Annotated in this window: 53 protein-coding genes (2 of these 53 running past the window's edge); 24 read left to right on the top strand and 29 right to left on the bottom strand. The window is 66.7% G+C overall.

Annotated features, from left to right (window positions below; translation table 11 throughout):
* The 9 genes from QX132_RS14505 to uvrC form a co-directional block, all read right to left on the bottom strand.
* Positions 1-1,421, bottom strand: the 5' portion of a protein-coding gene (locus QX132_RS14505; RefSeq protein ID WP_315777987.1) for an EAL domain-containing protein. 133 nt of this gene lie to the left of the window's left edge; only the first 1,421 of its 1,554 coding nucleotides appear in the window; the start codon lies at positions 1,419-1,421; its stop codon lies beyond the left edge, outside the window.
* Between the two features lie 346 nt (positions 1,422-1,767).
* Positions 1,768-2,328 carry a phage holin family protein gene (locus QX132_RS14500; RefSeq protein WP_316161633.1) on the bottom strand — a complete coding sequence of 187 codons (561 nt, stop codon included), beginning with the start codon at positions 2,326-2,328 and terminating at the stop codon, positions 1,768-1,770.
* A 260-nt stretch (positions 2,329-2,588) separates the two neighbouring features.
* Positions 2,589-3,932, bottom strand: coding sequence for an aspartate aminotransferase family protein (locus QX132_RS14495; protein ID WP_316161632.1), 1,344 nt, complete (start codon positions 3,930-3,932; stop codon positions 2,589-2,591).
* A 306-nt stretch (positions 3,933-4,238) separates the two neighbouring features.
* Complete coding sequence (prmB, locus tag QX132_RS14490) at positions 4,239-5,204, bottom strand: 50S ribosomal protein L3 N(5)-glutamine methyltransferase (RefSeq protein ID WP_315736600.1); 966 nt, start codon at positions 5,202-5,204, stop codon at positions 4,239-4,241.
* Entirely contained in the window at positions 5,204-5,668 is a 465-nt protein-coding gene (locus QX132_RS14485) for a molybdenum cofactor biosynthesis protein MoaE (RefSeq protein ID WP_315736601.1), read from the bottom strand. The genes prmB and QX132_RS14485 overlap by 1 nt, the downstream gene beginning before the upstream one ends.
* A gap of 37 nt (positions 5,669-5,705) precedes the next feature.
* Positions 5,706-5,957, bottom strand: coding sequence for a molybdopterin converting factor subunit 1 (gene moaD / locus QX132_RS14480; protein WP_315736602.1), 252 nt, complete (start codon positions 5,955-5,957; stop codon positions 5,706-5,708).
* A 2-nt stretch (positions 5,958-5,959) separates the two neighbouring features.
* Positions 5,960-6,595 carry a CDP-diacylglycerol--glycerol-3-phosphate 3-phosphatidyltransferase gene (gene pgsA / locus QX132_RS14475; RefSeq protein WP_315777991.1) on the bottom strand — a complete coding sequence of 212 codons (636 nt, stop codon included), beginning with the start codon at positions 6,593-6,595 and terminating at the stop codon, positions 5,960-5,962.
* Positions 6,596-6,850: 255 nt separating this feature from the next.
* A complete protein-coding gene (locus QX132_RS14470; protein WP_315736604.1) occupies positions 6,851-7,186 on the bottom strand; it encodes a GIY-YIG nuclease family protein in 336 nt (111 codons plus the stop codon).
* A 298-nt stretch (positions 7,187-7,484) separates the two neighbouring features.
* Complete coding sequence (uvrC, locus tag QX132_RS14465) at positions 7,485-9,551, bottom strand: excinuclease ABC subunit UvrC (RefSeq protein WP_316161629.1); 2,067 nt, start codon at positions 9,549-9,551, stop codon at positions 7,485-7,487.
* A 244-nt stretch (positions 9,552-9,795) separates the two neighbouring features.
* Here uvrC and QX132_RS14460 point away from each other — a divergent pair, with 244 nt between their 5' ends.
* Complete coding sequence (locus tag QX132_RS14460; RefSeq protein WP_315796106.1) at positions 9,796-10,416, top strand: porin family protein; 621 nt, start codon at positions 9,796-9,798, stop codon at positions 10,414-10,416.
* 276 nt (positions 10,417-10,692) lie between these two features.
* Here QX132_RS14460 and QX132_RS14455 read toward each other — a convergent pair whose 3' ends face one another.
* From QX132_RS14455 to QX132_RS14440, 4 genes are all read right to left on the bottom strand, one after another.
* Entirely contained in the window at positions 10,693-10,908 is a 216-nt protein-coding gene (locus tag QX132_RS14455; RefSeq protein WP_006612991.1) for a cold-shock protein, read from the bottom strand.
* Between the two features lie 253 nt (positions 10,909-11,161).
* Positions 11,162-12,022, bottom strand: coding sequence for a 23S rRNA (adenine(2030)-N(6))-methyltransferase RlmJ (locus tag QX132_RS14450; protein WP_315736607.1), 861 nt, complete (start codon positions 12,020-12,022; stop codon positions 11,162-11,164).
* Positions 12,023-12,146: 124 nt separating this feature from the next.
* Complete coding sequence (locus tag QX132_RS14445; protein WP_315771275.1) at positions 12,147-12,851, bottom strand: ribonuclease T2; 705 nt, start codon at positions 12,849-12,851, stop codon at positions 12,147-12,149.
* A gap of 131 nt (positions 12,852-12,982) precedes the next feature.
* A complete protein-coding gene (locus QX132_RS14440) occupies positions 12,983-13,447 on the bottom strand; it encodes a hypothetical protein (RefSeq protein WP_315713599.1) in 465 nt (154 codons plus the stop codon).
* 168 nt (positions 13,448-13,615) lie between these two features.
* On the opposite strand from QX132_RS14440, the gene QX132_RS14435 reads away from it, so the two are divergent.
* Complete coding sequence (locus QX132_RS14435; RefSeq protein ID WP_316161655.1) at positions 13,616-13,921, top strand: hypothetical protein; 306 nt, start codon at positions 13,616-13,618, stop codon at positions 13,919-13,921.
* 68 nt (positions 13,922-13,989) lie between these two features.
* Entirely contained in the window at positions 13,990-14,535 is a 546-nt protein-coding gene (locus tag QX132_RS14430) for a DUF3617 domain-containing protein (RefSeq protein WP_316161628.1), read from the top strand.
* A gap of 58 nt (positions 14,536-14,593) precedes the next feature.
* Here QX132_RS14430 and QX132_RS14425 read toward each other — a convergent pair whose 3' ends face one another.
* The 5 genes from QX132_RS14425 to QX132_RS14405 all read right to left on the bottom strand — a co-directional run bounded on the left by QX132_RS14425 (position 14,594) and on the right by QX132_RS14405 (position 20,159).
* The gene (locus QX132_RS14425; RefSeq protein ID WP_316161626.1) at positions 14,594-15,586 is read right to left on the bottom strand and encodes an NAD(P)H-quinone oxidoreductase; all 993 of its coding nucleotides are present in this window, start codon (positions 15,584-15,586) and stop codon (positions 14,594-14,596) included.
* 18 nt (positions 15,587-15,604) lie between these two features.
* Positions 15,605-16,810: an ABC transporter substrate-binding protein gene (locus tag QX132_RS14420; RefSeq protein WP_316161625.1), complete on the bottom strand. Its 1,206-nt coding sequence runs from the start codon at positions 16,808-16,810 to the stop codon at positions 15,605-15,607.
* 82 nt (positions 16,811-16,892) lie between these two features.
* A complete protein-coding gene (locus QX132_RS14415) occupies positions 16,893-17,744 on the bottom strand; it encodes a fumarylacetoacetate hydrolase family protein (protein ID WP_316161624.1) in 852 nt (283 codons plus the stop codon).
* 30 nt (positions 17,745-17,774) lie between these two features.
* Positions 17,775-19,298 carry a bifunctional 3-(3-hydroxy-phenyl)propionate/3-hydroxycinnamic acid hydroxylase gene (locus QX132_RS14410; protein ID WP_316161622.1) on the bottom strand — a complete coding sequence of 508 codons (1,524 nt, stop codon included), beginning with the start codon at positions 19,296-19,298 and terminating at the stop codon, positions 17,775-17,777.
* Between the two features lie 69 nt (positions 19,299-19,367).
* On the bottom strand, positions 19,368-20,159 hold the full coding sequence (locus QX132_RS14405; RefSeq protein WP_316161620.1) for a DNA-binding transcriptional regulator: 792 nt from the start codon (positions 20,157-20,159) through the stop codon (positions 19,368-19,370).
* Between the two features lie 140 nt (positions 20,160-20,299).
* Between QX132_RS14405 and QX132_RS14400 the strand changes: the two genes are divergently transcribed.
* Positions 20,300-21,283, top strand: a complete 984-nt coding sequence (locus tag QX132_RS14400) for a VOC family protein (protein ID WP_316161618.1) — start codon at positions 20,300-20,302, stop codon at positions 21,281-21,283.
* Between the two features lie 13 nt (positions 21,284-21,296).
* Here QX132_RS14400 and QX132_RS14395 read toward each other — a convergent pair whose 3' ends face one another.
* The 3 genes from QX132_RS14395 to QX132_RS14385 form a co-directional block, all read right to left on the bottom strand.
* The gene (locus QX132_RS14395) at positions 21,297-22,685 is read right to left on the bottom strand and encodes an ATP-binding protein (protein ID WP_315736617.1); all 1,389 of its coding nucleotides are present in this window, start codon (positions 22,683-22,685) and stop codon (positions 21,297-21,299) included.
* A 240-nt stretch (positions 22,686-22,925) separates the two neighbouring features.
* Positions 22,926-23,657 carry a response regulator transcription factor gene (locus QX132_RS14390; protein ID WP_315796118.1) on the bottom strand — a complete coding sequence of 244 codons (732 nt, stop codon included), beginning with the start codon at positions 23,655-23,657 and terminating at the stop codon, positions 22,926-22,928.
* The gene (locus tag QX132_RS14385) at positions 23,654-24,205 is read right to left on the bottom strand and encodes a MarR family winged helix-turn-helix transcriptional regulator (RefSeq protein ID WP_316161616.1); all 552 of its coding nucleotides are present in this window, start codon (positions 24,203-24,205) and stop codon (positions 23,654-23,656) included. Before QX132_RS14385 ends, QX132_RS14390 begins: the two co-directional genes overlap by 4 nt.
* 347 nt (positions 24,206-24,552) lie before the next feature.
* On the opposite strand from QX132_RS14385, the gene QX132_RS14380 reads away from it, so the two are divergent.
* The 4 genes from QX132_RS14380 to QX132_RS14365 all read left to right on the top strand — a co-directional run bounded on the left by QX132_RS14380 (position 24,553) and on the right by QX132_RS14365 (position 28,545).
* Positions 24,553-25,632 (top strand): branched-chain amino acid aminotransferase, encoded by a 1,080-nt coding sequence (locus QX132_RS14380; protein WP_315736620.1) that lies wholly within the window; start codon positions 24,553-24,555, stop codon positions 25,630-25,632.
* Positions 25,633-26,031: 399 nt separating this feature from the next.
* On the top strand, positions 26,032-27,630 hold the full coding sequence (gene hisS, locus QX132_RS14375; RefSeq protein WP_316161614.1) for a histidine--tRNA ligase: 1,599 nt from the start codon (positions 26,032-26,034) through the stop codon (positions 27,628-27,630).
* A 110-nt stretch (positions 27,631-27,740) separates the two neighbouring features.
* On the top strand, positions 27,741-27,944 hold the full coding sequence (locus QX132_RS14370) for a tautomerase family protein (RefSeq protein ID WP_015669268.1): 204 nt from the start codon (positions 27,741-27,743) through the stop codon (positions 27,942-27,944).
* A gap of 205 nt (positions 27,945-28,149) precedes the next feature.
* Positions 28,150-28,545 carry a thioesterase family protein gene (locus QX132_RS14365; RefSeq protein WP_315754788.1) on the top strand — a complete coding sequence of 132 codons (396 nt, stop codon included), beginning with the start codon at positions 28,150-28,152 and terminating at the stop codon, positions 28,543-28,545.
* 10 nt (positions 28,546-28,555) lie between these two features.
* Here the strand turns inward: QX132_RS14365 and QX132_RS14360 are convergent, their stop codons facing one another.
* On the bottom strand, positions 28,556-28,960 hold the full coding sequence (locus tag QX132_RS14360; RefSeq protein WP_316161613.1) for a DUF4864 domain-containing protein: 405 nt from the start codon (positions 28,958-28,960) through the stop codon (positions 28,556-28,558).
* A 241-nt stretch (positions 28,961-29,201) separates the two neighbouring features.
* On the opposite strand from QX132_RS14360, the gene kynU reads away from it, so the two are divergent.
* From kynU to QX132_RS14345, 3 genes are read left to right on the top strand one after another with little or no spacing between them, the layout of a single operon-like run.
* On the top strand, positions 29,202-30,395 hold the full coding sequence (gene kynU, locus QX132_RS14355) for a kynureninase (RefSeq protein ID WP_316161611.1): 1,194 nt from the start codon (positions 29,202-29,204) through the stop codon (positions 30,393-30,395).
* Positions 30,392-31,231 carry a tryptophan 2,3-dioxygenase gene (kynA, locus tag QX132_RS14350; RefSeq protein ID WP_316161609.1) on the top strand — a complete coding sequence of 280 codons (840 nt, stop codon included), beginning with the start codon at positions 30,392-30,394 and terminating at the stop codon, positions 31,229-31,231. The genes kynU and kynA overlap by 4 nt, the downstream gene beginning before the upstream one ends.
* Before the next feature lie 33 nt (positions 31,232-31,264).
* A complete protein-coding gene (locus tag QX132_RS14345; RefSeq protein WP_316161607.1) occupies positions 31,265-32,089 on the top strand; it encodes an alpha/beta hydrolase in 825 nt (274 codons plus the stop codon).
* Between the two features lie 136 nt (positions 32,090-32,225).
* On the opposite strand, the gene QX132_RS14340 is transcribed toward QX132_RS14345, so the two are convergent.
* The 6 genes from QX132_RS14340 to QX132_RS14315 all read right to left on the bottom strand — a co-directional run bounded on the left by QX132_RS14340 (position 32,226) and on the right by QX132_RS14315 (position 41,275).
* Positions 32,226-33,821, bottom strand: a complete 1,596-nt coding sequence (locus QX132_RS14340; protein ID WP_316161605.1) for a gamma-glutamyltransferase family protein — start codon at positions 33,819-33,821, stop codon at positions 32,226-32,228.
* A gap of 138 nt (positions 33,822-33,959) precedes the next feature.
* Positions 33,960-34,343 carry a RidA family protein gene (locus tag QX132_RS14335; RefSeq protein WP_316161604.1) on the bottom strand — a complete coding sequence of 128 codons (384 nt, stop codon included), beginning with the start codon at positions 34,341-34,343 and terminating at the stop codon, positions 33,960-33,962.
* A gap of 171 nt (positions 34,344-34,514) precedes the next feature.
* Positions 34,515-36,848 carry an acetamidase/formamidase family protein gene (locus QX132_RS14330; RefSeq protein ID WP_316161602.1) on the bottom strand — a complete coding sequence of 778 codons (2,334 nt, stop codon included), beginning with the start codon at positions 36,846-36,848 and terminating at the stop codon, positions 34,515-34,517.
* A 284-nt stretch (positions 36,849-37,132) separates the two neighbouring features.
* On the bottom strand, positions 37,133-38,374 hold the full coding sequence (locus QX132_RS14325; RefSeq protein ID WP_315796139.1) for an acetamidase/formamidase family protein: 1,242 nt from the start codon (positions 38,372-38,374) through the stop codon (positions 37,133-37,135).
* 58 nt (positions 38,375-38,432) lie between these two features.
* Entirely contained in the window at positions 38,433-40,055 is a 1,623-nt protein-coding gene (locus QX132_RS14320; RefSeq protein ID WP_316161600.1) for an amino acid ABC transporter permease/ATP-binding protein, read from the bottom strand.
* A gap of 329 nt (positions 40,056-40,384) precedes the next feature.
* Positions 40,385-41,275, bottom strand: a complete 891-nt coding sequence (locus QX132_RS14315; protein ID WP_315778972.1) for an ABC transporter substrate-binding protein — start codon at positions 41,273-41,275, stop codon at positions 40,385-40,387.
* 460 nt (positions 41,276-41,735) lie between these two features.
* On the opposite strand from QX132_RS14315, the gene QX132_RS14310 reads away from it, so the two are divergent.
* From QX132_RS14310 to QX132_RS14285, 6 genes are all read left to right on the top strand, one after another.
* Positions 41,736-42,560 (top strand): ABC transporter permease, encoded by an 825-nt coding sequence (locus QX132_RS14310; RefSeq protein ID WP_315754810.1) that lies wholly within the window; start codon positions 41,736-41,738, stop codon positions 42,558-42,560.
* The gene (locus tag QX132_RS14305) at positions 42,560-43,624 is read left to right on the top strand and encodes an ABC transporter ATP-binding protein (protein ID WP_315736635.1); all 1,065 of its coding nucleotides are present in this window, start codon (positions 42,560-42,562) and stop codon (positions 43,622-43,624) included. Before QX132_RS14310 ends, QX132_RS14305 begins: the two co-directional genes overlap by 1 nt.
* Positions 43,625-43,655: 31 nt before the next feature.
* Complete coding sequence (locus QX132_RS14300) at positions 43,656-44,687, top strand: PotD/PotF family extracellular solute-binding protein (RefSeq protein ID WP_315736636.1); 1,032 nt, start codon at positions 43,656-43,658, stop codon at positions 44,685-44,687.
* An 81-nt stretch (positions 44,688-44,768) separates the two neighbouring features.
* The gene (locus tag QX132_RS14295) at positions 44,769-45,599 is read left to right on the top strand and encodes an ABC transporter permease (protein ID WP_316161598.1); all 831 of its coding nucleotides are present in this window, start codon (positions 44,769-44,771) and stop codon (positions 45,597-45,599) included.
* A gap of 217 nt (positions 45,600-45,816) precedes the next feature.
* Positions 45,817-47,439 carry an amidohydrolase family protein gene (locus QX132_RS14290; RefSeq protein WP_316161597.1) on the top strand — a complete coding sequence of 541 codons (1,623 nt, stop codon included), beginning with the start codon at positions 45,817-45,819 and terminating at the stop codon, positions 47,437-47,439.
* Entirely contained in the window at positions 47,436-48,449 is a 1,014-nt protein-coding gene (locus QX132_RS14285; protein ID WP_316161596.1) for a CobW family GTP-binding protein, read from the top strand. The genes QX132_RS14290 and QX132_RS14285 overlap by 4 nt, the downstream gene beginning before the upstream one ends.
* Here QX132_RS14285 and QX132_RS14280 read toward each other — a convergent pair.
* Entirely contained in the window at positions 48,442-49,272 is an 831-nt protein-coding gene (locus QX132_RS14280; protein WP_316161595.1) for an IclR family transcriptional regulator, read from the bottom strand. The genes QX132_RS14285 and QX132_RS14280 overlap by 8 nt on opposite strands.
* Before the next feature lie 179 nt (positions 49,273-49,451).
* Here QX132_RS14280 and QX132_RS14275 point away from each other — a divergent pair, with 179 nt between their 5' ends.
* The 7 genes in view from QX132_RS14275 to QX132_RS14245 are tightly spaced (at most 5 nt apart) and all read left to right on the top strand, a layout consistent with a single transcriptional unit that may run on beyond the window.
* Positions 49,452-50,507, top strand: a complete 1,056-nt coding sequence (locus QX132_RS14275; protein ID WP_316161594.1) for an ABC transporter ATP-binding protein — start codon at positions 49,452-49,454, stop codon at positions 50,505-50,507.
* Complete coding sequence (locus tag QX132_RS14270) at positions 50,504-51,361, top strand: ABC transporter permease (RefSeq protein WP_316161592.1); 858 nt, start codon at positions 50,504-50,506, stop codon at positions 51,359-51,361. Before QX132_RS14275 ends, QX132_RS14270 begins: the two co-directional genes overlap by 4 nt.
* 5 nt (positions 51,362-51,366) lie before the next feature.
* Positions 51,367-52,161: an ABC transporter permease gene (locus tag QX132_RS14265; protein ID WP_316161591.1), complete on the top strand. Its 795-nt coding sequence runs from the start codon at positions 51,367-51,369 to the stop codon at positions 52,159-52,161.
* A gap of 4 nt (positions 52,162-52,165) precedes the next feature.
* Positions 52,166-52,459, top strand: a complete 294-nt coding sequence (locus QX132_RS14260) for a (2Fe-2S)-binding protein (RefSeq protein WP_315778957.1) — start codon at positions 52,166-52,168, stop codon at positions 52,457-52,459.
* Positions 52,452-53,846: an FAD/NAD(P)-binding oxidoreductase gene (locus tag QX132_RS14255; RefSeq protein WP_316161590.1), complete on the top strand. Its 1,395-nt coding sequence runs from the start codon at positions 52,452-52,454 to the stop codon at positions 53,844-53,846. Before QX132_RS14260 ends, QX132_RS14255 begins: the two co-directional genes overlap by 8 nt.
* The gene (locus QX132_RS14250) at positions 53,830-55,002 is read left to right on the top strand and encodes an FAD-dependent oxidoreductase (protein WP_316161588.1); all 1,173 of its coding nucleotides are present in this window, start codon (positions 53,830-53,832) and stop codon (positions 55,000-55,002) included. Before QX132_RS14255 ends, QX132_RS14250 begins: the two co-directional genes overlap by 17 nt.
* Positions 54,999-55,839, top strand: the 5' portion of a protein-coding gene (locus tag QX132_RS14245) for an ABC transporter substrate-binding protein (RefSeq protein ID WP_316161586.1). The gene runs 206 nt beyond the window's last position; the window shows 841 of its 1,047 coding nt (coding positions 1-841); the start codon lies at positions 54,999-55,001; its stop codon lies beyond the right edge, outside the window. Before QX132_RS14250 ends, QX132_RS14245 begins: the two co-directional genes overlap by 4 nt.

Raw genomic sequence — 55,839 nt, 5'->3', positions numbered from 1 at the left:
GGGCCGGCGGCGGCATCGCCGGTAGCAGATGCGCCCTCCGGTCGCAATGGGCGGGGCGGCGCGAACAGGAAGCCCTGGCCGAAGCGGACGTCGTAGTCGAGCAGGTCGACGACGCTGTTCTCGCCTTCGATCCGCTCGGCGATCAGGTCGATGCCGAAGCGGCCCAGCAGATCGGAGAGATCGGTTGGATGAATGTCCGAGGCCGAGCTCTGCTTGGGGTCGAGCAGCAGCACGGCCGGAACCTTGATGAAGCGGACACCGCGATCAGCGAGCTCGCGCGGCTCGAACCGGAGGTCGGTGACGTGGTCGATCGAGAAGCGGTAGCCGCGCTGCGCCAGGGCCGCGAGGTGCTCGGTCTCGGTCGGGCCCAGGCTGCGAAAGGTCGACTGCTTGAATTCGAGCACGAAGGACGGCGCCAGAGCGCGATTGGCTTCGAGGAAATCGAGGCATTGTGAAAAGTTTGCAGGGCTGCTCAGGGTGGCCGAGGAGATGTTGCAGAAGATGCCGACGTCCTTGTTGCGAACCATCAGGCGGCGAAGCACCTGGACGCAGCGAAGCAGGACCATGTGGTCGATGCGCCCGACCAGGCCGGCGGCCTCCGCGATGCCGATGAAGTCCTCGGCCGCGACCACCTGATCGCGCTCGTCGCGTAGCCTGGTTACGGCCTCGTAGAAGCGCACCTTGCGCTGCGGCAGCGTTACCAGCGGCTGCAGATAGATGTCGAGACGGTTGTCCTCGATCGCGCCTTTGACGGCGGCGAGGATCTGCGGCTGGCTGCGCGGCACGGCGGGGGCAACCGGCGCCGACGGAGCTGGCGTCGTGATCTTGGAGGCTGCTGGCACGGCAGCGACCGCCGGGGCCTGCGGTTTGGAGGTCTCGGCCACCTTCTGCTCGAAGCCGCTCGACGGCAGCGCGTTCATCTCGAGCGCGCCGCTGGAGGAAGCGGTCGCCGGGAGCGGACGATCGGCGTCGCGAACCGCGCTGGCCCCAGCTCCCGGTGGTGTTGCCGGCGGGATGGCCGCGATCAGGTCCTCGTGCTGGGCCACGGTGACGGCGAGCTGCTTCATCAGTCCGCCGAGCTCATTGATCTCGCCGATCACACCCTGCAGGCGATCAGCGCTGACCGAACTCGACGACACGATGCGTCCCTCGACCGCCGACAGCCGCCGGCCGAACTCGGCGACCTGGCGCGCGAGGTCGGCGGTGCCGCGTGACAGATCGGCGATCTGGCTGCCGACATCGGTGCGGTCGCGCAGTCGCATCGACACGGCGTTGTAGAGAATCAGGAAGGTCAGTGCGGTGAGCGCGACGATCGCCGATTCCGAGCCACTGATACCGGCCACCGAATACAGGATCAGGCCGAGCGAGGCCGCGACCAGAACCATACAAACGGCAATGAAAATCGTGGAGATACGGATCATGCTGCGCGGCGCTCCCAACCGAACGCAACCTTAGCACTTCTGTTGATTCGCGAGGATAGTGGGCAGGATTCAAATACCGGGAGACGCCGATGATTTCTCGTCTGCGTGTCATTTGCGCAAGTTCAGCTCGGCAAGCGGAGTGTCATCGTAGTGTCGCGGGTCCGTAGAACGCCGGAGTACGCGCCGTGCGGATTCCAGACATCTTCAGACATGCTCGCGACGCCCTTCGCCTAATCGGCGCATGTAGGCGCTCCAGGAGCGGCAGCGATCCCGACGCGGATCAGCTCAACTGAGCCGGTTATGCTTCGATGTCCGTCGAACCGCGCCTGTCGCTGTCCGGGCAGGCTCACTTGCTGCGGTGACGCCTGCGCAGGGCGGCCACGCCGAGCAGCAGTGCCGCAACGGCGACACCGACGGGCACGTTGACCCGTCCGAGTGCGCCCGCAACTCCGCTCGCGTGATTCGGCGACGTCGATGACGGAGCCAAGGGGATGGTGTCGGGATTGATCTCGTCCGCATCGGGTTCCTGGGCCACCGGCGCGGCGATCGCCACGCGCAGCCGGCTGGAGAGTGAAGGATAATGCGGCGACGGGCTGCGGAGCTTCACCGCGGCGATAATCGCGCAGATCACCGCCAGCGCGACCAGGATGCCGCCGACCACCGCGAACGCGGTGAACAGGCCGTAGGTCATTTCCACCCAGCGGAACAGCGCCGTTAGCCCGACAATGCAGGCGGCGATCAGGAAGAGGCCCGCAGTGGCGAACATCCCGGCCGCGACGGCGTAGGACGTCACGGTGCCGGTGGCCTGTCGCGCGCGATCACGTATGTAGGACTGGGTCGCGCGCTTGACGCGGTTGAGCCTCTGCTCGAGTCCCAAGCGCAACAGCTCTCCTGGCGGTGCAAGCATGCGCGTCCTCCGACAATCCGTTCGCCGCGCAAACCGCCGGCTCGCGACATGAACGTGGAGGATTTGCGAAGGTTCCCGGCAATCAGGCGTGCCGTTCTGCGGCAATCCTTGCAGGGCAAGCGAGAGTCCGGGGTCAATCGCCAACGCGTGGCCGCGTTGACGATTGCCCCGGAATGACCGCTGCTGGGAAGCAGTCCAGATAAGGAAATGGCGGCCACCGGGGCCGCCATTCTTGTTGGCTGACGATGTCCGCGCGCGGCTTATGCGACGGCCTTGATGACCTTGCCGACCTTCTCGATGATCTCGCCGACCTGATCCTCGCTGACGATCAGCGGCGGGGTCAGCGCCAGCGTGTCGCCGGCGATGCGCAGCATCAGGTCGTTGTCGTGGAAAGCGGTCTCCATCGCCGAGTAGCCGCGTTTGCCGGCCGCGTCCGGCAGCGAGGCGAGATCGATGCCCGCAGTGAGACCGACGGTGCGGATGTCGAGCACGTTGGGCAGGCCCTTCAGCGACATCACCGCGTCGGCGAACTTCGGCTCGATCGCGCGGGCGTGCTCGAACAGCTTGTCGTCGCGATAGATGTCGAGCGTGGCGAGGCCGGCCGCGCAGGCGATCGGATGCGCCGAGTAGGTGTAGCCGTGGGTGAACTCCACCATGTGCTCGGGGCCGCTCATGAAGGCGTCGTGGATGGTGTCGCGCACCAGCACGCCGCCCATCGGTGCCGCGCCGTTGGTGACGCCCTTGGCGAAGGTGAGAAGGTCAGGCGTCACGCCGTAGCGCTCGGCGGCGAAGGCGTAGCCGAGGCGGCCGAAGCCGGTGATGACCTCGTCGAAGATCAAGAGGATGCCGTGCTTCTGGGTGATCTCGCGCAGCCGCTTGAGATAGCCCTTCGGCGCCGGGATCACGCCGGTCGAGCCGGCCATCGGCTCGACGATCACGGCGGCGATGGTGTTGGCGCCGTGCAGGTTGACGAGATTCTCGAGCTCATCGGCGAAGTGCGCGCCGTATTCCGGCTCGCCCTTGGTGAAGGCCTGCTTCTCGCGGTCATAGGTGGCGGGGATGTGGTCGACGCCGGTCAGCAAGGTGCCGAACAGCTTGCGGTTGTTGACGATGCCGCCGACCGAGGTGCCGCCGAAGCCGACGCCGTGATAGCCGCGGACGCGGCCGATCAGGCGGGTGCGGCTGCCCTGGCCGTTGATCTGGTGGTAGGCCAGCGCCATCTTCAGCGCAGTGTCGGCCGCCTCCGAGCCGGAGTTGCAGAAGAACACGTGATCGAGGCCGGCGGGCGCGAGATCGGCGATGCGGTTCGCCAGCTCGAAGGCCTGGGGAATGCCGAACTGGAACGGCGGCGCGTAGTCGAGCGCCGCGGCCTGCTTGCCGATCGCCTCGGCGATCTGGCTGCGGCCGTGACCGGCATTGCAGCACCACATGCCGGCGGCGGCGTCGATGATCTTGCGACCATCGACGGTGATGTAGTGCATATCCTTGGCACCGGCGAGCAGGCGCGGGTTCTTCTTGAACGCGCGGTTCGCGGTGAACGGCATCCAATGCGCGGCAAGATCATTCGGAACGGTGACGGCGGGGCGGGGGCTCTTGTCCAGCATGGGGACCTCTCGGACGGTTGTGCGACGGCGGCAGCATGATCCGGAAAGGTGGCGAACCGGTGCCAGAAAAGCTTGCCGAAACGGATCGTGCTTGATGGGCCTGAATGCGTACGCCGACGTTGTCAGCCGCTGATCCGGGCCGGCTGCAAGTTATCAGCTTCGCGCGCAGACGGAAATGTCAAAGGTCCGGCGTTCCTGCTGCCCTGGTGAGCGGATTCTGCACAGCAGCAGCAGATTGTGCCGCATATTGGAAGTCGCCGCGTCATTTCGCGCCAACCGCGCGGGTGCGCCTCAGGCAGCCGCGTCTCAGACGAGATCGCGCGCGGTGATCCAGAACACCTCGCCCTCGGAGTCCTCAGTGTCGAGCCAGAGCAGCGGCAGGTCGGGATACGCCGCCTCGATCTGCGGACGGTCGCGGCCGACCTCGCACAACAGCCCGCCTTCGGCGGTCAGGTGGTCGCGCGCCTGGCCGAGGATGCGATGGATGATGTCGAGGCCATCAGCGCCGCCATCGAAGGCCAGCGCCGGCTCGGCGCGGCATTCCCGCGGCAAGCCGGCCATGCCCTCGGCATCAACATAGGGCGGGTTGGTGATGATCAGATCGTAGCGGCGCTGGCTGAGGGGGGCGAACAGGTCGCCGCGGTGCAGCGAGACGCGCCCGGAGAGATCGTAGGCGGCGACGTTCTTCGCCGCGACGGCGAGCGCATCCTTGGAGATGTCGACCGCGTCGATGACTGCATTCGGGAAGTGGCGGCTCGCGAGGATGGCGAGGCAGCCGGAGCCGGTGCAGAGGTCGAGCACGCTGTCGACCGCCAGGGGATCGTCGATCAGCGAGGTGCCGTCGCCCTCGGCGCCACCGAAATGCGTCTCCAGCAGCTCGCCGATGAACGAGCGCGGCACGATGACGCGCTCGTCGACATAGAACGGCAGGCCGCGCATATAGACCTTGTTGACCAGATACGCCGCCGGCTTGCGCGTGGTGATTCGGGCCGAGATCAGGTCGAGGATCGTCTTGCCTTCGGCGGCGGTGACCCGGGCCGTGACGAAGGTCTCGAACTGATCGGGGCGCAGATGCAGCGCCTCGCCGATCAGGAAGGCGGCCTCGGACACCGGATCGGTGGTGCCGTGCGCGAACACCAGATCGGCGTTCTGGAAGCAGCTCACGGCGTAGCGCAGGTAGTCGAGCAGGCTCACCAGCTCGCCCGCATTGACCTTCGGCAGCCTCAGTGCCGCCGCCTTGCGCGGCGCTGCCGTCTTGACCGTCTTCGCCATCACCTTGTCCAGCGCGCTGCGGCGGCGTCATCGTGGCTCCTGGCCTCGACCCAGCTGCCGCCGTCCTCGGTTTCCTCGCGTTTCCAGAATGGCGCGTTGGTCTTGAGATAATCCATCAGGAACTCCGCGGCCTCGAACGCCGCCTGGCGGTGGCTCGACGCGGTCACCACCAGCACGATGTTCTCGCCCGGCCGGATCCGGCCGAAGCGGTGAATCACGGTCAGCCCCTGCAGCGGCCAGCGCGTCATCGCCTGTTCGGCATGGCGCATGATCTCCGCTTCCGCCATCCCGGGATAGTGCTCGAGCGTGAGCGCGCTGATCGGCGTGTCATGGTCGTTGCCGCGGCACAGGCCGGAGAAGGTGACGACGGCGCCGATGTCGGTGCGGCCATGGCTGAGCGCCGCGATCTCGGCGGCGGTGTCGAAATCCTCGTGCTGCACGCGGACGGTGACGATCGCGGTCATGATGCCGTGTCCTGGTCTGCCGGTCCGGCGCTCGGCCTCAGCCGCCGGTCATCGGCGGGAAGAACGCGATCTCGCGGGCGCCGGCGATGGCCGCATCCGGCTGCACATGGGTCTGGTCGATGGCGGTGCGGATCACCTTGGGCTTTTCGAACGCATAGGCGTAGTCCTCGCCCTGCGCGCTGAGCCAGGCGATCAGCTCGCTGACCGTGCGGACATCCGCCGGCGGCTCGATGGTCTCCTCGGCCTTGCCGATGCGCTCGCGCACCCAGGCGAAATACTTCACCTTCATCGCTAGTCTGCCTCGATGAGGTGGTGGATGCCGGCGCGGAAATAGTCGTAGCCGGTGTAGATGGTGAAGACCGCCGACAAGCCGAGCAGCCAAATTCCGATCCCGCTCACGATCGGGCCAACGGCCGTCGAGATCTGGGCGACCGCGGCATCGCCCGCCTCGCCCGCGAGCAGGAAGCCGATTGCCACCAATTGCATCGTGGTCTTCCATTTGGCGACCTTGGTCACCGGCACCGAGACGCGCAGCGCGGCGAGATATTCGCGCAGGCCCGACACCAGGATCTCGCGGCACAGGATCACAATGGCCGCCCACAGCGACCAGTTCTGGATGGTGCTGTCGGCGGCCAGCATCAGCAGGCAGGAGGCAACCAGAAGCTTGTCGGCGATCGGGTCGAGCATACGGCCGAATGCCGATTGCTGGTTCCAGATCCGCGCGAAATGACCGTCGAGGTAGTCGGTGATCCCAGCCGCAATAAACACCGCAACGGCGACCCAGCGGAGCCACAAAGGATACATCCAGACCGACTGCGCGTAGATGCAGCCGACCACGACCGGTATCGCGGCGATGCGCGTATAGGTCAGGATGTTCGGCAGGGACGTCGACGTCTTGCTGGGCACGCGTGTGGTCGCAATATTCATCCCGTGTACCAATACTGATGCCGTGCGAACGTCAACCTTCGAGCCGAGCCGCCCGGACAGGATGACGCAGATATGACGCAAATCGCAACAAAGCCTTGCGGAGATAGGAACTCTCGCGCGCGAGGCAACGCGAGCCGCAACGCTTCATTAAGCAACCGGACGCGGTCGCGCCAGTGCCCAGATCGGCGGCCGCGACGCGTGGCCGCGACCTTATTGCAGTGCGGTGACAGCCGGGCGAATGTTTGAGAGGAAGCCTCAGATGGCCTCCGCGCCATGCACCGCGCACCAATGCGCCTGGCGTTCCGCGAACACGCGGTCGCGGACATAGGCCAGCGTCTCCTCATCGAACGTCTCGATCACCTCAAGACTGAACGCGTCGGGGCCGTGGGCGGTCCACGCCGCCTGCAGCCCGCCGCGGCGGTGGCCGCCCTGGCGCAGGGTGAACCACAGCCGGTTCTGGATCTTGTCGAGATCCGGCGCGCAGCCGATCCAGCGCTCGCCGGTGGCGGCGCAGGTGACGGCAAAGATGCCGGCAGGGCTCTTGCGCTCCTTGTAGGCGGCGACGGCCACCTTGCGCTGGTCGGGGGTCATGACGGGCTCCTGATTATCACCCGGGCGTATATCGGATATTTATATCCGGGTAAAATACTTTCTGCGTGCTGGCAGCGCCGTCGGGAGGCGGCGGGCCCGGCCGCTCCGTCATTCCGGGGCGCGCGTAGCGCGAGCCCGGAATCCATAACCACGATTGTCTGGATGATGCGGGGATGAGCGCCACAACGGGTCCCGTCCCCACGCCGCCTGTGAGTATGGATTCCGGGCTCGCTGCGGGCTCCCCCGAAATGAACGGGCGGAGAGAGCCGGGCTTGCGCCGGATCGGGAGGCCGCAGCCTCAACCCGCGTTGCTGTGAAAGTATTCGAAAATCTTCCGCGCGCTCTCGGCGCTCACGCCGGGCACCTTGCCGAGATCGGCGATCGAGGCGCGCTCGATCTCCTTCAGCGTGCCGAAATGGTGCAGCAGCGCGCGCTTGCGCGACGGACCGATGCCGGGGATCTCCTGCAGGCCGGCCTCGCGAATGTCCTTCTTGCGCAGCTTGCGATGTGAGCCGATGACGAAGCGATGTGCCTCGTCGCGCAGCCGCTGGATGAAATACAGCACGGGGTCGCGCGGCTCGAGCTTGATCGCCTCCCGCTCCGGGATGAACAGCGTCTCGCGGCCGGCGTCGCGATCGGGGCCCTTGGCGACCGACATCAGCGCGACGTTGGTGACGCCAAGCTCGGTGAAGATCTCGCGGACGGCATTGAGCTGGCCGCGGCCGCCGTCGATGATGACGAGGTCGGGCCATTGCGGCACGTCGTCCTCCTTGGCCACGCGTGCGACATCCTTCTCCGACGGTGACACCAGCCGCTTGAAGCGGCGCTGCAGCACCTCCTTCATCATGGCGTAGTCGTCGCCGGGCGTGAGACCTTCCGACTTGATGTTGAACTTGCGGTACTGGTTCTTCATGAAGCCGTCGGGGCCGGCGACGATCATCGCGCCGACCGCGTTGGTGCCCTGGATGTGGCTGTTGTCGTAGACCTCGATGCGCTTCGGGACCTGCGGCAGGCCGAGCGTCGTGGTCATCGCCTCCAGCAGCCGGCTTTGCGTTGCGGTGTCGGCGAGCTTGCGGCCCAGCGCCTCGCGCGCATTGGTCAGCGCGTGGGTGACGAGGTCCTTCTTCTCGCCGCGCTTCGGGCAGGACACCTCGACCTTGTGGCCAGCCTTGACGCACAGTGCCTCGGCGAGCAGCTCGGCCTCCTCGATCTCATGCGACAGCAGGATCAGCTTCGGCGGCGGCTTGTCGTCGTAGAACTGCGTGATGAACGCCGACAGCACCTCCTCCGGCAGATAGCTCTTCTCCGCGCGCGGGAAGTAGGCGCGGTTGCCCCAGTTCTGGCCGGTGCGGAAGAAGAACACCTCGACGCAGGAATAGCCGCCTTCCTGGTGGATGGCGAACACGTCGGCTTCCTCGACGGTGCGCGGGTTGATGCCCTGCTGCGAGGAGATCGCCGACAGCGCCGCGAGACGGTCGCGATAGACAGCGGCAGTCTCGAATTCGAGTTCGCCAGACGCCTTCTCCATTTCGGTCGCCAGCAGCGCCTTCACGGCCTGACTGCGTCCGGACAGGAAGTCGGTCGCCTCGCGCACGAGCTCGGTGTAGCCGGGGAAGTCGATCTCCTGGGTGCAGGGACCCGCGCAGCGGCGGATCTGATGCAACAGGCAGGGGCGGGTGCGGCTCTCGAAGAACGAATCGGTGCAGGAGCGGATCAGGAAGGCGCGCTGCAGCGCCGTGATGGTGCGGTTGACGGCACCGGCCGAGGCGAACGGACCGAAATAGCGCCCCGGCCTGGACTGCGCGCCGCGGTGCTTGAGGATCTGCGGCGCCCAATGGTCGCCGGTGATCAGAATGTAGGGGAACGACTTGTCGTCGCGCAGCTGCACGTTGAAGCGCGGCTTGAGCTGCTTGATCAGGTTGGCTTCGAGCAGCAGCGCCTCGGTCTCCGTGGTGGTGGAGACGATCTCGACAGTCACGGTGGCAGCGATCATGCGCAGGATGCGCGCCGGCAGCGGCGCGTTGGCGCGGGCGTAGGACGACAGCCGCTTTTTGACGTTCTTGGCCTTGCCGACATAGAGCACGTCATGGGCTGCGTTGAGCATGCGGTAGACGCCGGGCGAGGTCGGCGCCAGCCGCACCGCGTTCTCGATCGCGGCATGGCCGATCGCCAGCGGGCCCTCGCCGACCGCCTCCAGGCTCTCCTCAGCCAGCTCCGGCAGCCGGCCGTCATCGTCCTCGTCCGCAGCCGAGGCGGCGGGATCGAGATCGGGCGTGTCGATGGCCTCGGGGGGCAGGTCGGCAGAGGCGCCACGCCGGCTCGGGGGCGTCGGCGCCTTGGATGGGTCGGAGCTGTGGGTGGTCATGTCCAACAAATTAAGCGCTGCCGCGCCGCCTCGCCAGCTTGCGATGGCGCCATGCACAGGGCAGGGCGGTAACGCTTCGTTAAGCACGTTAATGGCCGGGTAACCCGGCTTAACAACGGCTTAACCTAAAACTCTCGATAAAAGCTCACGAAAGAAGCGAGAGTTCCGTAACCACGTCGGCCCGCGCAGCACAGTCGCGCGGCGCACGCTCCGGGTGGTGACGGCGAGTTGCGTGGAGTGAGCGATGAACAGGTTCTTGGTCGGTGCTGCCGCCGCGGCGGCTCTCGGATCGGTCTCGGCGCAGGCGGCCGATCTCGGCTATGGGCGCGGCGCGCCCTATACCGTGAACCAGCCCCTCAACGCCTATAGCTGGGCCGGCCCCTATCTCGGCGGCACGCTGGGCTACGAATGGGGCACCGTCGGCAACAACCCGACCAAGCCGTCCGGTCTCACCGGCGGCCTGACCGCGGGATACAATTGGCAGAACGGCCCGTGGGTGTTCGGCGCCGAGGGCGACATCAACCTGACCGGCGCCAACGACACCTTCGCGCCGTGGAAGTTCTCGAACCCGTGGTTCGGCACATTGCGCGGCCGCGCCGGCTACGCCTTCAACAACATCCTGTTCTACGGCACCGGCGGCCTCGCCTTTGGCGGCCTGCGCGCCGAGACCTTCGGTCTTTCGGAATCGCACACCACGGTGGGCTGGACGCTCGGTGCCGGCACCGAGTTCGGCCTGGCGCAGAACTGGACCGCCAAGATCGAGTATCTCTACGTCGATCTCGACAGCAGCAATTTCGTGATCACGGGGGCGAAGAACGACTATCGGTTTGGAATTGTGCGCGCAGGCATCAACTTCCACTTCTGATGGCAACGAGGGAATAGGAAGAAGAAACGTCCAACGACAACCTCCCGGCCGCTCGCGCGGCCGGGATTTTTTTGTCGGAGTCCCTTTTGTCGTAGTGCTCCGTGCAATCTGGAGGTATGCAGCATCGCGCGCGGCCTGCACGTACGAGCCGGCAATGCTGTGCACGCGAGCCGGCGGCGCTGCCGGCAGCTTCCAAACGAACGAATGAGGTGCCGTCGAGGCGCCCGCGGCTGCAGTCTCACGCTGGTGCGTGAACCGTCGCCTGGTGGGCTCGCCCTAAGACGACAGGACCAGGTTCACCGCCTTCGGGCCCTTGCCCTTCTTGTCCGGCTCGACCTCGAAGCTGATCCGTTGTCCCTCGGTCAGATCCTTCAGGCCCGCGCGCTCCACCGCCGTGATGTGCACGAACACGTCGCGTCCACCGTCGTCCGGCTTGATGAAGCCGTAGCCGCGCTCACCATTGAAGAACTTGACCGTCCCAGTCATGGCCATCGGGAAACTCCTCCCCCGCAATGCTTCCTCCACTGCGCGCTCTGCGCAGCGTCCGACCGGACATCACTTTGATCGGAAAGCGTTGGCCACCTTAACGCCCAGCGCTCGCCACGCCGGATCGTCTGGATCTTGTTAGGCCTTGATCACCCCGCCGCAACCATTCGCGGAAGCGGAACGTAAAGCCAGTCTTACAATCAGACACAATAATACGGTTCCGCGCCGATTGACTACGGCTTTTCGACCAGTCGCCGTTTCAAGCTTTGGGGAATTCGATCCGGAAGCGCGCCGCGCCGCCCTGGCCGAGCGGCTTCTGCAGTTCCTGCAGGATGAGCTTCAACTCGTCATGCAATGTCCAGGGCGGGTTGACGATCAGCAGCCCGGTCGAGGTCAGCGCCTCGCCTTCGATCTGCGGCGCAACACTGAACTCGATCCGCAGCACCTTGCCCGGCGGCTTGGCCGCGGCCGCGAGCGCCGCGACGCGATCGGTCAGCTCTTCCGTCGCACGCCGGTTCTTGGCGGGATACCAGAGCACGTAGATACCGGTGGTCCACTTTGCGAAGGCCGCAGCAAAGCGGTCCGCGAGCCGCTCGAACTCATCCTTCGCCTCGAACGCCGGATCAATCAGCACCACGCCCCGGCGCTCGTTCGGCGGCACGAAGGCGGGCAGGGCGACCCAGCCGTCGAGATCGACGACGCGGGCCTGGGTGTCGCGGCGCAACTGATCGATCAGCTGCTTGCGGGGGATCGGCGCGAGCTCGCACAGGGTCATGCGGTCCTGCGGCCGCAGCAGCGCGCGCGCGATCAGCGGCGAGCCGGGATAGGCGACGAGCTCGGCCTTCGGATTGAACGATCTGATGATGTCGAGATAGGGCGACAAGAGTGCATAGGCCTGCTCGGAGAAGCGCGCCTGCAGCACGCGAGCGATGCCGGTGAGGAACTCGCCACTGCGGATGGCCTCGTCGCCGGTGAGATCGTACAGGCCTGCGCCGGCATGGGTGTCGATCACCCGGAACGCAGCGGGCTTCTCCTGGAGGTAGACCAGGATGCGCGTCAGCACGATGTGCTTGATGACGTCGGCAAAGCCGCCGGCGTGAAAGGCGTGTCGGTAGTTCATGCGGTACGAGTTACGCCGTTCCGCGTCAAAAGGGTACCCCGTCGATGCGCCGGATGGATCCAGAGAGCATCGGATCAGCGCCGCGGCGAGAGGCGCCGCAGGCCGACCCACTGCGGTCGCCCCGCTAGCCGCCGCGCACCGGCGGCATGTTGACCTCGTCGCGCCGGCAGGCCTGGCGGTCGATCTCGTCGCAGTTGCGAAACTCCAGATCCTTCGACAGGCAGATCCGGACCTCGCTCAGCCTGGTGCGGTTGCAGGTGACGGCAATGCCCGATGTCGTGAGCTTGGGGTTGGCCTTGATGAAGGCCTCCTCGACCGCCCCCGGCGCCACCGTCTTGGCCTCCGCGAGATCGAGGAATTCCGGCGGGATCTTGATGGCGGCGCGGGCCTTGCGGATGATTTCGAAGTAGGCCTTCGCGGACAGGCCGGCGCAGGTGCCGTGCTTGTCCCACTCGTTGTAGATCAGGCCCGGCGCCGGCATCAGGTCGAGCATCGAGGTCATGATGTTGCGCGGCAGGCGCGGCGCCGGCTGCTCGCAATATTCGGGGTAGCCGTTCTCGTATTGCGGCCACAGCCCGTGCACGACGAACGAGTAGGGCCGGCCGCCGCACTGCTGGGACCGGTTGCCGCGGCCGCCTCGTTCCTCGGCTTCGGCACAGTACGAGGGCGACCAGGATAGCGAGAGAACGTAGAAGTCGAACGCGCCCGGCGCGTTCTGGCGACGGTCCTGCGCCTCGGCGGAGCCAGCCGCGAGCACACCCACCAAGAGGGCAAAGCAGGCGATCGTTATGGACAACAGGACGGCAGGTCGGCGCAGGCAATCGAACATGGCGAACTCCCCGGACAATGCCAGGAGCCTAGCAGCGCGTTGGAACATTTCAAGAACAAAATGGCTGCCCCGAGGCAGCCATTCGTCAGCCGGCCGCCCGCGCGAGCGGCCGATGGTCCGACAAAATCGAATCAGGGCTTGGCGGCGCGGCAGGCCGGATTGAAGGCCCAGTTGCGATCGAGGCCGACGACGCAGAACTCGACGCCCTGGTCATAGCCGGCGAAGCCGCCATCCTCGATGATCGAGAAGTTGACGGTGCGCGCCTTGCCGTCGCTGATCATCACGCTGCCGGTGCAGAAGCGGCGCGGAATATTGTCGGACTGCCAGGGGCGGAAGGCGATCTCATGGACGTTGGCGACGCCGGTGATCGTCAGCGAGGAATTCCAGAAGGTGCTCTCCTTGTCCTGGAATCGCGACACGATGGTCGGAATGGCCGCCTCGCAGGGGGCAACCCGGCCTTCGTACTTCGGACCGGAGAGCCAGAAATTCATTTCGAGCGGATTGGCGGCCTGAGCCGGGGCGGTGGCGACGATAGCGGCAAGCAGCGCGCCACAGGCGGCGCCGAACATCTTGAAAGGTGAGCTGAAGTCGCGCATGGGCCGTCCGCAAGGCTGATCCGGGAGCGTGGACCGTGCCGCGGCGGCCACAGGAGGTCAAGTGCAACGCGGCAACACTCCACGATTAGTCCTGTTAACGCGAGGCTGGTGTTCTTTTCTTGACCGCACAGGACCTTTAGGATGGCAGGCCAGCTCAAGGAGAATGCAATGCGGACGCTGAAGGCCGGACTCGTGAAGACTGCAGGCCTCGTGGCCGTCGGGATGCTGCTGGCTACCGCATCGGCCCACGCCGACGTGGTGCCGCCCTTCAAGGGCAACGACACCGGCGGCATCATCGCCTACCAGCTGGCCCAGCGCACGGATGCGCGCCAGCTCGCGGTCGATCATTGCGCCTCCTACGGCAAGGTCGCGAAGTTCCGCGCCGTCGATGCGCGCTATGGCGGCTACGTCTCGTTCGCCTGCCGCTGGGTGCCCTATGGCTCGGCGCAACGGCCGCTGCGGACGCTGTACTAACGTTCTCCTAATTGCCATCTTTTGGCGGCATTCGCTCCGACATCGCGCAACGAGCCGGAACGGAACACATGACCTGCACACGCACTGCCATCGGCCTTCTGGCCTGCTGTCTCCTCAGCGTGACCGCGAGTCACGAGGCCCGTGCCGTGGACCTGCCGGTGCGCAAGGCGGGCCTGTGGGAATTGAAGATGGTCAGGTCCGGCGGCCAGCTGCCGGAGATGACCATGCAGCACTGCACCGACGAGACCACCGACAGGGACATGAACAACATGGCCTCGCCGATGGCGCAGCAGGTCTGCTCCAAGCAGGACATCCAGAAGACCGCAACCGGCTATGTCAGTGATGCCGTCTGCAGCTTCGGCGGCATGAACACGACCTCGCATGCCGACATCACCGGTGACTTCAACTCGGCCTACACGGTGAAGACCACCTCGCGCATCCAGGGCGGTGCCGCCGGCGCCGCCAAGGAAACCGCGATGACCATCGAGGCGAAGTGGCTCGGCGCCTGCAAGCCCGACCAGAAGGCCGGCGACATCGTCATGCCCGGCGGCATGAAGATGAATGTCAAGGACGTGAACAAGCTCAAGAACCTCATTCCGGGCGCCAAGCAGTAGGCGGGCGGCCGTTGCGTTTGGCGGCACGGGCGCAGAGACATGGATCGTCGCTCGTCGCTCATTCGCGGACGCAAAGCACGATCTTCCCGATGTGTCGGCTGGTCTCCATGCGGGTGTGCGCATCGGCCGCCTCGGACAAGCGATAGGTGCTGTCGATGTGCGGCCGAATGGCCGTCCCGAGAAGGGGCCAGACGCGTTGCCGCAGGTCGGCCGCGATGCGTCGTTTGAGGTCCAGTGCCGTCGAACGCAGGAACGCGCCGGTGATGCTGGCCCGGCGCGCCATCAAGCCGCGCAGCGGCACCGCCAACTCGTTCCCATGTCCGGCTGAGAGCAGGGCGATCCGTCCGCCCGTTGCGAGCGCGGCAAGGTCCTGCGCGATGTGAGCGCCTGCGGAGGTGTCGAGGATGCAGTCGACACCGCGCGTCCCCGTTGCCGCGCGGATCTGCTCGGCGAGATCAGGATCGGCGTAGTCGAACACGGCGCTGCAGCCGAGCCTGAGCGCCGCGGCGCGCTTCTCTGCGGTGCCGGCGGTGGCGATGACGGGATGACCCAGCGCGCGCAGGAGCTGGATCGCGATCGTGCCGACGCCGCTGCTGCCGCCATGAATCAGGGCGGTCTCGCCGGGCGCCATGCGCATCAGCTCGAAGAAATTGAACCAGGTCGTGAACAGCGCTTCGGGCAGGCCGGCGCCTTGGATCCAGTCGAGGCCGCTCGGCAAGTCCAGGGCAAGATGCTGATCGGTGGCGACGTATTGCGCGTATGAGCCGCCGTCGGTCAGCGCGATGACCGCTTCACCCAATCGTCCCGGAGGAGCGTTGGCACCGCAGGCTACGATGCGCCCCGAGACTTCCAACCCCGGCACAGGATTGGGCTCCCGCGACGGCCCGGCCGCGCGCTGGTTGCAGTCATGACGGTTGATGCCGGCGGCCGCGACTTCGATCAGCACGTCGTCCGGCCCGAGGCGCGGGACCGGCCAGTCCTGTCGCTCCGACAGGACCTCCGGGCCGCCCGCGGCGGTGATGATGACGGCGCGCTGATCGTCCGGAATCATGCTTGGTCGCTCATGCGCTCACTTGCCGACCAGGCTGCACTTGCTGCGGTCGAGCGGGCGAAACGCCTGATCGGGGGCGATCTTCGTCACCAGCTTGACGAAGTCCCAGGGGCCCTTCGATTCGGCGGGAGTCTTGACCTGGACCAGATACAGGTCGTGCACCATGCGCTGGTCGTCGCGGATCTGGCCGTGGTCCGCATAGGCGTCCGAGACCGGCGTCGCCTTCATCCTCGCCATCACGCTTGCGCCGTCGTCGCTGTCGGCATCCTTCACCGCCTGCAGATAGTGCCGCACGGCCGAATAGACCCCGGCCTGTATCTGTGACGGCATCGCCTTCCGGCGCGCGTAGAACGCGTCGGAGAAGCGGCGCGCGGCGGGGGAGGCATCCTCGAAGAAGCTGGTGACGATGAGATCGCCCTGCGTCGCCTTGAGGCCGATGGCTTCAATGTCCACGTTCTGGAACGACATCGGCACGATCTTCATGCCCTGGGCCGCAAGCCCGAACTCCTCGGCCTGCTTGATGGCTGTGGCATTGTCGCCGGCGACGTTGAGCGCCAGGATCTTGGCGCCGGAGGCCTGGGCCTGCAGCAGGAAGGATCCGTAGTCCGGCGTACCGAGCTGCGCCTTGACGCTGCCGGCGACCTTGCCGCCGAGCTCGGCGATGCGGGCGCGCGCGGTCGCTTCCACCGAATGACCGAACGCGTAGTCACCGGTGATGAAGAACCATGGCTCCTTGCTGGTCTGCATGATGCCCGAGACGACTGCGGTCGCGGTCGAATAGGCGTCGTGCGTCCATTGCGCCGAGGTCGGGGCGCAAGCTTCGTCGGTCAGCTGGTTGGCGCCGGCCCCCGAGATGAGGAAGATCTTGCCGTTGCTACGCACCAGCTCCTGGACCCCAAGGGCCGCGCCGGAGCTGCCGCCGTCGGCGATCGCCTGCACACCGTCCTGCTCGAACCAGCGCCGGGCGATCGCGACCGCGATATCCGGCTTGTTCTGATGGTCGGCCTGAATGATTTCGATCGGCCTGCCGTTGATCTTGCCGCCAAATTCCTCAGCGGCCATCCGGGCCGCTTCCACGGAGCCGGGCCCCATCGCGGTCGCGAAGATGCCGGTCATGTCGGTGAGCACACCGATACGGATGGCACTCCCCTTGATTTCGGCCTGCGCGGATGAGCCTGCAAGCAGCAGCAGGCCAGCGATGCTGGATCTGAGACAGCGCGACATGATGATCCTCCCCGGATTTGAAGACTTGGTTTTTTGTCGTGTTTGATTGGTGCGCCTCGCGGTTCTCCGCGAGGCGGAGACGTCAGGCTGCCGGTTCGGCAGTCACGGGATTGCGCAGCACGCCGATGCCCGAAATGTCGACCTCGACCGTATCGCCGGGCTTCATGAACAGAGGCGGGGTGCGCTTGAAGCCGACGCCTCCCGGCGTGCCGGTGACGATCACGTCCCCCGGCAGCAAGGTCATGATCGTCGAGCAATAGACGATCAGATCGGGGACATCGGTGATGAGGAGATCCGTGGTGGTCCGCTGCACGGTCTCGCCATTGAGGCGGGTCTGCAGCGTCAGTTTCGACGGGTCGGGAATTTCATCAGCCGTGACCAGCCAGGGGCCGAATGCGCCGGACTGGTCGAAGGTCTTGCCCGACAGGAATTGCGACGTGTGGCGCTGCCAGTCGCGGATGCTGCCTTCATTGTAGCAGGAATAGCCGGCGATGTGCGCGAGCGCGTCCTGGCGCCGGACGTGCCGGCCGGTTTTCCCGATCACGAGCGCAAGCTCGCCCTCGTAGTCGAAATGTTCGGAGACACCAGGGCGAATGACCGGCTGCAGATGGCCGACTTGGCTGGTGGGAAAGCGCGCAAACAGCGCAGGTTTCTCGGTGACGGTCCGCCCGGTCTCGGCGACGTGGTCGCGATAGTTCAGGCCAACGCAGATGATCTTGCCGGGATCAGGGATGACGGGCGCGAAGGCGATCGCACTGAGCGGATAGTCGGTCTGTTCGCGGGCGAGCAGTTCGGCGGCGTGATCGAGCGCATCCGCCTCGAGCAGCGCGCGCAGGCTCTTCGCCGGCAGACGCCGGCCGAGGTCGACGACACCGTCTCCCTTCACCGCGCCGTATCCGGGACGCCCGTCGATCATAAAGGAAACCAGCTTCATACGTGAACCCCCTCAGCAAAACGGAAACGATCAGGCGGCGCTCGGCCGCGGCGCGAGGACGGCGAGGCCGGACAACAGCGCGGCGAGATCTTCACTCTTCTGCACGGCACCCAGGATGTAGCGGTCCGGGCGCATCAGCACGGCGGCGAAGCCGTGCTCATCGAGCCAACCGTCGAGGCCGCTAGCCTCCTCGCCGGAAATGATGGCGACGTCAGCCGCCGCCAAGCCGGCATGATGCTGCTCGATCACCGCGGCACCGAGTCCAGACCGGCACAGCAGCGCGAAGCGATAGCCGACGCGGTCGTCGCTGCGGCCGAGATCGCGGGTGCGGAATTGCGGCGCCAGCTTTCCCGTCATGCTTCGATCGCCGCCGGCGAGGCCCGGGCCGAGCACTGGCTTCTGCACGTCGAGTTTCAGCTGGCCGTCGCCCTGTGCCGTGCCGGTCGCGAGCGCCGCCTCGACCGCCCTGGTGTTGATGAGTCCGCCCAGCCGGATCGCGAGCTCGATGAATTCGCGCACGTGGGGCGCGCGCTCGCTCTGATAGGTGTCGAGGAGATCAGGCGTTGCCTTGCCGGCAATCACACGAGCCAGCTTCCATGCGAGGTTGGCCGCGTCGCGAATGCCGGCACACATGCCCTGACCGAGAAAAGGCGGGGTCTGATGCGCGGAATCACCTGCGAGCAAGAGCCGTCCGGCACGCCATTGCTGGGCGACCGCGGAGTGGAATGTGTAGACGGCGGCGCGTTCGATCTCGGCCTCTGCGGGCTGGAGCCAGGGCGAGAGCAGCTCCCACACGCGCGCCGGTTGGGTGATCTCGACCGCGTCCTCGTCAGGACGTACCGTGATCTCCCAACGGCGCCGGTTGCCGGTGCCGCGAATATAGGTTGCGGGACGCTGCGGGTTGCAGTGCTGGACGCTGAAATCGCCGAGATCGGGCCGCTCCTGCCTCAGCAGCACGTCGCAGACCAGCCAGCGCTCGTGAAAGCCGAGATCGTCCAGCGCCGAGCCGATGAAGCGGCGCACCAGCGAACGTGCACCGTCGCAGCCGATGACATAGGCGCAGGAGATGTCGACGAGCCGGCCGGTACCGAGGTCTTCATAGCGAACGCGCGCACCGTTGTGGTCCTGCTCGAGCGCGAAGACATCACAGCGCGTGCGCAGCTCGACATGAGGCCAGCGCGCGAGTCCCTTGTTGAGCACGTTTTCGAGATCGGGCTGGTGGAATCGGTAGCTCAGATTCCAGCCCATCGAGGTCGGCTCGCGGGTGCGCGGCCAGTCGAGCAGCAGCCGTCCCTCGGCATCGACGAAGCGCATGCCGGGACTCAATGTAAGGTGGGGCAGGATGGCGTCGGCAAGGCCGATGGTCTGGAACACGCGCATGCATTCGTCGTCGAAATGCACCGCGCGCGGCAAATGATAAGCCTTGGCTTCGCGCTCCAGGATCAGGGTGCGGATGCCGCACAGGCCGAGCAGATTGGCGAGCGTCGAGCCGACGGGCCCGCGACCGACGATGACGACGTCGAAGCTTCCGGAGTGTGCGGCCATGTTGCTCATGGCTGCATCTGTTCCGCAACCGCCTCGCACCTTCAAGGCGCGGTCGCAAACTGTCCGCGCAGCGGACGCTCAGGCCTGGACGGGAATCGCGGCTGCGGCGTCGCGCAATGGGGCCGCGTATTGAGCGACGGCCTCCTCGAGGGTCATGGCGGAGCGGATCCAGATGATCGAAATGCAGCCGAAGACGACGTCGCCCCGCACGATCGGCACCGCGATCGACGACGTCTTCGGATTGAATTCGCCCTCGTCGCGGATTGCGTAGCCGCGCTGAGCCGTTTCCGTCACCATGCGCTGCAGCCGCTCGGGCGCCAGGAAGGAAACATCCTCCGCATTCTCGATGCGTCGCAGGTGGTTGATGATGATGTCCCGCTCTGCGGGCGGGCAAGCGGCCAGATAGGCCCGGCCGGCCGAGGTCTGCAGCATCGGCAGGCGCTTGCCGATCATGCTGCGGTCGATCGAGAGCGGGCTGCGCGCATGCGTGGTCTCCTGGATGACCATCGCGCCGTTCTCATAAGTCGACAGATCGACCGGCCAGATCAGGCTGCGGCTGAGCTCGGCGAGATAGGGCGCGGCGACCTGGCAGATGAAGATGCCGGGATCATAGCCGTCGCCGAGGCTCAACGCGTGGCGCGTCACCCGGAAGCGGTCGTCGCTGGCGCTGCGCGCGACATAGCCGAGTTCCTCGAGTGTTTCGAGCAACCGATAGACCGTGGGCCGCGGCAGATCGAGCTGGCGCGCCACGTCGCCGGCGCGAATGCCCCCGGACCGATTGACCGCGCGCAGCACGTCGAGCCCCCGCTTGAAGGCGCGGACACCCTCCGCAGGACGGGCTTGCGGAGATCGCGTCCGTTGCTTGGACACTTGGAAAATCCTCCCTGTTCTTCGTTTCCGTCCGCCGATACCGTCTTGAGAACGCGAGCCGGATGCAGGGGCGGCAGTCTACTGCAGGACCGCGCGGAGCTGATACGAAATTCCGCCCGCACCTTTCGGGAGAAAACAAGATGGAAATAACGGCGCTCGGTTACATCGGCATCAAGTCGTCCCAAGCGGAGCAGTGGGGACGCATGGCGACCGAGCTCCTCGGGATGCAGCGCGTGGATCGCGCGGCCAGCGTGCAGGCCTATCGGATGGATGATCGCAAGCAGCGGCTGATCGTCGATGGCAGCGGCGATGGCGGGCTCGCCGTCATGGGCTGGGAGGTCGGCGACGCTGCGGCGCTCGCGCGCCTCGCCAGCCGTCTCGACGACAACGGCGTGAAGGTGGCCCGCGGTTCGCAGGCACTGGCCGACGAGCGTCATGTCACCGAGCTGATCTGCTTTCAGGATCCCGCCGGCAACACGATCGAGGTGTTCTGGGGGGCAGCTGTCGCCTCGGATCCCTTCAGGCCGGGACGTCCGATCTCCGGCTTTCGCACCGGGCCGCTCGGCATGGGACACGTCGTGCTCAACGTCGAGGACGTCGAGCCGCTGCTGCGGTTCTATCGCGACCTGCTCGGCTTCAAGGTGTCCGACTTCGGCCTGACGCCGTACAAGCTCTATTTCTTCCACGTCAACGGCCGCCACCACAGCTTCGCGATGGTCGGCTCCGGTCGCCGCACACTGCATCACTTCATGGTGGAACTAGGCAGTCTCGATGACGTCGGCCAGGGCTACGACCTGGCACAGCTCGACGACGGGCGCGTGGCCTACACGCTGGGCCGTCACACCAACGACCACATGACCTCGTTCTACGTCAACACGCCCTCCGGCTTCTTCATCGAATATGGCTGGGGCGGTCGGGTGATCGATCCCGCGACCTGGCAGCCGCATGAGACCTTCGACGGTCCGTCACTGTGGGGGCACGAGCGATTGTACCTGCCGGATGAGCAGCGCAAGCGCCTGCGCGATATGCGGCTGTCCACGGCTGCACGCGGCGTTCGCGTGCCGGATCCTCGCGTTCCGGCACTGAACTGCGCGTGGCTCGACGCCGTGGTCGCGCGGGAATGAACTAAGCAGCGCGCTACACCGGAATCCGCACGCTCGCCCGCAACCCGCCCATCGGGCTGTCGCCGAGGGTGATGTCGCCGCCATGGGACCGCGCGATGTCGCGGGCGATGGCGAGGCCCAAGCCCGTGCCGCCCTCGTCCTGGTTGCGCGCATCGTCGAGGCGCAGGAACGGCTTGAACACCTCCTCGCGCATGTCGGCCGGGATGCCCGGGCCGTCATCGTCGACGGTGATGGTGAGGTAGCGGTGGTCGCGATGGCCGGTGATGGCGATCGCATCGGCATGGCGGGCGGCGTTGGAGACGAGATTGCCGAGGCAGCGCTTCAGCGCCTGCGGCTTCACGGTGACCACCGGCAGGCCGTGGAACGAGACCGTGGCGGAATGGCCGTTGCGCTCGGCGTCGCTGCGCAGCTCCTCGAGCGCGTTGGAGATGTCGGTCGGCTGCGCGATCTCGCCATTGTCGCCGCGTGCGAACGCCAGATAATCCTCCAGCATGTGCGACATCTCGTCGACGTCCTTGCGCATGGCGTCGATCTCGGGACTGTCGCCGAGCAGCGCCAGCTCCAGCTTGAAGCGCGTCAGGATGGTGCGCAGATCGTGGCTGACACCGGCCAGCATCGCCGTGCGCTGCTCAAGCGTGCGCTCGATGCGCGCCTTCATCTCCAGGAAGGCGTGTGCCGCACGCCGCACCTCGCGCGCGCCGCGCGGCCGGAAGTTCGGCACCTCGCGGCCCTTGCCGAAACTCTCGGCCGCATCTGCGAGGCGCAGGATCGGCTTGATCTGGTTGCGCAGGAACAGCACCGAGACGATCAGCAGGATCGAGGAGGTGCCGACCATCCAGAACAGGAAGATATCGGTGTTCGACGCGTAGGCCGCGCCACGCTGCGCGAACACGCGCATCACGGCGTCATCGAGCGCGATGCGGATCTCGACCAGATTGGAGCGGCCGACGGTGTCGATCCAGAACGGGCGGCTGATCTGGCGGCCGATCTGGCTCGACAGCGACTGGTCGAGCAGGTTGAAGAACGGTTTTGGCCCCGGCGGCGGCATGTCGCCGGCGGGCAGGAAGTCGACCACCAGGTTGAGCCGCTGTTGCGCGATCCGGCGCAGCATGGTGCGGTCCTTGTCCTGCGGATAGCCCTTGTAGATGTCGATCAGCGCGGCGACGTCCTGCACCACGGCGGCGGAGAGGCGTCGCGTCACCGTGTTCCAGTGCCGCTCCATGAACACGCCCGCGACCACCGTCTGCAGGATCACCATCGGCACGATCATGATCAGCAGCGCGCGGGCATAGAGGCCGGTCGGCATCCAGCCCTTGAACGCGTTGCCCACCACGCTGTTGGCGCGCGACACCCGCCGCGACGCGGTGCGGATCAGGGTGAGGCCGGTGTCGAGCGTGCTCATGATAATCCTAACGCGCGCCGTTTCCGTCATTGCGAGGAGCCCCCGGGTCTCGCCCGCGGCGAGCCCGAGGGCAGGCTCCGCGACGAAGCAATCCGGAATCGTCGCGGGACTCTGGATTGCTTCGCTTCGCTCGCAATGACGCGGAGATGCCAGGTCGTTTCAGGTCTTGCGGTGAGGAAGCTAGCTCAGATGCTTTCAAGGCAACGTGGTCGGAATGGCCGGGCATATCAACCGCTCATCTCAACCCGACGTCATCAGCCGGTAGCCGATGCCGCGCACAGCCTGCAGGAACAGCGGGTTGGCCGGATCGCTCTCGAGCTTGCGGCGCAGGCGGTTGATCTGGACGTCGACGGCGCGCTCGTTGACGGTGCCGTTGCCGGTCAGCGCGCCGCGCGGCACGGTCTCGCCGCGGGCATTGGCGAGGATGCGCAGCATCTCGCGCTCGCGGTCGGTGAGGTGGACGATCTCCTCGCCCTGCTTTAGCTCGCCGCGCGCCAGATGATAGACGAACGGCCCGAACGCGATCTGCTCGACGACCTCCTCGGCCGGCGGCGGCGCGGCCCGCTTGAGGATGTTGCCGATGCGCAGCGCGAGCTCTCTTGGCTCAAAAGGCTTGGCGACGTAGTCGTCGGCGCCGAGCTGCAGGCCCTCGATGCGGCTCTCCGGCTCGGCCCGTGCGGTCAGCATCACGATCGGCACCGAGGATTGCGTGCGGATGAAGCGGGCGAGGTCGAAGCCGCTTTCGCCGGGCATCATCACGTCGAGGATCAGGAGATCGAAATGCAGTCCCGTCAGCTTGGCGCGGGCATCGCTCGCGCTCGCCGCGGTGGTGACGCGATAGCCTTCGCCGCGCAGAAAGCGCGACAGCAGGTCGCGGATGCGGCGGTCGTCGTCGACGAGCAGGAGATGCGGCGCGTCGTCGGCTGGCGTCTGCGGCGGATGCGGGGCGATGGCGGCGATCGTCACGGTCACTCCTTGGCAGCGGCGACAGGCGTCTTGAAGATGGCTTCCAGCACCTTGTCCGGATCGTCGCGATCGATCATCGCGCGCAGGAACTGCCGGACCTCCTCGGCGCCGGCCGGTCCGATCTGCTCCAGCGCGCGATCGATGCGCCGCGTCTGCAGCCCGGCCAGCTTGGCGACCAGCGCCTCGCCCTTCGGCGTGGCGAAAAGAAGGCGCTGCCGGCGATCGTTGTTGCCGGTCTTCTGCACGATGTAGCCTTCGTCGAGCAGCTGCTTGAGCACGCGTCCGAGCGACTGCTTGGTGATGCGCAGCACGTCGAGCAGATCGGCGACCTTCAGGCCGGGATAGCGTGTGACGAAATGCATCACGCGATGATGCGCGCGGCCGAAGCCGAACGCCTCCAGCTCATGGTCGGCATCGCCGACGAAGTCGCGATAGGCGAAGAACAAGAGCTCGATGATGTCCCAGCGCAGCGGCTCGCCGCCGGCGGCCGCGGAGGGCTCAGCCGCGCGCAGCTCGGGGCTCAACGTCGGAGACGAGAAATTTATGTCAGCCATATTGACGTTTCTGCGGTTCAATGTTACAAAACAATCGTCCGCTACGAAATTTTAGATCGTTTCATCGGCGGGCGATGGGTCTTCAGGCGTGTCTGAACGGGCCGTAGGCAACCCCGACGGGCATCCCTGGGCGACGTATCGAACAACCGTGTGATGTCGAGCGGCATTTCGGCAAACCATACTGGACTTCCGCCGAGCGCAAAAGCATGTCCTGTGGTGGCATGCTTGCCCGGTGACCGGCTCAAAAGCCGGTCGCGGCAGGTCCGAAATTCAAGAAGCCGACTGGCCCGATCGGACGGGTCGGCGCCAGAACTCGCGAATGGCGATCAAGCGGGGGAAGCAAGGACATGACTTTGACATTCGACATCAAGCCGACGACGAACCCGACCTCCGACCAGGAGCGCGCTGCCAAGCTCGCCAACCCGGGCTTCGGCCGGGTGTTCACCGATCACATGGCCGTGGTCCAGTACAGCCAGGACAAGGGCTGGCACAGCGCGCGGGTCGAATCCCGCGCCAACTTCCCGCTCGATCCGGCCGCGGCCGTCCTGCATTACGCGCAGGAGATCTTCGAGGGCCTGAAGGCCTACAAGCGCGACGATGGCGGCGTGAACCTGTTCCGCCCCGACGCCAATGCCAAGCGCTTCGGGAATTCGGCCGAGCGCATGGCGATGGCGCAACTGCCGCCGGAGGTCTTCATCGAGGCGGTCGAGCAGCTCGTCCGCATCGATCGCGCCTGGATCCCGGGCGGCGAGGGCAGCCTGTATCTGCGCCCGTTCATGATCGCCAACGAGGTGTTCCTCGGGGTGAAGCCTTCGGCGGAATACATCTTCGCGGTCATCGCCTCGCCGGTCGGCTCCTATTTCAAGGGCGGGCCGGCGCCGGTCTCGATCTGGGTCTCGGAGAACTACACGCGGGCTGCGGTCGGCGGCACCGGCGGCGTCAAATGCGGCGGCAATTATGCCGCGAGCCTCAAGGCGCAGGCCGAGGCGATCCAGCATGGCTGCGACCAGGTCGTGTTCCTCGATGCGATCGAGCGCCGCTATGTCGAGGAGCTCGGCGGCATGAACGTGTTCTTCGTGTTCGACGATGGCTCGTTGTCGACGCCGCCGCTCGGCACCATCCTGCCCGGCATCACCCGCGATTCCATCATCAAGCTGGCGCGTGATGCCGGCCGCGAGGTGCGCGAGGAGGCGTATTCGATCGACCAGTGGCGGACGGACGCCAAGAGCGGCAAGCTCAAGGAAGCGTTCGCCTGCGGCACCGCTGCCGTCATCTCGCCGATCGGCAAGGTGTGCTCGGCGAGCGGCGACGTCCTGATCAACGGCGGCGAGGCCGGCCCGGTCGCCATGGGCCTGCGCAAGCAGCTGGTCGACATCCAGTACGGCCGCAGCCCCGATCCGCATCAGTGGATCCGGGACGTGAAGTAGGGGGCATGCCTCCCTAGCGCTTGCAGGTTCTGGGCACAGTCTAGCAGCGATGACGGTTTGCTCCCTCCCCCGCTTGGGGGGAGGGCTGGGGAGGGGGAAGCCCCGTAAAGACCACCGTTGGGACGCCCCCACCCCAACCCTCCCCCGCACGCGGGGGAGGGGGCGCACCGCATGCGTGGCGGAAGCGTGGCTCTCACTGAGAATGCTGAGCCAGTGCCATGCGCCAGCACCTGACCGGCCCGCGGGTTGCCGCACCGCGCCCCGGCTGCTACCAACCAAGCAACGCATTCCATCCCGTAGGGTGGGCAAAGGGCCGCGTAGCGGGCCGTGCCCACCACTTCGGCGTTTATCAGCCATGGTGGGCCCGCTGCGCTTGGCCCACCCTACGTTCCGGTCCCCATGTCCGACAAACCGAAGAAACCCCAGAAGCTGAAGGCGCGGCTGCCGCGCGGGCTCGAGGATCGCGGCCCCGCGGCGATCGCCGCCACGCGCGAGATGGTCGAGAAGATCCGCGCCGTCTATGAGCGCTACGGCTTCGAGCCGGTGGAGACGCCGGCATTCGAATACACCGATGCGCTCGGCAAATTCCTGCCCGACCAGGACCGTCCGAACGAAGGCGTGTTCTCGTTCCAGGACGACGACGAGCAGTGGATCTCGCTGCGCTATGATCTGACCGCGCCGCTGGCGCGCTACGTCGGTGAACGCTACGGCACCGATGGCCTGGTGCTGCCCTATCGCAGCTACCGCTCGGGCTACGTCTTCCGCAACGAGAAGCCCGGCCCGGGCCGCTTCCGCCAGTTCATGCAGTTCGACGCCGACACCGTCGGCTCCGCATCGCCCGCGGCGGACGCCGAGATGTGCATGATGGCGGCCGACACGATGGAGGCGCTGGGCATTGCGCGTGGGGACTACGCGATCAAGGTCAACAATCGCAAGGTGCTCGACGGCGTGATGGAGTCGATCGGCCTCGGCGGTGACGAGAATTTCGGCCGCCGGCTGATCGTGCTGCGCGCGATCGACAAGCTCGATCGTCTCGGCGAGCGCGGCGTGCGTGAGCTGCTTGGACCGGGCCGCAAGGACGAGAGCGGCGACTTCACCAAGGGCGCTGGACTCGACGACACCCAGATCAAGAAGATCGAGACCTTCGTCAATGCGCGTACGCTGGTCGCGCCGCCGCTGCTCGCCTATGCCGGCGACAAGGATGTCCAGCAGCGCGTTGCGGGCGATCCCGATCGCAAAGACAACGAGTATGACATCGCCCGCCGTATCGCCGACATGCTGCGCGAGACCTTTGCCGACTCGAAACTGGCGATCGATGGTTTGAACGAACTCGTCGAGATCGCGCGCCTGGTTGATGCGGCCGGCTATCAGAGCCAGATCACGGTCGATCCGTCGGTGGTGCGCGGGCTCGAATACTACACGGGGCCGGTGTTCGAGGCGCAGTTGCTCGCCGAGATTCCCAACGAGAAGGGTCAGCCGGTGGTGTTCGGCTCGGTCGGCGGCGGCGGGCGCTACGATGGCCTCGTCTCGCGCTTCCGCGGCGAGCCGGTACCGGCGACCGGCTTCTCGATCGGCGTGTCGCGCCTGCAGGCGGCGCTGACGATGCTCGGCAAGCTCGACACGCGGCCGGCGTTCGGGCCAGTGGTCGTCACCGTGTTCGATCGCGAGCGCGTCGCGGACTATCAGAAGATGGTGTCGACCCTGCGCAATCACGGCATCCGCGCCGAGCTCTATCTCGGCAATCCGAAGAACATGGGCAACCAGCTCAAATATGCCGACCGCCGCAACGCGCCCTGCGTCATCATCCAGGGCTCGGACGAAAAGGCGCGCGGCGAGGTGCAGATCAAGGACCTGATCGAGGGCGCCAAGGCGGCGGCTGCGATCGCCTCCAACCAGGAATGGCGGGAGAGCCGCCCGGCGCAGTTCTCCTGCAAGGAGGACGAGCTCATAGCCGGCGTCCGCGACGTGCTCGCGCGCCATGACGTGAGCTGGGGGTAGGCATTCCTTGCGGTCGTCATGCCCGGCCTTGTGCCGGGCATCCACGTCTTGTTTGATTGGAGAAACGTGGATGGCCGGGACAAGCCCGGCCATGACGAGGGAGAGAGCGAATGCCCGAGATCACCGTGAGCATGGCCGCCGGCCGCACCGACGAGCAGAAGGCCAACATGATGCGCGACATCACCAAGGCCCTGGTGACGCATCTTGGCGTCGATCCGGAAGCGGTGGTGATCCAGATCAACGAGGCGCCGCTGACGCACAAGATGAAGGGCGGCAAGACCTTCGTCGAGCGCCTGGCCGAGCAGAAGAAGTAGTTGGCCGTCGTCCTGGCGAAAGCGAGGCTATGACATCTGTCTCGACGATCACCGCCGTCGTCCCGGCGAACGCCGGGACCCATACCCCCAGGGAGCGGTTCGAGGCACGCTGGTCATTGGCCCTTTGCCCATCACGACCGCCACGGCGTATGGATCCCGGATCGGCGCGCGCTTGTCCGGGACGACAGCGGAGTTTGGAGCAGCCATGGACGCACGTGAGTTCATCAAGCCGGGCATGCGCGCCGAGCGTTTGCTCGTCGTGCCGCCGGAGCGCACCGTCGGGCATTTCGTGCCGCACATGCCGATGGTCTATGCGACGCCGATGATGATCCTGGAGATGGAGATGACGTCGGGCGACGCCATCAACCCGGCGCTGCCGCCGGGCTGGGTCACGGTCGGCACCGAGGTCAACGTCCGCCATCTCGCGGCGTCGCCGGTCGGCGCCACCATTCGCACCGTCGCCGAGGTGATCGAAGTCGAGCGCCGCGTCATCCGCTTCTCGGTCGAGGCCTATCATGGCGAGGTGAAGATCGGCGATGGCCGTCACGGCCGCGGCCTCATCAATGTCGAGCAGTTCAAGAAGCGGTTCGGCGTGACGTAGCCGCACCGCGCTAGACCGAGTGGCCCGTCTTCAACAGCGAGCAGCCGGTGATCTTGAGGCTGCCGTCGGGCTGGGTCTGCAACGTGTAGAGCGCCTCCCACGCGTCGCCTTCGGCATCGACGATGTGGACGCGCTGCGCGATGCTGCCGTCCTCGACCTGCGCGGCGCCGAATTCGAAGCTGCGATGGCGGTAGACCGGCGGGTAGCCGCTCTTGACCATGCTCATGAAGATCTCGACGCTCGGATACAGCGCCTGGATCTCCGGCGCGGCCTGGGCATAAGCGGTCGCTCCGTCGTCGCGCGCCAGGGCCTGCTCCTGGGCGCGAATGACGCTCTGCGCCGCGCTGGCGTCGGCTGCGGCGGCGGGGCGAGCCAGCAGCGCCAGCAGCAGGACGAGCGGCACCAGAATGCGCATGTCGTGTGCTCCATCGGCGGTTCGGATCGATCTACCATGCGCCACGCGCCGCCCGTGACAAGCCTGCCGTGGCGCGTCAATGTCACCGGTCGGCGGCGATCGACCGGCTGGATTGTGTCGCCATCGTCACGTCTTCGCGAGCCATGCGGCCGACGGGGTGCCGGTCGCGATGGAACCGGCTTGATCTGGTCCGACCCGGCGCGAATCATGCATGCAGGGCGGCGAACCACACAGGGGCAGCATGACCGATTTTTCCAAGACTCGATCGCTCTTCACGATACCTGAAGGGGTCATCTATCTCGATGGCAATTCGCTCGGCGCGCTGCCGTCGGCCGTGCCCGCCCGCGTTGGCCGCATGATCGAAGCGGAGTGGGGGCAGGAGCTGATCCGCGGCTGGAACACCGCCGGATGGATGGTGCAGCCGCGCCGCGTCGGCGATCGCATCGCGCGGCTGATCGGGGCCGCGCCCAGCACGGTCGTGATGGGCGATACGCTCTCGATCAAGGTGTATCAGGCGCTCGCCGCGGCGCTGTCGCTCAATCCGGGACGCCGGGTCATCCTGTCCGACAGCGGCAATTTCCCGTCCGATCTCTACATGGCGCAGGGCCTGGTCCGCATGCTCGGCGACCGCGCGACGCTCAAGGTGGTCGCACCCGAGCAGGTGGAGGCGGCGATCGACGACAGCGTCGCCGTGCTGATGCTGACCGAGGTGGATTACCGCACCGGCCGGATGCACGACATGACGGCGCTGACGACAAAGGCGCATGACGCCGGTGCGCTCGCGGTGTGGGACCTCGCGCATTCCGCCGGCGCCGTGCCGGTCGATCTCGCCGGCGCGGACGCCGACTTCGCGGTCGGCTGCACCTACAAATATCTCAACGGCGGCCCCGGCGCGCCGGCCTTCATCTATGTCGCGCCGCGCCATGCCGATATCGCGCCGCCGGCGCTGTCGGGCTGGATGGGGCACGAGGCGCCGTTCGCCTTCGATCTCGATTATCGCCCGGGCGGCGGCATCGAGCGGATGCGCATCGGCACGCCGCCGATCATCGCACTGGCCGCGCTCGATGCCGCGCTCGACGCCTGGGACGGCGTGTCGATGCAGGACGTGCGCGCGGCCTCGATCGCGCTGTCGGAATTGTTCATCGCCGAGGTCGAGAAACGCTGTCCGTCGCTGACCTTGGCGTCGCCGCGCGATCCGTCGCGGCGCGGCAGCCAGGTGTCGTTCCGCCATCCCGACGGCTATGCGATCATGCGGGCGCTGATCGCGCGCGGCGTGATCGGCGACTTCCGCGCGCCGGATGCACTGCGCTTCGGCTTCACGCCGCTCTATATCGGCGAGGCCGAGGTGCGCGGCGCCGTGGGCATCCTCGCGGAGGTCCTCGACAACAGGCTGTGGGACAGGGCCGACTATCGCCAGAAGGAGCTCGTGACGTGAGCAGCGCGCCCTACGATCCCGCCACCGAGGGTGCGCGGATGAACTTCAAGGGACGGATGTCCTATGGCGACTATCTGATGCTGGATCGCCTGCTCGACGCCCAGGCGCCGCTGTCCTCGGCCCATGACGAGCTGCTGTTCATCATCCAGCACCAGACCTCCGAGCTGTGGATGAAGCTCGCCATCCACGAGATCAAGGCGGCGATGGCGGCGATCGCCAGGGATGACGTGCAGCCGGCATTCAAGATGCTGACGCGGGTGTCGCGCATCTTCGAGCAGCTCAACGGCGCCTGGGACGTGCTGCGCACGATGACCCCGAGCGAATACACGCTGTTCCGCGACAAGCTCGGCGAGTCCTCCGGCTTCCAGTCGTTCCAGTATCGCTCGATCGAATTCCTGCTCGGCAACCGCAATCTGGCGATGCTGCGCCCGCATGCGCATCACCCCGAGCTGACCGCCGAGCTGGAAGCGATCCTGGCGAAGCCGAGCCTCTACGACGAAGCGCTGCGGCTGCTGGCGCGGCGCGGCTTCTTCATCGGCGCCGACGGGCAGCGCACCGACTGGCGCGGCACGCGCAGCGAAAGCCCGGAGGTGGCGGCCGCCTGGACCAGCGTCTATCGCGATCCGCAGCGGCATTGGGAATTGTATGAGCTCGCCGAGAAGCTGGTCGACTTCGAGGACTATTTCCGCCGCTGGCGCTTCAACCACGTCACCACGGTCGAGCGCATCATCGGCTTCAAGACCGGCACCGGCGGCACCAGCGGCGTCAATTATCTGCGCAAGATGCTGGAGATCGTGCTGTTCCCCGAGCTCTGGAAGCTGCGCACCGGCCTGTGAGCCTCGCGCTCATCATTCGATCAGGAGATCCTCATGCTCTATGCCGTCAAGGACTGGGACAACGCCTACGCCAACGGCCCGAACATCGCCGGTGGCGAGCGCTGGCCCGGCCTGTGGGTCGCGCCGGCGGAAGCCTATCGCACGACATTGGCGGGGCAAGGCCGCGCCAGGCTCGACATCGCCTATGGCGCGCACGACCGGCAGCGCCTCGACCTGTTTCTTCCCGAGGGGATGCCGAAGGGCCTCGTCGTGTTCGTGCATGGCGGCTACTGGATGCGGCTCGACAAGAGCTTCTGGTCGCACCTCGCGCAAGGACCGATCGCGCACGGCCATGCCGTGGCGATGCCGTCCTACCGGCTGTGCCCCGAGGTCGGCATTGCCGACATCTCGGCCGACGTGGCGCAGGCGATCGCGCGGGCGATGGACGAGGTCAGCGGTCCGGTGGCGCTGACCGGCCATTCCGCTGGCGGCCATCTCGTCAGCCGCATGATCTGCCGCGGCGCGCCGCTGCCGCCGGAGCGGCAGGCGCGGATCAGCAACGTTGTTTCGCTCTCCGGCCTGCACGATCTGCGCCCGCTGCAGCGGACCGCGATGAACGACACGCTTCATATCGATGACGCCACCGCGCTGCGCGAGAGCCCGGCGCTGCTGGTGCCGGTCGATGCTGCGCGTGTCACCGCCTGGGTCGGCGGCGCGGAGCGCAACGAATTCCGCCGCCAGGCCCAGCTGCTCGCCAACATCTGGACCGGGCTCGGGACCTCCACTGCCTATGTCGAGGCGCCGGACCGGCACCATTTCGACGTGATCGACGAGCTGGCGGATCCGGAGAGTGGGTTGGTGCAGGCGCTGGTGGGGTGATCTCCAGCAGCGCTTGCCCCGAACTCCGTTCATAAGTTCTGCGGTGACAGCGCCACGATCTCATCTCCCCTCCCCGCAAGGGGGAGGGGAGCGCATCGTCATCGTGGCGATATCTCGAATCTAACGGATCGTTGCGTCAGCTCTCCGCCACCGCATCTCCCCACGCATGGAAGATCTCCGTGGCGCCGCTGTTCACGTCGCCCTCGCGCATCACGACGCTGGGGCAGGCGAATTTCATCGGCATGGTCTGCACGGGCGCTGGGACGGTTTCGAACTTCGCCGTGAGCGCGTCCATCACCTCCTCCGGCAGGCGCGTATCCGCGCCGACCACGTCACCCTCGCTGGCGTCGATGCGAGGCTGGTGGATCGCCGTGTCGAGATCCATGCCGAAGTCCATCACGAAGGAGAGCATCTGCGCCACGGCGGGCAGGATGCGGCGGCCGCCGGAGGCGCCGAGCGCGAGGCGGCGGCCATCGGCGGCCTGCGCCAGCACCGGCGTGTAGTTGGTGAGGCAGCGCTTGCCGGGCGCCAGCGAGTTCGTCGTGCCCGGCGTCGGGTCGAACCACATGATGCCGTTGTTCATCATGATGCCGCTCTGCGGCGCCTGGAATTTCGAGCCGAAACCCGACAGCAGGGTCTGCGTCACCGCGGCCATGTTGCCGTCGTGGTCCACCACCGAGTAGTGCGTGGTGCAGGCCGGTGCCAGATATTCGGCGCCGAGCGCGCGCTTGCCGGGCGCATCGCCCATGTCGTTGAGCCGTTCGCGATAGGCCGACTGCATCGCTTCGGCATAGGCGATGAAGGCGCTTGCATCAGGCGTCTTGCCCGAGGCCGTCACGCGCGCCTGCATCAGCCGCAAGGCGTGTGCGAGCGTCGGGCCGGCCGTCAGCTCCGGCGTCGCGAACACCGTGCCGCCGCGATAGGGAATGCGCAGCGGCTCGCGGTGATGCGCCTCGAACGCGGCGAGGTCATCCACCGAAAGCGCGCCGCCGGCGGCCTGGATGTCGCGGCTGAGCGAGCGCGCAATGTCGCCCCGGTAGAAGTCGCGCGCGCCGGCGCTGGCAAGATGTGCCAGCGTCGCCTTCAACTGCTCCTGCGGCAGCCGCGTCACCGCCTTCGCGCCCCATTGCGGGTTCGGCGGCAAACCATCCTTCAGATAGGCCGCGGCGCTGCCGGGATAGCGGCGCAGGTCTGCGGCGCAGCTCGAGATCATCACGGTGGTCCACCAGTCCACCAGCAGGCCCTCGGCGGCGAGCTTCACGCTCGGCGTGACGAGATCCTGCCACGGCAGCCGCGCGTAGCGGCGATGCGCCGCCTCCATGCCCGCGACGACGCCGGGCACTGCGATCGCGCCGGGGCCGTGCAGATTGCGGTCGTCCTTGACGCGGGGCCAGGGGAAGATGTCGGCTGCGACGCTGCCGTCGTTGGCCAGCGGATAGTCCGCGACGTCAAGGCTGTCGGGGGCGCGCATGCCGTAGTCGATCACCTCGACGTGGTTGTCCCTGGCGCGGTACAGCAGCATGGCGCCGCCGCCGCCGAGGCCGCTCATCCACGGCTCGAGCACGCCGAGCGCAAAGCCGGTCGCCACCACGGCGTCGACGCAGTCGCCGCCCGCGGCGAGCACCTCGGCCCCGACCTCGGCGGCGCGCCGTGACTGTGCCGCGACGATGCCGCCCTTGCTGGTCACCGCCGGCTTGCGGATCTGCTGACGATTGGAAAACTGGTACGGCATGGCACTCCCCCGATCCCGCCTGATTGTCCGGCGAATTGACACCGCCAAGCCTCGGCACACAATCGGCAACAGCGGGACGCTCCCCAGCCCGGATCGAATGACGGTTGCCTGCGTTGAGGAGATGTTTACCAATGGGTATTATGGTCTTCGGCAGACCAGATCGATCTCGATCAGCGCGTCATAGGCGAGACCGGTGACGCCGACGCAGGTGCGGGCCGGCAGCCGGTCCGGCGGGAAGAATGAACGGTAAGTTTCATTCATTGCCGTGTAATCGCGCTTGAACTCGGTCAGGTAAATCCGAGACATCACAATATGTTCGAGACCAAGGTTGAGACCTTGGAGGATGTCCTTCAAGTTCTGCATCACCGCCTTCGTCTGATCCACGATGCCGTCGGGCAGCACGCCCGGTGCCTCCGGTGAATCCGGCATCTGACCGGTGACGAACACGAAGCCGTCGGTCTCGACCGCGTGACTGAACGGCGCCACGGGTTTCGTCGCGCCGGAGATCATGTGGAACTGCATGGTCGGATTCCTCTGCGAGTGAATGTGTAGGGTGGGCAAAGCGGCGCCGCAGGCGACGCGTGCCCACCATCATCAGCGGATGCGCCGCGGTGGGCACGGCGCGACGTACATCATGATCGATGTCGCAGGTTCGCGGGCGCGCCTTTGCCCACCCTACGATTTAGCGTGAACTCAGCCCGCATCCTCGAACAGCCGTTTGCTGAGGATCGCGTGCACGCCCCAATTGCCGTCGACGACCTGGGTGACGCCGAAATCCACCGCGGCCGACATCAGCGCGACCGCCTCGTCCTCGCTCAGGCCTTTGATGTGCATCAGGAAGCGGCGCATCTTGCGGAACGCATCCTTCATCGCGAGGTCGAGCGAGGAGGTCGCGTAGACCTCGCTCTGGCCCTGCGCGCCGAACTCGGCGAGATAGTTCGGGTGGCTGAAGCCGGTCAGCACCCAGTCGGTCTCGGTTTCGATCAGGGGATAGGTGAGATCGGCAAAAGGTTGTCCGGCGAGCTGCGACTTCTTGTGAAGGATGACCTGGAATGTGCCGGTCATCGAGCATTCGATCGCGGTGCCGCCGAGCTCGCCGTCGCCCTGGGTAGCGTGGGGATCGCCGACCGACAGCAGCGCGCCGGGAACGGCGACGGGGAGATACACGGTCGCGCCCTTGCCGAGCCGCCAATTGTCGAGATTGCCGCCGAAATAGGACGGCGGAATCGAATCGACGAAGTCGGCCTCGCGTGGCGCCACGGCGATCACGCCGAAATGCGGCCGCAGCGGAATGCGGATGTTGTCGAGCACGCCGTGGCGGCGCTTGATGCTGCCGGGCGCCACCGGCACGCCGGGATAGTCGTAGGTCGCGTGCACCACGCCGGCCGGATCGGTCTGCGGCTCCCAGCGATAGGAATAGAGTGCGCGCGCATGCGGCTCGGAATCGTCGGCGAAGATCTCGTAGATCGTGACGGCCTCGCGCGGCGCGGGCGGAGCGATCAGCTCATTGTAGTGATAGCCCCACCATGCCGCCACGCTGGAGCCGAAGACGCGGCCTTCATGTTTCGGATTGCGGCTCGGCCGCGGCACGATGTCGAGGATGCGCACCTCGAGCACATCGCCGGGCTGCGCGTCCTTGATGGCGACTGGGCCGGTGCAGATGTGGACGCCAAAGCCTTCGCCGGCGCCGCGGCCGAACACGCTGGCGTCCATCGGACCGGCGCCGCGGCGGTCGACGTTCTTCTTCGCCTTGGTCCAGCCGAACACGCTGAGCGCAGCGGCATCGCCTGAGATCATCAGCTCCGGATCATCGGAGGCATGCTGGGTCAACGTCTCGATCGTGATCGTGTCGCCGGACGAGACCTCCATCTGCGGCGGCAGCGAGCGGCTGAAATAGCCCCAATGCACGCGCTCGGCCGACACCGCCAGATGATGGTGATGCCGCCGCGCGTCCTGGTCGTTGGCTGGCGCGGGCAGGGCGATATCGCTCCTGGCCGCCGCCGGCCTCTCGCAGACGCGCTGCTGCGCCAGCGCATCCTGCGGCCAGCCGCGCTGACCGCGCGGGGCCGCCGACGTCATCGCCTGTTCCGCCTTCTGCTGCCGGAACTCGCGCGGCGACAGGCCGAAGCGGGCGCGGAAGCTGCGGCTGAAATGCGCTGAATCGGCGAAGCCGTAGCGATAGGCGATCTCCGAGATCGAATGGTTGGCTTCGGCTGGATTGGACAGGTCGGTCCAGGCCCTCTGCAGCCGCCGTTCCTTGACGTAGTGACTGAAATTGTCGCCGGCGCCTTCGAACAGTTTTTGCAGATAGCGCTCTGAGATGCCTTCGGCCTGGGCCACCCGCGCCGGCGTCAGCTCGGCATCGTCGAGCCGCCGCTCGATGGTCTGGCAGATCCGGTGCAGGATCGCGGCCTGCGTCGCGCTGCTGCCGGCCTCCGTTGCTGGCACCGCCTGCTGATGCGCGAGCGTCAGCAGCAGATCGACCAGGCTCTGCGCGACCGTGCTCCATTCGGCGTCGCTGAGCGTTTCGAGCGCCCGCGCGGTGGCCTCGATGGTGCGGCAGATTACGTCGGCAAGGCCGCTTGGCGCGATCACCTGTGGGGCGGCCAATTTCAGCTTGCCGCTGATGCGGCCATGCAGGGCATCTGATGTCACCGATAGCCCGATGGCGCGCAGATCGCGCTGGAACGCGATGTTCCAGTCGCCGACGCGCGGCAATAGCATCAGATGTCCCGCGGGGACGATGCGATGGCTGTCGCCGCTGCGGAGCACGGCGCCGTCGTCGATCGCGAGCAACGCAATCGGCAGGTCCTCATGGGCTTGCGGAACCGCGGTGATGACCTGCGAGCCCGCCGCCAGCCGCGACAGCGCGATACCCGGCGCGCTGCGATGCGAGGCGGTCGCATGGCCGTCATAGAACGGCGCCTTGGCAGCCGGCTGCAACCCGACCGCGTTCAGGACATCACGCCACGCCTCAGGACGCTCGTCCCGCGCGTAGGATTCACTGGTGAACGGACGAAAACTCATGGCACGACCCGGGTCCGGGAATTCGAAGCAACCCCCGTGCCAGATGAGTTTCATGGTCTGTCGTCTCTGTAGCGGCATGTCGGCGCTGGCCAGTGCTTTCGTCCCGGTTTCATTGAAGCCAACGCTGTCGCCGCGCGCTGAGTGCGCTCCCCTCCCCCTTGCGGGGAGGGGTTGGGGGTGGGGGTCCACATCGGCAGTGTCGCCCGGGGCACCCCCCACCCCAACCCTCCCCCGCAAGGGGGGAGGGTGCGCACTGCGCGACGGCTTTTATGACCAACGTCGAATCAATCACACCGGAACACGTTCTTCCGGATCGTGCCGTGGACGCCCCAATTGGCATCCACCACCTGGGTGACGCCAAAGTCGGCACCGACCGACATCAGCGAGATCGCCTCGTCCTCGCTGAGATGATGCACCGTCATCAAGAAGCGGCGGAGCTTGCGGAAGGCGTCGCGCATCGCGCGGTCGAGGCTGGAGTGGCTGGCGATCTCGGTCTGCGCGTTGGCGCCGAGCTCGGCGAGATAGTTCGGATAGGTGAAGCCGTACACCGACCACGCCTGGTCGGTCTCCAGCAGCGGATGCGTGAGGCCTTCGAGCTGGGTGCCGCCAAGGTCGCTCTTCTTGTGGAGGATGAACTCGAAGTCGCCGGTCAGCGAGGTCTCGATCGCGGTGCCGCCGAGCTCGCTATCGCCTTGCGCGGCATGGGGATCGCCGACCGAGAAATACGCGCCGGGCACGGCGACCGGATAATACATCCGCGCGCCCTTGCCGATGCGCCAGTCGTCGATGTTGCCGCCGGTGTAGCTCGGCGGAATCGAGGAGACGTAGTCGGCCTCCGACGGCGCCAGCCCCATGGTGCCGAAATGCAGCCGCGCCGGCACCTTGATGTTCGGCAAAATGTTCTCGCGCTTCCTGATCGTGCTGTGGTCGACCGGCACGCCGGGATAGTCGATGGTCGGATGCACGATGCCGTCGGGATCGGTCTGCGGCGTCCAGACATAGTTGTAGACCGCCTTGGCGAACGGCTCGCCCGATGTGTCGAGCTCGAAGATGGTGATGACCTCGCGCGGCTTCGGTTCCTCGATCAGGTCGTGATAGTGGAAGCCCCAATTGGCGGCGGCGTTGGAGCCGAAGCACTTGCCGGCATGGCAGCCGCACCGGCTCGGCCGCGGCTTGATGTCGAGGATGCGCACCTCCAGCACGTCGCCTGGCTCGGCCCCCTCGATCGCAACCGGGCCGGTCAGCAGATGCACGCCGACGCCCTCACCGGAGCCGCGGATGAACGGGCCTTCGGTCGGGCCCGAGCCGCGCCGTGCCACCGCCTTGTGTTCCCTGGTCCACTTGAACACGCTCTCGGCGCCGGGATCGTCCTTGATCATGCGCTCATAGTCGTCATTGGCGTGATGCGTCAGCGTCTCGATCGTGGCGCGGTCGCCGGAGCGCAAGGTGAGAGCCGGTGTCACCACCTTGGAAAAATACCCCCAATGGATGGTCTTCGGGGACACCGGCAGCAGATGGTGCTTCATGCAAGGGCCTCATGAAAGATCGGACGCGAGATCGTTGATGTTGACGTGAAGGATGAACTCATGCGACCGCATCCTCCGGCCGCTCTGCCTCCATCACCGAGAGGAAGCGCGCGGTCAGCGGGTGGCGCGGGTTGGTCAGCACCTCATGGGCCGGTCCCTCTTCGAGGATGACGCCGCCATTGAGGAAGGCGACCCGGTCGGCGACCTCGTCGGCGAAGCGGACCTGATGCGTCGAGATGATCATGGTCAGACCGTCGTCGACGGCGAGGCGGCGGATCACCTCCAGCACCTCGTTGACCAACTCGGGATCGAGCGCGGAGGTCGGCTCGTCCAGCAGCAGCACGCTCGGGTTCGGCGCCAGCGCGCGGGCAATCGCCACGCGCTGCTGCTGGCCGCCGGAGAGATGCCGCGGCAGCGCATCGGCGCGATGCGACAGGCCGACGCGGTCGAGCAACTCGGCCGCGCGGCGGTCGGCTTCGAACCGGCCCAGGCCGTGCACCCAGCGCAGGGGACCTGCGACGTTCTCCTTCGCCGTGAGATGCCCAAACAGGTTGAACTGCTGGAACACCATGCCGACGCCGACATTGGCGCGCTCGTTGGCGACCGCGCGCGGCGTCAGCCTGCGCCCCTGCTCGTCGAAGCCAAGCTTGCGGCCGCCGACGCGAATCTCGCCTGCATCCCAGTTCTCCAGATGATTGATGCAGCGGAGCAAGGTGCTCTTGCCGGAGCCGGAGGGGCCGAGCAGCGCGATCACCTCGCCGATGCGCACCGTGAGATCGAGCCCGTCCAGCACTCTGTTGCCGTCATAGGCCTTGCGCAGCTCCTTGACCTCGACCGCGACGTTGTTGCGGGCGATGGTCGCGGCGCGCCGGGCGCGGTCCTCGACCGTCAGCGCGAGCGGCGGCGTTTCCTTCAGCTCGGCCGGCTCGGGCGGTGTGGCGTCGACCGGGACCTTTTCGGCCTGCGCCAGGCTGGTGGCGAGATCGATGCGGCGCCACGGGAGATAATCGGCGAGCCGGCGCTGCTTCGTCGTGCGGTCGAGATCGAGCAGCCATTCCAGCGCGAGCTGGATGACGCTGATCGCGCCGGTCAGCAGGAGATAGATGAGACCCGAGGCGAAGAAGATCGAGAAGAAGTCGAAGGTGGAGGAGGCGAGCTGCGTCGAGCGCAAGGTCAATTCCTGCACGGCGATGACGGAGGCGAGCGAGGAGTTCTTCAGCGCGCTCACCGCCTCGTTGCCGAAGGCCGGGATCATCGTGCGGATCGCCTGCGGCGCGATGATCCGGCGCATCAGCACTGATGGCGTCATGCCGAGCGCCTGGCCCGCCAGGAGCTGGCCGCGATCGACGCCGAGCACGCCGGATCGCAGCATCTCGGCGATGAACGGCGCCTCGTTGCAGGCGAGCGCGAGGCCCGCCGCCAGCACCGCCGGCAGCTTGATGCCGATATGCGGCAGCGCGTCGTAGGCGAACACCATCTGCAGGATCAGTGGCGTGCCGCGGAAGATCACGGTATAGCCGCGCGCAATCGCGGCCAGCAGCCAGAACCGGCTGAGCTGCATGCCGGCGAGGATGAGGCCGAGGACCAGTCCGCCGATCAGGCCGAGCGCGGTGACCTGCAGCGTGAGCTCGATGCCCATGAGCAGATACGGCATGCTGAGATAGTGCAGGAAGAGGGACATCGATGATTGCAGCCTGATGAGTGCCGTAGGGTGGGCAAAGGCGCGAAGCGCCGCGCCCACCGTGGTGTTTCGGAACAGCGTTGGTGGGCACGCTGCGCTTTGCCCACCCTACGAACTACGAAGTTGGCTCATATGCACACGTCAGCCGCTGAGCTTGGAGTGTCGCTGAGGAGCCGGTGCGCTCCCTCCCCCCTTGTGGGGGAGGGTTGGGGAGGGGGGGCCCAGCAAAGACTGTCATCTGTGGACCCCCACCCCCACCCCCTCCCCGCAAGGGGGAGGGGAGCGCGCCGTCTTCGCCGCTATCTCTCGCGTCAAACGGAGCGGTGCTCTTAGTCCGCCGTCAAAATATCCGGCTCCTTGAAGTTCGCGGGATCGAGCTGCCACTTCTTCAGCAGCTCCTGATGGATGCCTTCCTTCTGCACCTCGATCAGGGCGGCGAGCACGGCGTCGCGGAATTTCGGCTTGTCCTTCGGCACGGCGATGCCGACCGAATAGGGGATGGTCACCGCGATCGCCTTCTCCAGCTTGTCCGGATAAGCCTTCACCGCCTGGTCCACCGTGTTGACGTCGTTGACATAGGTGTCGGCGCGACCGGCGAGGATGGCCTGGATGCAATTGGCGTTGTTGTCGTAGAGCTGCAGCGTCGGCTCCGGCTTGCCTTCGGCCTTGCACTTCGGCGCGAGGTCCTGGATCAGCGGCACCTCGACATAGCCGGTGTTCTCGGCCGCCGCCGCGCCGCACATCGTCATGTTGATCCCGTTGATGCCCTTCGGATTGCCCTTCGCGACCAGCACGCCGTCGAACACCTTGGAGTAGGTGATGAAGTCGGCGGCCTTGGCGCGCTCCTTGGTGGCATAGATGTCGGAGATGACGATGTCGGCCTGGCCGCTCGCCAGCGTCGTCAGCAGCGCGGCGAACGTGACCGGCTTGTAGGTCAGCTTGAAGCCGAGGCAGTCGCCGATGGCTTCGCCGAGGTCGATGTCGAAGCCGACATATTTGCTCGGATCCTTCGGGTCGATCGATTCGTAGCCCGGTGTGTGCGGATTGATGGCGTTGACGAGCGTCTTGCCCTTCCAGTCCGGATATTTCTCCTTGAGCGCCGCGCACCCTGCGGGCGCCGCCGCCTGTGCGTCGATCGGCGCGAGAAGTCCCGTCGCAATGATGGCGCAGAGCGCGGCAAGCCACGCGCGCCGCGCTCCAGTGAATAGCCTCGTCTGCATGTTGCCAGCTCCTTCGAACGATGTGTCGCGCTGGTCCGGCGGTGCATTGGTGCCGTCGCCCCGGTCCAAGCTCGACGGCAAGCTTAGGTGCGAGCCTGCGCGGATGACTTGTCCGTAGGCGCACAAAATATTGGATCGTGCCGGTGCAAGAATTGAGCACGCATTGCTCAAATCCGCGCCGCCGCGACGGACCGGCGCGCACGCGTCAAGTCCGCCTGTGCGGTCCTCGAAGATTCCGAAAGTCGAAAATCGGTCACGCCGGCGACGGGGCAGGTGCGCATGGCGCTAGCGCCAAGATGGAGGTGGCGCCACGTCACGCGTCAGGATCGTGGCGTCGCTGCATCGCTCCGCCCATGCGTATGTGCATTGCGATAACTCGTGTCGCAGGCTTGGCGGCAGCGGAGCTGCCGACTACGATGCCGCCGCACAAGTTGCTGATCTGTTTGTTGAGGTGTCTGCAATGCTGTTCCGTTTTACGGGACAACCATCACTCGGCCAATTCGCAGTGCGGACACTGATCGTCGTCGCCTACGCAATTATCTTCGCGCCCGTGATCATGATCGTGGTGACCAGCTTCTTCGCGCAGGAGATCGTGAGCTTCCCGCCGCCTGGCCTGTCGCTGAAGTGGTACGCCAACGCGCTGAGCAAGCCGGAATTCCTGCGCGGCCTCGTGACGAGCTTCCAGGTCGCGCTGCTCGCGACGGCGATCGGCGTGCCCGTCGGCACCGCGGCTGCGCTCGCCATTGTGCGCGGCGAGTTCCGCGGTCGGCAGGCGCTGTCGTCGTTCCTATTGGCGCCGCTGGCGGTGCCCGGCGTGGTCGCCGGCTCCGGCCTCTACATGTTCTACGTGCTCGCCGAGGATCTGCTCGACCGCGACATCAAGGCGACGACGGAAGGGCTCGTGGCCGCGCATACGCTGCTCGCGATTCCCTGGACGGTGCGGCTGGTTGTCGCCAGCCTGCAGGGGCTCGACCGTGCCGCCGAGGAGGCCGCCGCCAATCTCGGTGCGAGCCCGTTCACGGTGTTCCGCCGCATCACCCTGCCGATGATGCGCTCAGGGATCGTCGCGGCGGCGATGTTCTCCTTCATCCAGAGTTTCGAGAATCTCGATCTGTCGATGCTGCTGGTCGGTCCCGGCCGCATTACGCTGCCTGTTGCCATGCTGAACTATCTCGAATTCCGCATCGATCCGACGCTCGCCGCCGTCGCCACCGTGCAGATCGCGCTGGTCGGACTGCTGATGGTGGTGACCGATCGCTTCGTCAAATTGTCGCGGGTGGTGTGATGGCGCAGCTCACGCTCGAGAAGCTGACCAAGCGCTTCGGCACCTCCATCGGAGTGGAAGGATTGGATCTCTCGGTCAACGAGGGCGAGCTGGTCGCGCTGCTCGGGCCCTCCGGTTGCGGCAAGACGACGACCTTGCGCATGGTCGCGGGCTTCCTGCCGCCCACGAGCGGCCGCGTGCTGTTCGACCGCGAGGACGTCACGCATCTGCCGGCCTACAAGCGTGCCACCGGCATGGTGTTCCAGTCCTATGCGCTGTTTCCGCACATGAGCGCGGCCGACAATGTCGGCTTCGGCCTGGAGATGCGCGGCCTCAACGCGGTCGAGCGAAAGATCAAGGTCGCCGACGCGCTCAAGCTGGTACGGCTGTCGCATCTCGCCGACCGGCTGCCGCGGCAATTGTCCGGCGGCCAGCAGCAGCGCGTGGCGCTGGCGCGTGCGCTGGTGATCAATCCGCGCATCTTCCTGCTCGACGAGCCCTTGTCGAATCTCGACGCCAAGCTGCGCGCCGAGGTGCGGCTCGAGATCCGCGCGCTGCAGCAGCGGCTCGGCCTGACCACTCTGATGGTGACGCATGACCGCGAGGAGGCGCTGACCATGGCCGACCGCCTCGTGGTGATGGAGGGCGGCCGCGTCCGCCAGATCGGCACGCCGCAGGAGCTGTACGACTCGCCGAAGGATGCGTTCGTCGCCGACTTCGTCGGCCGATGCAACATCGTGGCGGGCCGGCGGGCGAACGAGAGCCAGTTCCGCACCAACGGCGGCCTGCTGCTACCGGTCGATGTCGCCAGCGGCGAGCGCGACGATGCCGATGCTTTCGCGCTGCGGCCTGAACGCATTGCCGTGGTGGCCGGTGAGTCCGGCGAGGTGCGCGGCCGCGTGCTGGCGATCACCTATATGGGCGCGCAGAGCGAATATGTGGTGGCGATCGGCGACGAGACGCTGGTGGCCGTCAGGCCAACGCCCGACGCGAGCGAGCCGCTGGCAACACTCAAACCGAACGATCCCGTGTCCCTGGAATGGGACCGCAAGGTCCCGCGTCTCGTGCCGCAGACAGCTTCGTAAACACCATCCATTCACAGCGAGAGGTTCTCCCATGATTTCGCGACGTCACTTTCTCTCTGCCAGCGCCGGCGTCGCCGCGCTGGCGTCCGGCATGCCCTCTGCGCGCGCCGAGGGCGGACAGGTCGTGGTCGGCACCTGGGGTGGCGACTACGGCCAGTTGCTCTCCGACATCATCGACAAGCCGATCATGACGCCCAGGGGTTTTGAGATCGTGCAGGACGTCGCCAATGCCGATCCGCGCAAGACCAAGCTGCTGGCCGAGCGGCAGAGCCGGCGCGGCTCGATGGACGTCGCCTGCCTGTCCGACAACGACGCCTACATCGTGTCGCAATCGGATGTGTTCGAGAAGGTCGATGCGGCGCAGGTGAAGCGGCTGGACAAGGTGTTCCCGGAGCTCCGGAGCGAGATCGCGATCCCGCACATCTATTCGGCGCAGGTGATCCTCTACAACACCAACCAGGTGAAGACGCCGCCGCAATCCTTCGCGGATCTGTGGGATCCGAAATGGCGTGGCCGCATCGGCCTCGCCGACATCCTCTATCCCAACAACACGCTGGCGGCGGCGCTCGCCGGCGGTGGCGGCGTCAGCAATCTCGATCCGGCCGAGAAGAAGCTGATGGAATGGCGCTCGCTCGACGTGAAGATCTATCCGTCCAACGAGGCGCTGGCGGCGGCGCTGAAGTCGGAGGAGGTGTGGCTGACCACGATGTGGCTCGCCCGCGGCTTCATGTGGAAGAAGTCCGGCATCCCGCTCGCCCACGTCGTGCCGAAGGAGGGCACCCCGGCGATCGTGTTCCAGGCCTCGGTTCCGAAGAACGCCAAGAACAAGGCCGGCGGCTTCGCCTATCTCGACGCGATGCTGGACGCCAAGGCGCAAGGCGGCTTCGCCGACAAGATGGGCTACGTCCCGACCGTCACCGACGCCGTGCTGCCGGAGGACCTCGCCAAGCAGGTCAGCCTGACCGAGGCTGAGCGCGCCCGCCTGCTGAAGCCGGACTATGCCTATGCCGCAGGGCGCTCGCAGCGCACGCTCGACTTCTGGAACAAGGAGTTCAAGGCGTAAGCCTTGAACTCATGCTCCTGCGGCGCAGGCCGCAGGAGCATGCGGCTGATGCGCCGCTCATCTGCAATCGGAGCTCGCGCGATGGCGCTGCTGGTCGTTCCTGCCTGTCTGCTGGTCCTGGCGCTGCTGGTCGGGCCGATGATCCTGATGTTCCGGATCTCGCTCAACCAGTTCAGCCCGACCCAATTGATGGTGCAGGCGCTGTCGCCGGACAACTACATCAAGGCCGCGACCGATCCGTACTACCAGCAGATCATCCTGGCCACGCTGGGCATCGCGCTGCTGTGCACCTTGCTCACGCTGATCCTGGCGTTTCCGGCGGCGTATTGGCTCGGCCGCATGGAGAGTCGCTGGAAGAGCCTGGTCGTGATCGCGACCCTGTTTCCGCTGCTGGTCGGCAACGTCGTCCGCTCCGCCGGCTGGATGGCGCTGTTCGCGCGCGACGGGCTCGTGAATACGAGCCTGATGAAGCTTGGCCTGATCTCCGCGCCGCTCGAGATCATGTACACGACCAAGGCCGTGATCATCGGCATCATCGCCGTGGTGCTGCCCTACATGATCCTGACGCTCTCGGCGGTCATCGAAAGCATTCCCCGCGACCTGGAATATGCCGCCGCCAATCTCGGCGCCTCGGGCGCGCGGGTGTTCTGGCGGGTGATCCTGCCGCTGTCCGGCCCCGGCGTGGCCGCCGGCTCGATCCTGGTGTTCGTGTTGTGCATGAACACCTATGCAACGGCGGTGCTTCTCGGCGGCCCGCGATTCAAGATGATGGCGCCGGCCGTCTACGACCAGTTCGTGCGCGGCAACAACTGGCCGATGGGCGCCGCGCTCGCCTTCATGCTGCTCGCGGTGACCATGGCCTTTACGGTGTTCGGCAGCGTGGCGTTCGCACGGCGATATCGGACGGGATAAGGGCGTTGGGCGTCATTGCGAGGAGCGCAGCGACGAAGCAATCCAGACTTCCTTCGTCGCCCCTGGATTGCTTCGCTGCGCTCGCAATGACGGAAAAACCATTCGTAGGGTGGGCAAAGGCGCGGAGCGCCGTGCCCACCATCTTGCAAGAGAAGGACGGACGGTGGGCACGCTACGCTTTGCCCACCCTATGCTTCGAAAATGAGGAAACGCCTTCATGACCGACCAAGCCACGACGCTGCCGGGCGATGAGCTCGCCTTCATCCGGAACAAGGGCGCGGCGCCGATCGTGCCGAAGGCCACGTCGCGCGATCGCGGCATCGGGCCGTTCAAGCGGCTGGCGCTGCGCAGCGCCATTGTGATCGACGGCACCGGCGCGCCGCCGATCGGGCCGGTCGACATCATCGTCGAGGATGGCCGCATCGTCAGCATCAAGAAGGTCGTCGGCTACGGCTATGCCGGCAACGCCGGCGAGCCCGCCGATCACGAGATCGACTGCCGCGGCAAATGGGTGACGCCGGGCTTCGTCGACTGCCACGCCCATGCCGGCGTGGCCTATCACTCCGCCAATGGCTGGGTGCCGCCGGTCGACTATGTCTACAAGCTCTGGCTGGCGCACGGCGTCACCACGGTGCGCGAGATGGGCTCGATGAATGGCCTGTCCTGGATGCTCGACCAGAAGCAGCGCGCCGCCGACAACAGCATCGCCTCGCCGCGGCTGCTGGCCTATGCGTACTTTCCGGCCGTCAACGACATGGTCAAGACGATCTACACGCCGGAGCAGGGCCGGAGCTGGCTGCGTGCGGTGAAGGAGCGCGGCGCCGACGGCATCAAGTTCTTCGGCGCGCCGCCGGCAATCATGGAAGCTGCGCTCGACGAGTGCAAGACGCTGGGCTTGCGCACCGGCTGCCACCACGCCCAGATGGCGGTGTCGCGCATGAACGCCCTGACCACGGCGCGCTGGGGCCTCACCAGCGCAGAGCATTATTACGGCCTGCCGGAGGCGCTGTTCGAGGATCGCGTGATCCAGAACTTCCCGCTCGACTACAACTACACCGACGAATATTTCCGCTTCTCGGTGTCGGGCCAGATGTTCAGGCAGGGCGCCGAGCCCGGCTCGGCCAAGTGGAACGAGGTGCTGGAGCAGTTCCTGGAGATCGGCTTCACCTTCGTGCCGACGTTTACGATCTACGACGCCAACCGCGACCTGATGCGGGCGCGCCAGGCCTATTGGCACAAGGAGTACACCTGGAAGTCGATGTGGGACTACTTCACGCCGCAGCGCGGCGGCCACGGCTCCTACTGGTATCGCTGGTCGACCCAGAACGAGATCGAGTGGAAGGAGAACTACCGGCTCTGGATGGCGTTCATCAACGAATACAAGAACCGCGGCGGCCGGGTCTGCACCGGCTCGGATTCCGGCTTCATCTACCAGATCTTCGGCTTCGGCTATGTCCGCGAGCTCGAGCTGTTGCAGGAGGCCGGCTTCCATCCGCTCGAGGTGATCCGCTCGGCGACCTCGCAGGGCGCGGCGCTGTGCGGCCTCGAGAACGAGATCGGTACCATCGACATCGGCATGCGCGCCGACATCCTTGTGCACGACCACAACCCGCTGACCGATTTCAAGCTGCTCTACGGCACCGGCGCGATGCGCTTCAACGACGCCACCAACGCGGTTGAGTGGCATCGCGGCCTGAAATACACGATCAAGGACGGCATCATCTACGATACCGAGGAATTGCTGGCCGACGTCCGCGAGCTGGTGAAGGCGAGCTGGGAGAGCGACGTGCCGGAGAAATACGCCGCCAAGGATAAAGACAAGGACGCCGCGGCGCCATGAGCGCCGGTGCAATCGACTTCTTCGTCCTCACCGGCTTCCTCGGCTCGGGCAAGACCTCGCTGCTGCGCGACGTGCTGAGCGCGGAGACCGGCTCGGACACCGCCGTGATCGTCAACGAGGCCGGCGAAATCGGGCTCGACGGTGTGCTGCTGCGTGAGAGTGGCGACGACGTGCCGATGGCGATGCTGTCGAACGGCTGCGTGTGCTGCCAGGTCGGCAGCGATCTCGCCTTCACCATCGACCGCCTGATCATGGCGCCGCGCCCCGCCGGCCTGCCGCCCTTGCGCCGGATCATCCTGGAGACGTCGGGCCTGGCGATGCCCGGCCCGGTGCTGCGCCAGCTCGCGACGCTGGCCGAGCACCGCATGCGCGTCGCGGTCGTCGCAACCTACGACCTGACGCGAGGGCTCGCCGTCGCGACATTCGAGGAAGCTGCGGCGCAATGGGCGGCAGCGCATCGCATCGTCGCGACCAAGGCCGATCTCGCGCCGCCGGCGTTGACCGAGGCGCCGGTTGCGATCGCGCAGCTCAATCCGGTCGCTGAGGCCATTGCCGGTGCCGATCGTGCGGCCGTCGTGGCGGCCGCCTTCGCGCCGCTCACGGCGTCACTGCCGTTGCGCGACGTCGCGCCCGAGCTGGCCGCGCCGCACCCGCGCCTCGCGCTTTGTCTTGTCCGCCCGCTGTCCGAGATCGCCTACGCGGATCTTGCCAGCTGGCTCGACAATGCCGCAGGCCGGCTCGGCGAGCGGCTGCTGCGCATCAAGGGCCTCGTGAAGGTGTCCGAGGCGCCGCGGCCACTGCTGGTCGAGAGCGTCGGCACGGTGTTCTCGCCGCCGCGGCAATTGACGGCGGAGAAGCCGCCGGCGCCCTTCCTCGTCGTGATCGCGCGCGACATCAATCGCGACGAGCTCGAACAGGTCGAGTCAGCGGAACTGTTCACGTTCTCCTGGCGCGAGCCCGAGAGCGAAGCAGCGCAGCCGAGGGGCATCCGCGCGGAGTGGGTCACTTAGACGGCGCGCCCCCGATCGTGCTCAAACTGCGCGACGGATAGCGCAGCGCAATGTCGAACGGGTTGAGCCTGCCGGCCAGCGCCGTTGCCTCGGTCTGCAGGATCTTCACGACATGCGGCAGCCGATCGGGATTGAGCCGCTCCGCGAGCGTACCGACGCTGAGCGCGGCCACCGCGCGGCCCTGCGCGTCGAGCACGGGCACGCCGACGCCGGCCATGCCAGGAATGAGCCCGGTGCTGGTGTTGACCCAGCCCTGCGCGCGCGCCTGCGCCAGCGCACTGCGCAGCGAGGCTTCGTCGAGGAAGCCGCGATCGAGCAGGCGCGGGATGTTGAAGCGGATCACCGCCTCCCGCTCGTCCTCGGGCAGGTTGGCGAGAATGGCGAGACTGCCCTGGCCGAGTCCGAGCGGCACCTTGCCGCCGATGTCGCCGGTGAAGGAGCGGATCGGAAACGGACCCTCGACGCGGTCGAGGCAGACCGCATCGAAGCCGTTGCGCACCAGCAGGAAGATCGTGTCGCTCAGGGTCGCCGACAGCCGCAGCAATGCCGGCCGCGCGGCCTCGCGCAGGCCGCTGGCCTGGCCGGCGCGCGCGGCAAGCACGTAGAAGTCCAGCGCGAGGCGATAGCGCTTTCCGGCCGCCTGCTCGGCGAAACCCTCCGCGGCGAGGTCCTGCAGCATGCGGTGCGCGGTCGGCTGGCTGCAGCCCGCGACCTCGGCGATGTCCTTCAGCCGCAGCCCGTCGGGGTCGCCCTCGGCGAGAATGCGCAGCAGCTTCAGGGCCCGGCGAAGGCTGGAGGCAGAGTCGGTGTCGGATGGAGTCATCTGTTTGATTGAATGGGAGCGCGCAGTTTGAAGATAAGATTTCATATATCAAAATTCGAAAGAGATAAATTCAGGATATCGGAATTCACGATTGACCATCTGGTTCGCTCCCCGGCATGAAAGAGCCCCAGGGCGGCAATCCCTGCCGATGGCGAAGGGAGCCTCCCGCGCGAGGACGCATGGGTTTCCTGACGCTGGACGGTCTGACGAGGCTCTACGGCGATGTCGCTGCGGTCAGCGATGTCAGTCTCAGCGTCGCCAAGGGCGAGTTCATCTCGCTGCTCGGTCCGTCCGGCTGCGGCAAGACCACGACGCTTCAGATGATCGCCGGCTTGGTCGAGCCGACGTCGGGGCGCATCACGCTCGACGGCCGCGACATCACCCATGAGAAGCCTGATCGCCGCGGGCTCGGCATCGTGTTCCAGAGCTACGCGCTGTTTCCGCACATGACCGTGGCGCAGAACATCGCCTTCGGACTCGAAATGCGCAAGGTGATCAGGGCCGAGCGCGAGGCGCGCGTCAAACAGGCGCTCGCGCTGGTGCAGCTCGCGGCGCTCGCCGACCGCTATCCGCGCCAGCTCTCCGGCGGCCAGCGCCAGCGCGTCGCGGTGGCGCGGGCGCTGGTGATCGATCCGCCGGTGCTGCTGCTCGACGAGCCCTTGTCCAATCTCGACGCCAAGCTGCGCGAGGAGATGCAGTTCGAGCTGCGCGGCATCCAGCGGCGCGTCGGCACCACCACGATCATGGTGACGCATGATCAGAGCGAGGCGCTCTCGATGAGCGACCGCGTGGTGGTGATGGAGCAGGGCCGCATCATGCAGGTCGACGCGCCGTACCGGCTCTACGAAAATCCTGCGACGCCCTTCATCTCCTCCTTCGTCGGCAAGATGAACCGGCTGTTCGGCGTGTGGCGCCATGGCGGGGTCGAGAGCGGCGGCCGCGTGCTGCCCTGCGAGGGTGCTGGTCTCACGGCTGGCGCGGCTGCCGTGCTGGCGATCCGGCCGGAGAAGATCGGTCTGGCCGCTCCCGGCGCCGGCGTGCTCGACGGCCGCATCAAGGCGCGTTTCTTCCTCGGCAGCGCCTGGTTCTTCACCGTGGAGACCCCGGCCGGGGTGATCGGCGTCTCCCTGCCCAATGCAGGCGGGGAGCCGGCGCGCGAGGGCGATCAGGTCGGGCTCGCCTGGAGCAGCGCCAGCGCGCACGCGTCCAAGCCGGACGGAGCGTCACCGGCATGAGCAGCGGGCGCGCCAGTGCGACACCATGGTTGTTGGCGGCGCCGGGCGCGCTGCTGTTCGCCGCATTGGTCGTCGTGCCGCTCGCGCTCACGCTGATCCTGTCGCTCCACGCCTATGACGCCGCGACCGGCGTCAAGGACGAGACCACGCTGACGCACTACATCGCCATCCTCTCCGACAGCTACTTCCTCAATATCTTCTGGCGCACCCTGCGGCTTGCGGCGCTGACGACCTTGGTCTGCGCAGCGATCGGTGCGCCCGAGGCCTACATCCTGGCGCGCATGCGCGAGCCCTGGCGCTCGGCGTTCCTGCTCGCGATCATCGGCCCGCTGCTGGTCTCGGTCGTCGTGCGTGCCTTCGGCTGGAGCATGCTGCTCGGCCCCACCGGCCTCGTGAACGAGGCTTTCCGCGCGGTTGGCCTCGGCACCGTCAGGATCCTCTACACCGAGACGGCCATCGTCATCGCGCTCGTCCATGTGATGCTGCCGTTCATGGTCATCCCGGTCTGGACCTCGCTGCAGAAGCTCGATCCGATGGTCGAGGCCGCCGCCTGGACGCTCGGCGCCTCGCGCTTCACCGCGCTGCGCCGGGTGGTGTTGCCACAGGTGACGATGGGCCTGCTGTCGGGGTGCCTCGTCGTGTTCGGACTATCAGCGTCCGCGTTCGCGATCCCCGCGCTGCTCGGCGGCCGTCGGCTGAAGATGGCGGCGACGCTGGTCTATGATGAGTACATGCACGAGCTGAACTGGCCGCTCGGTGCGGCCATCGCGATCCTGGTGCTCGTCATCAACCTCGTCATCATGCTTGTCTACCAGCGCTTGGTCGAGGCGCGCGCCAGGCGGACGCTGGGGTGAGCGGCATGCGCCACAATGGTCCCATCGCGCTTGTCTTTCACGCGCTCGTCGTCGGCTTCGTGCTGGCGCCGCTGATCGTGATCTGCCTCGTCGCGTTCACGCCCGCCAACACCTTGACCCTGCCGACCACGCAGTTCTCGCTGCGCTGGTTCACGGCCGTGTTCGCGCATCCGGATTTCGTCGCCTCCTTCCTCAACAGCCTGTGGGTCGCGGCGACAGCCGCGACGATCGCGGTCGTGCTCGCGGTCGCCGCCGGCCTCGCGCTCGATCGCTACGACTTCCGCGGCCGCGCGGCGCTGAACGCGCTGTTCCTGTCGCCCTTGATGATCCCGCATCTCGTGCTCGGCGTTGCGCTGCTCAGATTGTTCGCGCTCGTCGGTGCCACCGGCAGCCTGCTCTGGCTCACCGCAGGCCATATCGTCGTGGTCACGCCCTATGTGCTCCGGCTGGTGCTGGCGGCACTGTCCGGCCTCGACCGCAGCGCCGAGCAGGCGGCCGTGACCTTGGGCGCCTCGCGCTGCATCGTATTTCGCCGCATCACCGTGCCGATGATCCTGCCCGGCATCACCGGCGGCTGGCTGCTCGCCTTCATCAACTCCTTCGATGAGCTCACGATGTCGATCTTCATCACCTCGCCCGCCACCGTCACCCTTCCGGTGCGCATGTACATGTACGCGACCGAGTCCATCGATCCGATGATGGCGGCGGTATCGGCACTGATGATCGCGGTGACGGCGGCGGCGATGCTGCTGCTCGACCGCATCTTCGGTCTCGACAAGATCCTCGTCGGGCAGGGCTGACACCATGCCGCTGCTGCATCGCCTGGTCCGCACCGACAGCGCCGTCATCTCCTTCACGATCGATGGCGTGCCCTGCGACGGCCGCGCCGGCGACACCGTTCTGACGGCGGTGCTCTGTCACGTCGAATGGCTGCGCCACAGCGAGTTCTCCGCCGCGCCGCGCGCCGGCTTCTGCCAGATGGGCGCCTGCCAGGACTGCTGGGTGCAGCTCGCAAGCGGCGAGCGGCTGCGCGCCTGCACGACTCCGCTCACCGAGGGCATGCACATCGTCACGCAGCGGGGACGCAGCAATGGCTGAGCGCGCGCCGCCCCTGATCGTCGGCGCCGGTCCGGCCGGCATCCGCGCCGCGATGACATTGGTCGCCGCCGGCCTGCGGCCGGTCGTGATCGACGAGGGCCACGCCTGTGGCGGCCAGATCTATCGCCAGCCGCTGAGCCCCGACGGCCGCGATGACCGCGCGCGCTACGGCTCGGAGGCTCCGAAGGCCGCGCGGCTGCATCACGACTTTGCGGCGCTCCGTACTGCAATCGACTATCAGCCAAATACGCTGCTGTGGAATCTGCGCGACGGCGCGGCCGACATCTTGCGTGGGGGTATCAGCCAGCGGGTCAGCTATGACGGGCTCATCCTCGCGACCGGCGCGACCGATCGCGTACTGCCGATCCCCGGCTGGACCCTGCCGGGCGTGTTCACGCTCGGCGGCGCGCAGATCGCGCTCAAGGCGCAGGGCTGCGCGATCGGCCGACGCGTGGTGTTCGCCGGCTCCGGCCCGCTGCTCTATCTGGTTGCCTGGCAATACATGAAGGCCGGCGTCGATGTCGCTGCCGTGTTCGACGCGGCGCCCTTGTCTGCGAAGCTCAATCTGCTGCGCGCGTTGCCGCTCGCGCCGGGCATCGTGCTGCGTGGGTTGCGCATGGCGGTGGAGTTGACGCTGCGCGGCACTTGCGTGCGGTTCGGCGTCTCCCGGCTCCGGATCGAGGGCGAGGGCAGGGTGGCGCGCATCGTCTATCGGGCCGGTGGGCGCGAACACGCGATCACCTGCGACGGCGTTGGCTACGGCCTCGGTCTGCGCTCGGAGACTCAGGCTGCTGATCTCGCCGGCTGCGCCTTTCGCTTCGATGCGCGCGACCGCGCGCATCGTCCGGTTCGCGACGTCAGTGGCCGCAGCAGCGTCGCGGGCGTGTACCTCGCCGGCGACGGCGCCGGCATTGCCGGCGCCGATGCCGCTGAAGCCGCCGGCGAGCGTGCCGCGCTGGCATTGTTGGAGGATCGCGGCCAGCCGCATGATTCCATGCGCGCCGCCGTCCTCGAACATGCGCTTGCGAGGATCGACCGGCTGCGCGACGTGCTCGAAGCCGCTTTTCCCTATCCATCGCATTGGGCGGGCGACATCGCCGATGACACGCTGCTGTGCCGCTGCGAGGAGATCGATGCCGGCGAGGCGCGGCGCGCGATCAGGGATTTCTCGCTCACCGAGATCAATCGTCTGAAGGCGGTGACGCGCATCGGCATGGGCCGCTGCCAGGGCCGCATGTGCGGCGCGGTCGCCGCGGAGCTCTTGGCTGCGCAGACGCGCCGCGACATCGGCGCTGTCGGCCGGCTGCGCGCGCAGGCGCCGATCAAGCCGATCCCGCTGGCCGTGAGCCTATCCCTCGACGAGAGGCAGCATGACCCGGCGCATTGACTGCGATGTCGCGATCGTCGGCGGCGGGCTGGTCGGCAGCTCCGCCGCGCTGGCGCTGCGCGCCATGGGCTTCTCCGTCACGCTGCTCGACAAGGGCTTCTGTGGCGCGCAGGCGAGCGGCGTGAACTATGGCGGCGTGCGCCGCCAGGGCCGCCCGCCCGAGCAACTGCCGCTGTCGCAGCGCGCGCATGCGATCTGGCCGCAGCTCGCGCAGCTTATCGGCATCGACGGCGAGTTCCTGCGCTCGGGCCATCTCAAGCTCGCGCGGACGCCTGCGGACATGGCGAGCCTGGAGCGCTACGCCGCCGAGGTCGCGCCGTTCGGGCTCGCTCTCGAGCTGATCGGCCACAATCGACTGCGCGAGCGCTTCGGCATCGCGGGCGGCGTCGTCGGCGGCTCGTTCTGCCCCGGCGACGGCCACGCCAATCCCCGGCTGGTCGCCACCGCCTTCGCCGCAGCGGCGCGTCGCGCCGGCGCCGAGGTGCTGGAGAACACGGAGGTCACGGGCGCCACCAGGACGTTCGAGGGCTTCGTGGTCGAGGCCGGCGACGTTACCATCAAGACGCGTACGGTCATCAACAGCGCCGGTGCCTGGGCCGACGGCTTGGCGCGCGCGTTCGACGAGCCGGTGCCGCTGGAGCGCACCTATCCATCGATGATCGTGACCGAGCCGCTTGATCCATTTCTCGGCGTCAATATCGGCGTCGAAGGCGGCGGCATCTATGCGCGGCAGGTGGCGCGCGGCAATGTCGTGGTCGGCGGCGAGCGCGCTGCGCCGCTGTCCGATCCAGACTATTCGCGCCCGCGCAGCGACGGCGTGCTTGCCATCATGCAGCGCGCCAGCGCGCTGTTCGGTCCGCTCCGCCATGCCCAGGCGATCCGGTTCTGGAGCGGCACCGAGGCGACCATGCCCGACCGCAATCCGGTGATCGGCCCGAGCGCCACGACGCCGGGACTGATTCACGCCTTCGGCTTCTCTGGCGCCGGCTTCCAGATCGCGCCGGGGGTCGGCGAGGTGCTGGCCGAGCTGGTGCGCGACGGCGAGACCTCGACGCCGATCGCAGCCTTCGCGATCACTCGTTTCTCACCCGCATCGCAGCCGGGCGATGCATCTCAAGCAGCAATGACGACAGGATCGAAGGAGACCTCGCCATGATCGATGCTCGCGCCGCGCTCGGCTCAGCCCTCGCACTCGTGCTTGCAACCGCCTCCGCGCACGCCGAAACCAAGACGCTCTATGTCGGCATGAACGGCGGCAATTTCGAGCGCACCTACACGCAGGCGGTGTTCCCGGAGTTCGAGAAGGCCAACGACGTCAAGATCGTCGTCGTGCCCGGCACCTCCTCGGAGATCCTCGCCAAGGCGATCGCGGCCAAGGACAGGCCGCAGATGCATGTGATGTTTCTCGACGACGGCGTGATGATCCGCGCCGCCGGTCTCGGGCTGTGCGAGAAGCTGAAGCCGAGCGATGGCTTGGCGCAGCTCGAGCCGTTCGCGCGTCTCAAGGACGACATCGCCGCCGGCATCGACATCGGCATGACCGGGCTTGCCTACAACAAGAAGCTGTTCGACGAGAAGGGCTGGGCGGTGCCGACCTCCTGGCTCGATCTCGCCGATCCCAAATTCAAGGACAAGGTCGTGTTCCAGTCGGCCTCGGTCTCGACCTTCGGCCTGCACGCCTTCCTGATGTTCAACCGCATCAAGGGCGGCAACGAGGCCAATGTCGAGCCTGGCTTCAAGGCGTTTCCCGACACGATCGGCAAGAACGTGCTCGAATACATCCCGAACTCGGCCAAGATCTCCGAGATGGTGCAGACCGGCGAAGCCGCGATCTTCCCGCTGACGCCGACTGCGGTGTCGACATTGAAGGAGAAGGGCATTCCGGTGGAGTATGCCCAGCCGAAGGAAGGCTCGGTCGTGCTGATGGTCGCCGAATGCGTCATCGCCAACAACTCCGAAGCCGAGCTGGCGCAGAAGCTCGCCGCCTATCTGC

This window comes from Bradyrhizobium sp. SZCCHNRI20481 (assembly GCF_032485055.1).
Classification (GTDB): Bacteria; Pseudomonadota; Alphaproteobacteria; order Rhizobiales; family Xanthobacteraceae; genus Bradyrhizobium.
The sequence above is the reverse complement of the archived record's forward strand: the minus strand, read 5'-3'. Positions and strand labels throughout refer to the sequence as shown.

Bases quoted from the DNA above. Each gene is read 5' to 3' on its own strand.
- QX132_RS14500 (WP_316161633.1), bottom strand. From the start codon at position 2,328: ATGCTTGCACCGCCAGGAGAGCTGTTGCGCTTGGGACTCGAGCAGAGG.
- QX132_RS14495 (WP_316161632.1), bottom strand. From the start codon at position 3,932: ATGCTGGACAAGAGCCCCCGCCCCGCCGTCACCGTTCCGAATGATCTT.
- prmB (WP_315736600.1), bottom strand. From the start codon at position 5,204: ATGGCGAAGACGGTCAAGACGGCAGCGCCGCGCAAGGCGGCGGCACTG.
- QX132_RS14485 (WP_315736601.1), bottom strand. From the start codon at position 5,668: ATGACCGCGATCGTCACCGTCCGCGTGCAGCACGAGGATTTCGACACC.
- moaD (WP_315736602.1), bottom strand. From the start codon at position 5,957: ATGAAGGTGAAGTATTTCGCCTGGGTGCGCGAGCGCATCGGCAAGGCC.
- pgsA (WP_315777991.1), bottom strand. From the start codon at position 6,595: ATGAATATTGCGACCACACGCGTGCCCAGCAAGACGTCGACGTCCCTG.
- QX132_RS14470 (WP_315736604.1), bottom strand. From the start codon at position 7,186: ATGACCCCCGACCAGCGCAAGGTGGCCGTCGCCGCCTACAAGGAGCGC.
- uvrC (WP_316161629.1), bottom strand. From the start codon at position 9,551: ATGACCACCCACAGCTCCGACCCATCCAAGGCGCCGACGCCCCCGAGC.
- QX132_RS14460 (WP_315796106.1), top strand. From the start codon at position 9,796: ATGAACAGGTTCTTGGTCGGTGCTGCCGCCGCGGCGGCTCTCGGATCG.
- QX132_RS14455 (WP_006612991.1), bottom strand. From the start codon at position 10,908: ATGGCCATGACTGGGACGGTCAAGTTCTTCAATGGTGAGCGCGGCTAC.
- QX132_RS14450 (WP_315736607.1), bottom strand. From the start codon at position 12,022: ATGAACTACCGACACGCCTTTCACGCCGGCGGCTTTGCCGACGTCATC.
- QX132_RS14445 (WP_315771275.1), bottom strand. From the start codon at position 12,851: ATGTTCGATTGCCTGCGCCGACCTGCCGTCCTGTTGTCCATAACGATC.
- QX132_RS14440 (WP_315713599.1), bottom strand. From the start codon at position 13,447: ATGCGCGACTTCAGCTCACCTTTCAAGATGTTCGGCGCCGCCTGTGGC.
- QX132_RS14435 (WP_316161655.1), top strand. From the start codon at position 13,616: ATGCGGACGCTGAAGGCCGGACTCGTGAAGACTGCAGGCCTCGTGGCC.
- QX132_RS14430 (WP_316161628.1), top strand. From the start codon at position 13,990: ATGACCTGCACACGCACTGCCATCGGCCTTCTGGCCTGCTGTCTCCTC.
- QX132_RS14425 (WP_316161626.1), bottom strand. From the start codon at position 15,586: ATGATTCCGGACGATCAGCGCGCCGTCATCATCACCGCCGCGGGCGGC.
- QX132_RS14420 (WP_316161625.1), bottom strand. From the start codon at position 16,810: ATGTCGCGCTGTCTCAGATCCAGCATCGCTGGCCTGCTGCTGCTTGCA.
- QX132_RS14415 (WP_316161624.1), bottom strand. From the start codon at position 17,744: ATGAAGCTGGTTTCCTTTATGATCGACGGGCGTCCCGGATACGGCGCG.
- QX132_RS14410 (WP_316161622.1), bottom strand. From the start codon at position 19,298: ATGAGCAACATGGCCGCACACTCCGGAAGCTTCGACGTCGTCATCGTC.
- QX132_RS14400 (WP_316161618.1), top strand. From the start codon at position 20,300: ATGGAAATAACGGCGCTCGGTTACATCGGCATCAAGTCGTCCCAAGCG.
- QX132_RS14395 (WP_315736617.1), bottom strand. From the start codon at position 22,685: ATGAGCACGCTCGACACCGGCCTCACCCTGATCCGCACCGCGTCGCGG.
- QX132_RS14385 (WP_316161616.1), bottom strand. From the start codon at position 24,205: ATGGCTGACATAAATTTCTCGTCTCCGACGTTGAGCCCCGAGCTGCGC.
- QX132_RS14380 (WP_315736620.1), top strand. From the start codon at position 24,553: ATGACTTTGACATTCGACATCAAGCCGACGACGAACCCGACCTCCGAC.
- hisS (WP_316161614.1), top strand. From the start codon at position 26,032: ATGTCCGACAAACCGAAGAAACCCCAGAAGCTGAAGGCGCGGCTGCCG.
- QX132_RS14370 (WP_015669268.1), top strand. From the start codon at position 27,741: ATGCCCGAGATCACCGTGAGCATGGCCGCCGGCCGCACCGACGAGCAG.
- QX132_RS14365 (WP_315754788.1), top strand. From the start codon at position 28,150: ATGGACGCACGTGAGTTCATCAAGCCGGGCATGCGCGCCGAGCGTTTG.
- QX132_RS14360 (WP_316161613.1), bottom strand. From the start codon at position 28,960: ATGCGCATTCTGGTGCCGCTCGTCCTGCTGCTGGCGCTGCTGGCTCGC.
- kynU (WP_316161611.1), top strand. From the start codon at position 29,202: ATGACCGATTTTTCCAAGACTCGATCGCTCTTCACGATACCTGAAGGG.
- QX132_RS14345 (WP_316161607.1), top strand. From the start codon at position 31,265: ATGCTCTATGCCGTCAAGGACTGGGACAACGCCTACGCCAACGGCCCG.
- QX132_RS14340 (WP_316161605.1), bottom strand. From the start codon at position 33,821: ATGCCGTACCAGTTTTCCAATCGTCAGCAGATCCGCAAGCCGGCGGTG.
- QX132_RS14335 (WP_316161604.1), bottom strand. From the start codon at position 34,343: ATGCAGTTCCACATGATCTCCGGCGCGACGAAACCCGTGGCGCCGTTC.
- QX132_RS14330 (WP_316161602.1), bottom strand. From the start codon at position 36,848: ATGAGTTTTCGTCCGTTCACCAGTGAATCCTACGCGCGGGACGAGCGT.
- QX132_RS14325 (WP_315796139.1), bottom strand. From the start codon at position 38,374: ATGAAGCACCATCTGCTGCCGGTGTCCCCGAAGACCATCCATTGGGGG.
- QX132_RS14320 (WP_316161600.1), bottom strand. From the start codon at position 40,055: ATGTCCCTCTTCCTGCACTATCTCAGCATGCCGTATCTGCTCATGGGC.
- QX132_RS14315 (WP_315778972.1), bottom strand. From the start codon at position 41,275: ATGCAGACGAGGCTATTCACTGGAGCGCGGCGCGCGTGGCTTGCCGCG.
- QX132_RS14310 (WP_315754810.1), top strand. From the start codon at position 41,736: ATGCTGTTCCGTTTTACGGGACAACCATCACTCGGCCAATTCGCAGTG.
- QX132_RS14305 (WP_315736635.1), top strand. From the start codon at position 42,560: ATGGCGCAGCTCACGCTCGAGAAGCTGACCAAGCGCTTCGGCACCTCC.
- QX132_RS14300 (WP_315736636.1), top strand. From the start codon at position 43,656: ATGATTTCGCGACGTCACTTTCTCTCTGCCAGCGCCGGCGTCGCCGCG.
- QX132_RS14295 (WP_316161598.1), top strand. From the start codon at position 44,769: ATGGCGCTGCTGGTCGTTCCTGCCTGTCTGCTGGTCCTGGCGCTGCTG.
- QX132_RS14290 (WP_316161597.1), top strand. From the start codon at position 45,817: ATGACCGACCAAGCCACGACGCTGCCGGGCGATGAGCTCGCCTTCATC.
- QX132_RS14285 (WP_316161596.1), top strand. From the start codon at position 47,436: ATGAGCGCCGGTGCAATCGACTTCTTCGTCCTCACCGGCTTCCTCGGC.
- QX132_RS14280 (WP_316161595.1), bottom strand. From the start codon at position 49,272: ATGACTCCATCCGACACCGACTCTGCCTCCAGCCTTCGCCGGGCCCTG.
- QX132_RS14275 (WP_316161594.1), top strand. From the start codon at position 49,452: ATGGGTTTCCTGACGCTGGACGGTCTGACGAGGCTCTACGGCGATGTC.
- QX132_RS14270 (WP_316161592.1), top strand. From the start codon at position 50,504: ATGAGCAGCGGGCGCGCCAGTGCGACACCATGGTTGTTGGCGGCGCCG.
- QX132_RS14265 (WP_316161591.1), top strand. From the start codon at position 51,367: ATGCGCCACAATGGTCCCATCGCGCTTGTCTTTCACGCGCTCGTCGTC.
- QX132_RS14260 (WP_315778957.1), top strand. From the start codon at position 52,166: ATGCCGCTGCTGCATCGCCTGGTCCGCACCGACAGCGCCGTCATCTCC.
- QX132_RS14255 (WP_316161590.1), top strand. From the start codon at position 52,452: ATGGCTGAGCGCGCGCCGCCCCTGATCGTCGGCGCCGGTCCGGCCGGC.
- QX132_RS14250 (WP_316161588.1), top strand. From the start codon at position 53,830: ATGACCCGGCGCATTGACTGCGATGTCGCGATCGTCGGCGGCGGGCTG.